Here is a 57,671-nt window from a genome sequence, read left to right as displayed (position 1 = left end):
CATAGCTTGCCCTGCTTGGACATACATGTAAATACATGCAGTTCGGGGAGGCTGAAGTCCATGGAATCTTTATTGCTGCTTGGTGAGATCCTGATGATCAATCTGGTTTTGAGCGGAGATAACGCAATGGTCATTGCAATGGCCAGTAAAAACCTGCCGGAGCATCACCGCAGGATGGCGGTCTGGTGGGGAGCCGCCGGTGCTGTCGGTCTGCGCTGCCTGCTCACCTTTGCCGCAGTGCTGCTGCTTAAGGTCCCCTATATTGAAGCCGGCGGGGGAATACTGCTGCTATGGATCGCGTTCAAGCTGCTGCTGGAGGAAGAAGAGGATATCCGGGTGGAAGAGAGCTCTACCGTATGGAAATCCGTGCGCACCATTCTGCTCGCTGACTTTATTATGAGCCTGGATAATGTGCTGGCCATCGCAGGTGTTGCCAAGGGCGATCTCGCTCTGGTTGTAATCGGTATTGCCCTAAGCATTCCGATCGTGGTGTGGGGCAGCGGAATCATTGTGAGCTGGCTGCACCGGCTTCCCGTCCTGACCTATATTGGCGCCTATATCCTCGCCTACACGGCGGGGGATATGCTGCTTCAGGACGCCAAGTTTGGTGCGGTGATTTCCTTCCTGCTGCCTTCCCTTCATTCGCTGCTGCCGCTGCTGCTTGGAATCATCGTGGTTTTGTCGGGCGTATTCAAGCGCAGGCCTTTATCGGCAAAATAAAATCCGGCAAAAAATGGAGGCTGAACCAGAGCTGCAGCAGCTTTGGCCCAGCCTCTTTGGCATGGCTGCCGAAAACAAAGAAGAATGATGGTGTTTTATTTGTTTTTCAGATAAAATATAGAGAGAATCCTGTCATGTGCTTATGTGGTTCAGTGACGGGGCTGAGCGAAAAGACGTGAATTTTTGAAGGGATGAGTGACATATGTCTTCCAAAAACGATGCGAAACTGGGTATATTTATCCTCGCCGCCGGCATAGTGATTCTGTTCGGAAAGCTGGGGGTGTTCGGATTTCTCGGACGGGCGTTGTGGCCGCTTGTGATTCTGGTACCCGGCCTGTTCCTGCATGTGCTTTTCTTCAGCCGCCGGGCTCCGGCATCGGTGCTGCTGCCCGCCGGGATTCTGACCGTATACGGACTGCTTCTGGGCTTGTGCAATACCTGGGGCTGGGGACTAATGTCTCATCTGTGGCCGCTGCTGCTGCTGGGCATCGCTGTCGGACTATACGAATATTCACTCTATTCCCCGGGGCGAAACGGCGGACTTACCACAACAGCCGTCATTCTGGGCCTGCTTAGCGTTGTGCTGCTGGTCTTCAGCATGCTTGGAACGGGAGCGCTCTATGTACTGGGGGCTATACTGATTGCAGCAGGAGCTTGGCTGATCTTCGGACGCGGCAAACCGGGGGGCCGCAAGAAGTGGAACGGAGGCTGGTAAGCCAGCCATTCCGTATGTAATTTAACCAAAAGTGGTCCGGAAGTTTGCCCGAATGCAACTTTAGCAAAATTCAACGGAGCTGGAAAACGTTTTTTCATAAAAAGACTTGCTTTTCATAGTGCTTTCACTATAATATTAAGGATATGTTGAAGCGTCGGCTTTCTGCCTGGCGCTTCTTTTGTGAGACTGCCGCGACAAGCTATAAATTTAAACATTTTTAATTTGATAAATGAGAGGATTTGGATACAAATCATGCATTCAAGAAAAGATATCCGCAATATTGCGATCATTGCCCACGTTGACCATGGCAAGACAACACTCGTCGATCAGCTTCTGCAGCAGTCCGGGATTTTCAGTGCGCACGAGCACCTTCAAGAACGGGCCATGGACTCGAACGATCTGGAGCGGGAACGCGGAATTACCATCCTAGCCAAAAATACAGCTATTACCTATAAAGAGTTCCTGATTAACATTGTAGATACCCCGGGACACGCCGACTTCGGCGGTGAAGTGGAACGCATCATGAAGATGGTTGACGGTGTACTGCTGGTTGTTGATGCTTATGAAGGCTGCATGCCGCAAACGAAATTCGTTCTGCGCAAAGCGCTGGAGCAGCACTTGACACCTATCGTTGTCGTGAACAAGATTGACCGTCCTGCAGCCCGTCCGAAGGAAGTTATTGATGAAGTGCTGGACCTGTTCATTGAGCTGGAAGCCAGTGATGACCAGCTGGAATTCCCGGTTGTGTATGCTTCCGCATTGAACGGCACTTCCAGCATGGACCCTGAGAAGCAGGACGATAACATGCTTGCCCTTTATGAAACCATTACCGAGCATATCCCTGCTCCAACTGAAAAAGTGGACGAGCCGCTGCAGTTCCTTGTTACTTTGATGGACTATAACGAATACCTGGGACGCATCGCGATCGGACGTGTGAACCGCGGTGTGATCAAGCAAGGCCAATCCGTTACCGTCATCATGCGTGACGGCAAAAGCAAAACAGCCCGCATTGAGAAGCTTTTTGGCTTCCAGGGCCTGAAGCGGGTGGAAACCGAGGAAGCGGGCGCGGGAGACATCGTGGCGATTGCCGGGATCAAGGATATCAACATCGGTGAAACGATTGCTGATCCGCAGAATCCTGAAGCGCTGCCTGTTCTGAAGATTGATGAGCCGACGATGCAAATGACGTTCCTCGTGAACAACAGTCCGTTTGCCGGCAAAGAAGGTAAATGGGTAACTTCCCGCAAACTGCGTGAACGCCTCTTCAAAGAACTGGAAACCGATGTGAGCTTGCGTGTGCTGGAAACAGACAGCCCTGACGCATTCATCGTGTCCGGACGCGGTGAGCTTCACCTGGGGATTCTGATTGAGAATATGCGCCGTGAAGGCTACGAAATGCAGGTATCCAAGCCAGAGGTTATCGTTAAGGAAATCGATGGTGTCAAAATGGAGCCGCTTGAGCGTCTGATGATTGATATTCCGGAAGAAAGCATGGGCGCCGTAATGGAGAGCCTGGGTACCCGCAAAGCGGAAATGGTCAACATGATCAATCACGGGACCGGACAGGTGCGTCTGGAGTTCCTGATCCCGGCACGCGGCCTGATCGGTTACAACACGTACTTCCTGACGCTGACACGCGGCTATGGTGTAATGAACCACGCCTTTGACAGCTACGCTCCTCTGATTGGCGGACAGGTTGGCGGACGCCATCAAGGCGTGCTGGTATCGAGCGAGACCGGAACAACCACATTCTACGGCATGATGGGTGTTGAAGACCGCGGTATCCTCTTCCTGGAGCCAGGTACTGAAATTTACGAAGGTATGATCGTAGGCGAGCATACCCGCGATAATGACATTATCGTCAACATCTGCAAGGAAAAAGCGCTGACTAACGTCCGCTCTGCGACGAAGGATGAAACTGTAAAGATGAAGACGCCCCGCCTGTTCTCACTGGAGGGTGCGCTTGAGTACCTGAACGATGATGAATATTGCGAAATCACGCCTAAATCTGTCCGTTTGCGTAAAAAAATCCTGAACAAGGGCGAACGCGAACGTGTAGAAAAGCAGCGCAAAGCGGCGCAAGCCAGCCAAGCCTAAGTTTCTGGGTGCAGGGATGTTTTCTTTTGGAGCATAAACCGATTCTATGCTCATATAAGCCGCCGGATGATATCCGGCGGCTGTTCTTTTTTGCCTGAGGCGGATATCTCAAATTCTAAGGATTAATTGCGGTATAATGTCCCGGCGGATGATATAATGTAAGCGAACTTATTCCCGGAGGGAGTGACGAGCTGTGCAGAACTGGTTCGCAGAGCATCCTATTGTGGCTTATATTGTCATTTTTATTTTGCTGACTTATGTGTACAACCGTGTTTTCCGAGTGAATCAAAAGCTGCCGATCGGCAAGGAGATTGTCCTCTATGTAATGATGGCGCTCGGCTCCGGAATGCTGCTTATCTTCCAGCATGACAAGCTGCCGATTATTCAATGCCTGCTGGTGGCTGTTGGCCTTATGCTGCTGGTGAGAGTCCGCTACATGGTGGAGGCCCGGCAGAAACGCAAGGCGGCGGCAGCGGGCAAACGGCAGTAACCGCAACTTTTGCAGCTTGATTTCGTCTAATAGAGAGAGCAATCCATCTAATACCAGTTGAAAACGAAAAGGACTTATTCCATTATGAGTACAAGTAAAGGCAGTTTGCCGCCAAGATCCGGCGGGAACCAGAGAAATGGCAGACCGCAGCCGAACAGCGCGGCCAGAACCGTACAGAAGAAGAAACAAGTCAAGAAACGCGGAGCATTGGCGAGAACGGGGAAAATGGTATTAACCCTTCTGATCATTGCCATTCTGGCCGTGCTGGGATATGCAGGGTATCTGTATTGGAAGTTTGATCATGGAAGCTTTGGCGTGGATAAGCCGGTTCAGGCTGGCCATTCCGCTGCAGAGAAGCCCATCACCATGCTGCTCTTGGGGACGGACAACCGGCCCAAACATCGATCCAATCTGACAGATGTCATTATGGTTGCGGCCCTCAATCCCACAACCCAGTCCGCTACAGTGGTCTCACTTCCCCGTGACACATATGTGGAGCTTAGCGGATACAAGAAGACCAAAATCAATGAATTTTACGCCCGCTTCAAGAGCAAGGAGAAGACTTCAGGTATTCTTGCCGAGGACGAAATGAAGACGATGATGGGCAAGTATCTGGATATCGACGTAGATTATGCGACCGTGCTTGATTTTCAGGGCTTCCGTGATGTTGTGGATGAACTGGGCGGCGTAGATGTTAATATCAGTGAGAATATGTGCTATACCGATAGTGTGGATGGTACGGATATCAACCTGACCAAGGGCCCGGCCCGGCTGGATGGCGATGATGCCCTCGATTATGTGCGCTACCGCAAGTCGAACTGCAGGCCCAAGACGAAGGCGTCCGATGACTTTGACCGCAACAAACGCCAGAATGAAGTGCTGAATTCATTAGTCGGACAGATGCAGTCCCTGGGCGGCGTTCTGAAGATTGGCAAAGTGCTGGATGCGTTGGATGACAACATGAAGACGGATATCGAAAATGCGCAGATCAAAAATATTATCTCTGCCTATTGGAAAATATCCAAGGAGAATATTGAATTCAAGCCGGTGACCGGAACCTGGCGCAGTCCATATGTATATATTAATGATAAAGAGCTTGAGGCTGCGAAGCAGAGCCTGCATGACCGGATTGCGGGTGCTGCACCCGGCGGCACGGCTGCTTCCCAAAATTGAATGCAAGTTCGGGCATGTGCTATAATATAATAAATTGAATGCATTCAAGCGTCATAGGGGGCCTGTACTTATGTCCGAAGCCGTTGCACAGCTTAATGAAACCCTGCTAACCATGCTGCAGTCAGAGACTTTTGTTCTGCTGAACACTGTGGATGCGGAATCCGGCGGGCCTACGTCCACCGCTATTTCCTGGATCTATGCAGTGAGCCCTTCTATAGTGCGTCTTGCGGTGGACCACCGCTCCAGACTTGTGAACAATATGAAGGTGAATCCGCTCGTGACCATAACGGTCTTTGGCGAGGGAACCGTACATGCGATTAACGGGCACGCTTTGGTGAGGCAGGACCCGCTGCCCGATGTTCCGTTCAAAATGTGCTGTTTTGATGTTGAAATTGAAGCGGTCCGCAATGCGCTGTTCTATGGCGCTCAGCTGGAGTCCGCCCAAAATATGCTAAGGTATACGATGCACGTGCGGCTGAGAAGCTGGACGGACAGGTGTTTGCTGCCATGCAAAAAGCCCAGTGATGATCTCACTAGGCTTTTTTTAACAATAAGGATGTATTTTTCTTCTATCCAATCATCCTTATTCGCGGGAACGGATGCCTTTTGAAGAATGGCTTAGCCGTTGCTGCATAGCCAGAGGTTCTGGTTACTGGTTGCCCCGAGGCATGGTATCCCCCGGAAGCTGTGGTATAATGCGGCCGATAATGTCGGCCATCTCGGAGGCGAAACCGGATACCGGGTTCCCTTTGCTGATGTGGCGTCCCATTTCAGCAAGTCTGCTGGAGATATCCATGTCGGCGGTGACAAGCGCTTTTACACCTCTCGGGTCCTTGCGGATGGCTTCAGCCACAGAATATTTGATGTTTCCTACCCGGGACCGGGTAAGTGTTCCGTCAACATCAATACCAACTACGGCAACGTTATTCATGACCACACAGTGAGCGCCCTTTACACCGGGAACTCTGCTGGCCAATTGCTCAAAATGGTCTTTGAGCGCAACATCGCTTACATCTCGAGCGTCATAAGGGTGTCCGGGCTGTGATTGGGGCACAAGGCCTGCATCACGTCCATCTGCCAAATTCCGCACTTCGCGGTTCCCCTGGCTGCTCAAAGCTTTTGCCGATTGTTTATCCTGAGGAGAGGGTGATGACGCTTTATTAGCGATACCGCAGCTTGTCAGCAGCAGCAGTACCAGCAACAGACACATTGATTTTCTCATATGTGCGTACTCCTTTCAGCCAATGGATCAGGTTTTATCTTAGCTTGCCCTTGCTGAGTGGAGTTATGTATGATCAATCAAACCAGGCGCTGTGGAGGGGATAACATGAAAAAGATATTTGTACTAGACACCAACGTGCTTCTGCACGACCCCAATTCGATTTTTGCTTTCAAGGAGCATGAAGTTATCATTCCGGCTGTAGTCCTGGAAGAAATCGACTCCAAGAAGCGTAATGCCGATGAAATCGGCCGCAACGCCCGCACCGTGTCGCGCTTATTAGACGGACTTCGTGAACTGGGCCACCTGCATAGCGGTGTGGGACTCGAGCATGGAGGCACGCTGAAGGTAGAGCTTAACCACCGCAGCTTCGTTAAGGTACAGGAAATGTTCGGTGAAGTGTCCAATGACAACCGGATTTTGGCTGTCGCGCTTAATTATCTTCATGAGGAGAATGATAAGGCAGAACCGAGACCTGTGGTACTCGTGAGTAAAGATGTGCTCGTCCGCATCAAGGCGGATGTGCTTGGCATTACACCGGAGGATTATCTGTCTGACCGCACCGGTGATTTGAACGAGCTGTACGCAGGGTATCAGTCGCTGATGGTACATCCTTCGCTGATTGATGAATATTACAGCCACCGTTTTTTATCCGTCAAACAATTGGCCTTGTCTTACCCGCTGTACCCGCATGAGTTCGTTATCATGAAGGATGAGATCGGCACCGGCAAGTCGGCTCTGCTCAAGGTGAACAGCGACGCCTCCCGCCTGGAGCCGCTCTATCTCGGAAATGATGCGGTATGGGGAATCAGTGCCCGCAACGCCCAGCAGCGGATGGCGCTGGAACTGCTGCTGAATGATGATATTCCGCTGGTGACCATCACCGGCAAAGCGGGAACGGGCAAAACCTTGCTGGCCCTGGCTGCCGGACTGTTCAAGGTGGAAGACGAGCATAAGTACAAGAAACTGCTGATCGCCCGTCCGGTCGTTCCGATGGGGAAGGATATCGGGTACCTGCCGGGTGAGAAGGACGAGAAGCTGCGTCCATGGATGCAGCCGATTTATGATAATCTGGAATTTCTGTTCGATACGAAAAAGTCCGGCGATATCGATAAAATCTTGATGGGGCTGGGCAGCATTCAGGTGGAGGCCCTCACCTATATCCGCGGACGTTCGATCCCGTCGCAATTCATCATCATCGATGAGGCCCAGAACCTGTCCCGCCATGAGGTGAAGACCATTGTCTCCCGGGCCGGGGAAGGCAGTAAAGTGATCCTCATGGGCGACCCGGAGCAAATTGACCATCCTTATCTCGATGCCGCAAGCAACGGGCTCAGCTACATCGTGGAGAAGTTCAAGCAGCAGGGCATCAGCGGCCACATCACCCTTGAAAAGGGCGAGCGTTCGCACCTGGCCCAGCTGGCCGCCGATCTGCTGTAGTTGCAGGCTTGCCTTATAGAGCCAGATCCACCCGTGTAGATACAACCGGCCGGCTCAGCCGCTCTAGCATAGCTAATCCAGAACGGTCGCTCCAGCATAGGTGTTCCAGCACAGCGCTCTAACTCAGTCGCTAAACTTAGTCGTAACTAGAACCAAGGTTAGTGTGATTGCACTAAGTACAACAGAATGAGGGAGAAATAGCTGTCTCAACGAAATCTGCTGTATTTCGTGCAACAGATTTTAAGAAATACGCCCTCTTTGGGTTAAATCCGGGAAATCTAGTGTACAAAGTGCAATAGAAATCAAAATGGGGCAGATTTTTGCAAATTTGAGTGTACAAAGTGCAATAGATTGCTGGCGGCATATCCCAGTATATAAGTTGTATGTTGGTTTGCAGGCTATCTCAAGCCTGCAGGCGATCTGGTTTACCGCAAACAGCCGGGAGAGCACTCCCGGCTGTTTCTTTTGCCGCCCCCAAGGAACGGCGAGGGGGGATAATCAGGGGAGCCGTTAGCGGAGAGAGCGGAATTGGTCTGGAGAAGCGGCAGCGTTCGCCTTTGTCCCCGGATTTCTACCGTTATATCCAATCCAAAAAATCCGGGGACAACAGCGATCGGAAGAATAATCCGCACGCGCAGCGTCCAGGCTCTCCAGCAGAATCAATAGCCGTCGCCGTTCACACCTATATAATAGAAAGAAAACGTTTTCAACCCGGCAGACAAGCGGAGAAGCTTCTGGTAAAATGGGGAAGACGAGTTATAGGCGGGAGGAGAAAAACGTGCTGAGAAGGAGAAACTACTGGCTGCTGTTTGCTATTTTATTGCTGTCGCTGACAAGCCTGTCCCCCAGCATGGAGCTGGATACCCGGGAAGATACCCATCCGCTGAAGCAGCAGCTGAATCAATCGGAGCGTCCCGCTTCCGGGGATAAAGACAGGATTCAAAGTCTGAATATCCGGGTGTCCCTAAGCAATGAGGAATTTAATGAACTGCAGCGGATCAGCAACAACTACAGCTTGTCCAGCGGAACCCAAGTCAACCTAAGCAATGTGGACAGTGGTGAGGCAGACGGGGTTTTGAAGCAAGACCTTACGATTGGCAACAGTCCGGATATTGTAATGACCGATGGCCGGAGCATCACGGATTTGGCTACACAGGGTTACTTGCTTCCGGTTGATATTTACCAGAGTGTTCCAGGAAGTGCTCCGCTAACAACACTGATCCCGCAAATGCAGTGGAATGGCTATAACTGGGGGGTTCCTCTTGATATTGACCCCTATGTGCTTGTATATTCGCCTCAGCATCTCTCGGAACTGGGAATCGCAGGATTGCCCAGAAGCCTGGAGCAGTGGAATGCGCTGCTTAAGGTCATCCGGGAGCATCCGGATAAGCGGCAATATTTACTGGCGATGGATACCCGTAATCCCTATGGATATTCCGCTGTTCTGGAGAGCATGGGCGGCAGCCTGCAGTCTGTTAATCCGGCTCTGCTGGAATGGACGAAATACGCGGGCAGCCATTTCTATCTCACCAGTAATACGAATACAGAGATATGGGATAAGCTGCAGGATGGCACAATAGCAGTTGCCGCTCTTCCATTGTCGGAATGGCAGCTGCACGGGAATTCATCACTGGCTGCCGCAGCACCGCTCACCGACAGCAGCGGGCTAAGGTATGAGGCAATACACAGCCGTTTCTTTGCTCTTCCGGCACAGTCCGGCAATCCGGAGGCCGCTGTCCAATGGCTTGCCTATGTCACTTCAAGCTCTGCACAGCTGGAATGGCTGAAGAATACGGGGCGGCTTCCGGCGCTGGATGAGCTGTACCGTTCCGGGCTGCCGGAGAGTGTGAAGCTGCCTTTTGACACCGCGCTGCTCTTCACTGACGAAGCTGACCTTGAGCATGAATCGGCAGGCGGCTGGACGGAACTCTCGGCGGCAGTGACACAGCTGTTGACAGGCAAGCTTGACCCGGCGGGCTACACCGCAGCGGTGGCTGAAGCCTTAGAATGACAGAGAGAGCTTCACATGCAGTACACCGTCCGCACTGCTTACCTCGGTAGCACGCAGGAAGGATACGATTTTTTCCGGATAAAAACCAAGGTCAAATTCTTCCTCCAGCGCTTTGCGGGTAGTATCCGGGAGCTCCAGCCCATTGAACAACACATGATCTACATGGAACATCAGCCCGTTGACCGGTTCCTCCTGGATCGTATAATGTCCGGTCAGCGTCATCGATAATCCTCCGCTTTTGCCGGAGGCTGTGACTTCATTGTTATTGAAGTGAAAGGCGAAATCCTGAAACAAAGGGTTTTGCGACACCAGAAACTCGTTCAAATCCTCTTCCTTCAAAGCCAGATGATACGTCATGCCTTTACGGGTCAGGATGCCGTCACGGCTCTGCACGAACTGCGGCAGGTGCTTCATGGCGGATGACAGGGCTTTGAAATAGGTTTTGACTTCATGAATCCCGATATTTTCCCAATACTTCGTGAATTCCTCTAATAAGGCGCTCATTCTTGCCGGATCACTGCTGGATTGAATGCCGCTTTCAATATCTTCATTCAGGATGGCCATCCGGGCCTTCTGCTCCTCCAACACGGCTTTAAGCTCTGCAAGCTCCTGTGAGCTGCGCTGCGCTGCAGTAAGGGTCGCTTTCAGCTTTTTATACTCTTCTTCATATTGAGACAGGATATCTTGGTCCCGTCCGATCACAATCTCATAATAATCATACAAGGCCAGCAGTCTGCTAATGCTTTTGGCCGAGAGCACGGCTGCCAGGAGTCCATCTCTTTCTCCCATATAATAAGACCGGATGATGGCACCGGCCCGTTCCTGTTGGTCTGTAATGGCATTTTTTTGAGCAGAGGCCCTTTTTTCCAGCATACTTGCCTGTTGTTCCAGTGCTTTTTGCTCAGAGCTGATCCGGCTGATCTCCTGTTCAATTTCTGCTGAGGATAGGGTTTGTTCCAGCAGCATGCGGGTTTCTTCGTTGTCAGGCATGTCTGGAGGAGCAGCCGTCAGGCCCGTACCGGGATCAGCGGACAAAAAGGCAGGGGGCGTCAGCGGCAGCACAGTGAAGCAGAGCAGGATCAGCAGCATAACAGGATAACGGCTTCGATTATTGCGGGGTTGCACCACTCCACCACCTTATAGGATCAGAATATGTATGTACTAATCTTATGATTAGCCCTGTTAAAATATCATACCCTCTTTTCTATCCGGGACCTAGTGTATTCGCACAAAAAAACGGAAGCGCTCCTTATGGAAGGAACAGCCTCCGTTTCCTGTTTGCAAAAAAAGAGCTTACAACGGCAGACCCATTTCAAAAATGGTCCAGTAGCTGAAGCCTGTAAATGTCAAAATCATATATCCCCAGAAAAGCAGGATGTAGGTCTTCTCCGTAAATTTCATATATCCCAGGATGACGAAAAAAGCGGTTTGCAAAAAGAAAAGCAGGGCCATTTCCTTCAAATCCCCGGCAAAAGCCATGAGTCCAATAACGAGCGTAAAAAAACCCAAGACACGAAACATGCGGTCCAAGAGAACATCCCCCTCCTGTAGTATCCGGCAATTCCTTATTTGAGCTTTATTATAACTGCTGAAACAAACGGTGTAAACGAATTCATTGAAAAAAAGTTGTGAATCGGAGATAAATATGATTTTTGTTATAGACTTTATGCATAGGAAAGAAAATGGAGAATTTATAGCATAACAAGTATGATGTTCCGTCAAAATGGAAATACAATTTAGTATCAAATAGATTCTATGAACTCTAATAGAGGCATAGAAATGGAGTAAGCAGCTTTTATCCTATTCACTATCCGGCGGAGCTGCCGGTTATGAAGATGGTTATTTCATGATGTTGTTAGGAGGGTTAGGCTTTATGACAGCCGTTAGACAGGACGCTTGGAGCGCAGAAGATGATTTGATATTGGCCGAAATAACGCTGCGTCATATCCGGGAAGGCAGCACACAGCTTGCTGCTTTTGAAGAGGTGGGTGAAAAAATCGGCAGAACCTCGGCGGCATGCGGATTTCGCTGGAACAGCTGTGTTCGCAAAAGCTATGAAGATGCAATCGGTATTGCCAAAAGTCAACGCCAAAAGCGGAGTTACTTGAAAAAGCAGCCTTCCGCCAGAGGCGCACAGGTTGCAGGTCTCATTCTCGGAGACATTGAAGAGGAATACAGCCGCAGCGAGGAGCTGGGTGAAAATTCATTGTCCATTGATGCCGTAATCCGGTTCTTGAGACAGTGGAAGGGCAGCTTTCAGGAAGCAGGCCGCCAGCTCAAAATGCTCGAAAGGGACCTGCGGGAGAAGGAAGATGAATTAACGGAGCTTAGACTGGAAAATGAAAGGTTATCCAAAGAGGTTAATCTTGCTCAGAGTGACTACCGTGTCGTCAATGACGATTACAAGGCGCTTATCCAAATCATGGACCGGGCGCGAAGGCTCGCTTTTCTTAATGAAGAAGAAGAGGAAATGAAGACCCGCTTCAAAATGGATGCAAACGGCAATCTGGAACGGATTGAATAAACTCACATGCTTCGTCAAATCCCGCACGCAGTGGCTTATGGCCCGTGTTTGCGGGTTTTTTGTATTTACAGGACCGGTTTTGCTTTTGCCGGAGAACGAAGGATATAATTAGGAAAATTGCGAAAAGGCGGCAGGTGTCAGCATGAAAATCGATATTATTGGCGCAGGTTCCCTTGGGCTTCTGCTGGCCGGGAAGCTTATTCACGCCGGAGCAGAGGTCAGACTGTGGTGCCGGAGTGACGAACAGGCGGGGGAATTATCCCGGCAGGGCATCACCATAAGCTATGAGGACGGAAGCCTTCCTCTTCATCTTGCGGGCAGCAGCTTTCGGGCAGGCTCTATAGACAAATTTGCAGAAACCGTAATCCGGGTCCCGGGAGACTGGACGGCGATTATGCTTAAACAGAATGCTTTTCACAATACATTGCCCAAGATTCTTGCCCCTCTTCGGGATGCCAGACTCTATGCAGTTTGTTTTCAGAATGGCAATGGCCATCTGGAGCTGCTCCAGGAGCTCTTACCGCAGGCTTCAGTCTGGGCGGCAGTGACCACGGAAGCGGCCAAGAGAAAATCATTAACAGAGATTATTCATGCAGGGACCGGGGAAACCTTTATAGGAAAAAGAAGAAACATAAATCCAGCAAAAGGAGGATTGGAGGAGGAAACAGCGGCAATTAGTTTGACTAAGGCACTTGTTGCAGCAGGATTCCGCGCATTGATGTCGAAAGAAGTGGATACCATGATTTACCGGAAGCTGCTATTCAATGCTGTGATCAACCCGCTTACAGCGATCTGGCGTATTCAGAACGGCGAGCTGACGGCCTCCGGGGAACGTATACAGTTAATGAAGGAACTGTACCGCGAGGCTGCGAGCGTATATGATGCCTGCGGCATTGCATATGACGCTGATGCGTGGGAAGGCATACTGGAGGTTTGCCGGGCGACCTCGGGCAACACTTCATCGATGCTGGCCGATGTTCTTGCTTCAAGAGCAACGGAAATTCGCTGGATTAACGGGAGCATTGTGGCGATGGCGGATAGAGCTGGTATCGCGGCCCCTTTACACCGCTGGATTTGCCGGTTGGTAGAAGGCATGAATGTGAAGGAGAGGTGAGGCTGTTTGGAATTGCTGCGGAATTCGTTCATTTCATTAAGCGTTATTCCGGTTGTTCCTTTTTTAATTGTATATTTCATAGGGGTAGGTCTCAGAAAAGAAAAGAGAAATACCTTGTTGCTCGCTATGGATGTTACGACTGTATTTTTATTTTTTTCCGTGTCGGCCTTGTTCAATACCATTTTCAAAATGGATTTCGGGTTTTATCTTATACTACTTATTGTATTAATATCCGCTGGACTGATTGGAGGCGCCCAGAATCGCCTCAAAGGCAATGTGGACGGAAAACGGTTATTTCGGGCTGTTTGGAGGCTGTCATTCTTTTTTATGGGAACGATGTACGTGCTGTTTATGGTCGTAGGCCTTGTCCATTACATATCACAAGCCATGTAATGTTCCATTGCTCCGGTAAAGCGTCAATGTCACAAAATTTTTAACTTTTAAAAAAAATGTGTTTTCAGAAAATATTGCTCTAGATTTTTTTGACCACTGGTTGTATAATCATAAACCATATACCACATTCTATTTAGGGGGAACTGCTAGATGAAGAAGAGTAAAAGTCTATTACTCATGATTGCATTGGTTCTCGTGATCGGCACAGTGCTTGCTGGCTGCGGCGGAAACAATGCAAACAACGGCAACGCTGCGGCGACTAACGCGCCAGGCAATGAAGGCAGCAAGAACACAGGCACCGCAACCGGTGACGAGAAATTGGCCGCTGACCAAACACTTAGAGTCAACCTGACTTCAGAACCACCTACATTTGATCCGGCGCAAGCTCAAGACAGCCAGGCAAATACTGTTTTGAAAACGATGTATGAAGGTTTGACCCGAATGAATGACGAAACTGGTCAAGCTGAGCCCGGCATTGCTGAGAAATGGGACATTTCCGCTGACGGTCTGGTATATACCTTCCACCTGCGTGATGCACAGTGGAGCAATGGCGACCCAGTAGAAGCAGCAGATTTCGTTCGCGGATGGAAAATCGTGCTCGACCCTAACACAAATCCTACTGCACCTTACGCTTATCAGTTGTACTACCTGAAAAATGCCGAAGAATATTACACTAAAAAAGTTACAGATTTCAGCCAAGTTGGCGTAAAAGCCGTTGACGCAAAAACTCTTGAAGTTACGCTGAAATCACCAACACCTTACTTCCTCGGATTGCTGTCCTTCTATACTTATTACCCTGTACACAAATCCATTGAGGGTAATCCGAAGTGGGCAACCAACAAAGACACAATGATCACCAACGGTGCATTCACACTGACTGAATGGACCACTGGTCAAGCCATTCAAGTGACTAAAAACGAAAAATATTGGGACGCAGCTTCCATTAAACTTAGCAAAATCGACTTCTCCATTGTTAACAGTGGCGCAACTGAATTGCTGAGCTATAAAAACGGCGAGCTTGATCGTGCCGGTAACCCTAATGGTGAAATTCCATCAGAGCAACTTCCTATTGTCAAAAAAGAGCTTCCTAATGAGTTTGTTTCCAAAGGTATCGCAGCGACTTATTACTATTATTTCAACACTACCGAAAAACCTTTCAGCAACGTTAAGATTCGTAAAGCACTAACTATGGCAATTAACCGCCAAGCCCTGATCGATAACATTACTTTGGGCGGCCAGCTTCCTGCCTTTGGTTTAGTGCCTCCGGGTATTGCTGGAGTTGACGGTGAGTACCGTAATACTATTAAAGACAGCTACTTCACAGAAGATGTAGAACAAGCAAAAACATTGCTTGCCGAAGGTCTGAAAGAAGAAGGTCTGACTGCTCTTCCTCCAGTTGATTTGAGCTACAACACAAGTGAAAACCACAAGAAGATTGCTCTGGCAATTGCTGATATGTGGAAAAATAATCTTGGCATTACTGTGAACACTGTGAACCAAGAGTGGGCTGTATTTATCGATAACCGTCAAAGCCAGAACTACCAGATCGCCCGTGCCGGCTGGACAGCGGATTACAATGATCCGATGACCTTCCTGGATATGTTTGTAACAGGCGGCGGTAACAATGATGCCGGCTATGCCAACCCTGAGTATGACAAACTGATTGCTGATGCAAAAACAAACTCTGACCTGGCTAAACGCCAAGAAGACTTTGCAGCAGCTGAAAAAATGCTGATTCAGGACGATATGGTTATCATGCCGATTTACTACTACACAAACAACTCCCTGACTAAAGAATACCTCAAAGGTGTAACTCTTGACTTCAGTGGTGCTGTTGACTTCACTCGCGGCTATCTGCTTGAGCACTAAGAATTAATTTTAAGCATCCCAATTAAATAGATAGTCATCTGAAGGTAGCTGTACACTTCGGGATATATATGTGGAATTCCATATATATCCCTTTTTTTGTATTTGCGGCTTTTTGTTAATGTTTTCACAAGTTTACAAAATTAGAAAATAGACAAATCGCCGTTTTTTGAATAAAATTCAATTGTATGTCTACAAAAAATTGCCAGGGGAGGTGTTGATGGGGATGGTTCGTTATGTTGCCAATAAGTTTTTCTATATGCTTGTATCGCTGTTTGTGCTTGTTTCAGCGACTTTTTTTCTGATGAAAGCTATTCCGGGGGACCCGTTTACTTCCGAGAAAAAAGTTCCGCCGGAAATTAAAGCGCGTTTATACGAGCAATATGGTTTGGACAAGCCGCTCTATCATCAGTATTTTAAGTATTTAGGTGAGATTGCCCAAGGAGATCTGGGTGTATCCATGAAACGCCTGAATCAGGATGTAACGCATTTGATCGGACAGACCTTTTCAGCGTCCTTGAAGCTGGGAGTTGTCGCAATTATCGTGTCGGTTATTGTCGGGGTCATTCTCGGCATGCTGGCGGCACTCTATCACCGCAAATTTATTGATAGCGCCGCGATGGTGCTGGCGGTGTTGGGGATTGCGGTTCCGAGCTTTGTTGTCGCGTCTTTGCTGCAGTATGTGTTCGCTTATAAGTTTCATTTGTTTCCGGTTTCAGGGTTTAAGGGCCCCATGTATTATTTCCTTCCGGTAGCAGCGCTCTCGGCACAGCCGATAGCCTTTATTGCACGTCTGACCCGCTCCAGTATGCTTGAGGTGCTGCACGCAGATTATATTAAGACGGCTAAGGCTAAAGGACTAAGCTGGTTTGCTATTTTGAGCCGTCATGTTCTCCGCAACGGGATTTTGCCGATTGTAACTTACATGGGACCTATGACAGCTAACATCGTTACTGGTTCAGTAGTTATTGAGCAGATTTTTGGTATCGGTGGTATCGGTAAGCAGTTTGTGGAAGCCATCGGTGTCCGTGATTATACCGTCATAATGGGGATTACTATTTTTTATGGTATTCTGCTCATGGTGGCCCGTTTTATTACAGACATAGCTTATGTACTTATAGATCCGCGGATCAAACTAACTGGAGGAAAGGAGGGCTAAAGATTGGCATCTGACAAAAATATGGGTTCGCTGGATGTGAACCTGAAACCGGAAGATTTTCAGAAAATCGGTATTGATGAGAAGCAGGCGGAGGTTATTCAGCGTGAAAGTCTTTCTGCTTGGAGGGATTCCTGGCAGCGGCTGCGCCAAAATAAAATGGCAATGACTGCATTGATTGTTCTTGGATTGATCGTTCTGGCTTCGCTGATTGGTCCGTTGTTCTCAAAATATAATTACTACTCCAACGATTTGCTCAGCACCAATAAACCTCCTTCATCCGACCATTGGTTTGGCACTGATGATCTGGGCCGTGATATCTTTGTCCGTACATGGTATGGAGCACGCATCTCACTGATTGTTGGTTTGGCGGCAGCGGCAATCGACTTGTTCATCGGCGTTATCTATGGCGGTATTATGGGCTTCTTTGGCGGCCGTGTAGATAATGTCATGAATAAAATATCGGAAATTTTGTATTCCATTCCTTACTTGCTGGTGGTTATCCTGCTGCTGGTAGTTATGGAACCAAGCTTGGGGACGATCATTCTGGCGCTGACCATTACAGGCTGGATTACCATGTCCTGGATTGTCCGTGGTGAAATTATGCAGCTCAAGAACCGTGAGTTTGTTCTGGCTTCGCGCTCCATGGGTGCCGGCTCCAAAAGACTCTTGTTCCGTCACCTGCTGCCAAATGCTGTAGGACCTATTATCGTAACGATTACTTTGTCCGTACCAAATGCCATTTTTGCTGAAGCGTTCCTGAGCTTCCTCGGTCTTGGGGTACAGGCTCCAATCGCTTCACTGGGTTCGATGATCAATGATTCACTGACTGGCTGGCTTTATTATCCGTGGCGCTTCCTGTTCCCGGCTATCCTGATAAGCTTGACCATGCTTTCCTTTAACATTTTTGGTGATGGTCTACGTGATGCACTGGATCCTAAGCTGAAGAAATAGGAGGTGAATATTGATGGAACCCATTCTGCAAGTCAAAGATCTGCATGTTTCCTTTTTTGTAAAAGGCGGAGAAGTACAAGCTGTCCGTGGGATGAATTTTGAAGTAGGCAAAGGTGAAACAGTAGCCATCGTCGGTGAATCCGGCAGCGGCAAAAGTGTGACCGCACAATCGATTATGCGGCTGATTCCTTCGCCTCCTTCCAAAGTGAAAAAAGGCGAGATTATTTTTCAGGGACAGAATCTGCTGGACAAAAGCATGAAGCAAATGGAAAGTATTCGCGGCAAAGATATTGGCATGATCTTTCAAGATCCGATGACTTCTTTGAACCCAACGATCAAGGTGGGCAAACAGATAACCGAAGTTTTGATCAAACATCAGAAAATGTCAGCGGCCGAAGCGAAAGAGCGTGGTGTTGAGATGCTTAAGCTAGTTGGCATCAAAAATGCGGAGGCTCGCTTTAACCAATATCCCCACGAATTCTCCGGCGGGATGCGCCAGCGTGTAATGATCGCCATTGCCCTGGCCTGCCGCCCGGCCCTGCTGATCGCAGATGAGCCGACAACAGCGCTTGACGTAACGATTCAGGCGCAGATCATGGAAGTTATGCAAGATATGCAGCAAAAGCTGGGGACCTCCATCATTCTGATTACACATGATCTCGGCGTTGTTGCCGGCATGTGTGACCGGGTCATCGTCATGTATGCTGGTGAAGTGGTGGAAACGGGTACCAGATGGGAAATCTTTAAGAATCCGCAGCATCCGTATACCAAAGGATTGCTGCGGTCGATGCCGCGTCTGGACCAAAAGAAGGGCGAGCCGCTGATTCCGATCATCGGTACTCCCCGGATCTGATCAAACCGCCGGTCGGCTGTCCGTTCACGGCACGCTGCAGTGAAGCGATGCATGTCTGCGAACAAATCGATCCCGGTGCAACAGAATTCAGCGAAACGCATATGGCGCGCTGCTGGAATCTGCATTCGATGGCCAAGGAGGTGCAGTTCGTTTGAGTAAGAACCTGATTGAAGTTGAAGGTCTTAAGAAGTATTTTAATGTCGGCAAGGGAAAAGTTCTTAAGGCTGTTGATAATATTAATTTCACGATTCGCGAAGGCGAAACCCTCGGGATGGTAGGGGAATCCGGTTGCGGTAAAACCACTGCCGGCCGGACAGTGCTTCGTCTTTACGAACCTACTGCCGGAAGCGTGAAATATAATGGTACAGATATCTACAAATTGTCTGCGGGCAAAATGAAGGCTATGCGCCGTGATATGCAAATGATTTTCCAGGACCCGTATGCATCTCTAAATCCGCGGTTTACGGTTTCGGATATCATTGGTGAGGCGCTGGACATTCACGGAATGGCCGGAAGCCGTGCAGAGCGCAAAAAACGGATTGAAGAGCTGCTGGATATGGTTGGGCTCAACCATGACCATGCCACACGTTATCCGCATGAGTTCTCGGGCGGACAACGCCAGCGTATCGGGATTGCCCGTTCGCTCGCGGTGAATCCCAAATTCATCGTCTGCGATGAGCCGATCTCCGCACTGGACGTATCGATTCAGGCGCAGGTGGTCAATCTGCTGAAGGAATTGCAGGACCGTCTTGGACTGACTTATCTTTTTATTGCACATGACCTGTCCATGGTTAAGCATATCAGTGACCGTGTGGCCGTAATGTACCTCGGTAAAATGGTCGAGCTGGCCGAGAGCGAAGAATTGTATGCTAACCCGATTCATCCGTATACGAAGTCGCTGTTGTCGGCGATTCCGGTTCCGGATCCGGAGGTTGAAGCGAACAAGAAACGCATTCATCTGCATGATGAACTGGGTTCTCCGATTTATGCTGCAGGCGAAAAAACCAATGACAGCGACTATCAATTGGTCGAAGTTTCAAAAGGGCACTTCGTTGCCAAGCAATACGCATAAGCAGACCGTCAGGTCTGCAGTAATATCATATTTTAGCAAGCATCATTCAAGGCGGGAGCGTTCAGCTCTCGCCTATTATTTGAATATAAGGATGAATACACTTTTGGGATATTGAGGCATTGCGGGTTTCTTTGACGCCGCCCCTAACTTTGGATACAATCATAAAGAGTTTATCGGGCTTCATGATTACATATAGCAGTACATAGAACAGGAGGCAATTGCACATGAATGTAATACCCGAACCTCTCCCGGGCGGATCAGCACTCGCCCGCGACTATATACATCATTATGAAAAGGTAGGACATTTGTACGGTGGGGACTTCCGCAGTGCGGAGAGCAGAGCGGAACGTGCAGCATGGCTGGACAGCACTGAAGGGCTGCGGGCTGACCGTGCCGGGATTGCTGAGTGCTTACGGCAATATAATTTGAAGTGGAACCCCCATCCGGCAGTGATGGATTCTCTGGCGCTTCTGGAGCAGCAGGGTACGCTGGTTGTTACCGCCGGCCAGCAGAGCGGTTTGTTCACGGGTCCGCTTTTTGTCATATACAAGGCCATCACCACCATTCAGGCGGCAAAAGAAGCGGCCGCGCAGCTCGGACGGCCTGTCGTTCCCCTGTTTTGGATTGCCGGTGAGGATCATGACTGGGATGAGGTCAACCATACCTTTATCCTGAACCGCACAGGAGAGGTTACCAAGCTTAAGCTGGACAAAGCCGGGGACCTCCGGTCTTCCGTCAGCAGTATAAAGGTGGAGGAAGAGAGCTGGCAGCAGATCATTGAACAGCTGGATGGCTTGCTGCAGGACAGTGAATTCAAACCGCAAATTATGGAGGTTATCCGCGAATCTTCAGCTGCCGCAGGCAGCTTGAGTGAAGCTTTTGCCAAACTGATGGGCTCGCTGTTCGGCAGATTCGGCCTTATTCTGCTGGATTCGGCAGATCCTGAGCTGCGCAGGCTGGAAGCTCCTATGTTCCAAACGTTGATTGAACACAACGATGAGTTGGAGGCGGCCTATCAAGCTGCAGCAGGTGAGATTACAGACAGTGGCTATGAGCTTCAGGCTGCGGTTGCTGCCGGCAGCGCCAATCTGTTTTATATCCATGAAGGAACACGCCTGCTGCTGCATAAGGAGGAGGGGCGGTTCACAGACCGCAAGGGTACGGTTTCCTTTTCCCGTGAGGAACTGCTGGAGCAGCTGGAAGCCCGCCCTGAACAGTTCAGCAACAATGTGCTGACCAGACCGCTCATGCAGGATTATGTGCTGCCGGTACTGGCAACGGTGCTTGGGCAAGGTGAGCTCGCCTACTGGGCTATTCCACGGCTGGCGTTCAAAGTGGCCGGGGAGCAGATGCCGCTGATTTTACCGCGTATGTCGTTCACTGTTGTGGAAGGTACACTGCATAAGCACATGGACAAATATCAGCTTGTTTTTGGCGATGTTCTTCTGGGCCTGGACAGCAAAAGAAAAGAATGGCTCGCTGCTCAGGATGAGCTGGGGCTTGAACGGCGTTTTGAAGACACAAAGGCTGCTTTCTTAGCCATGTATGAACCGCTGATTGAACAGCTGGGCTCCATTCAGGCGGGACTGCTTAAATTGGGTGCAAACAACAAAGACAAGATTCTGGATCAGATTACATTTCTTCAGGCCAAGGCCCAGGATGCGATGGAGAAGCAGAATGAAGCTGCGCTCCGCCAGTGGGAGCGGATTGAACAGTCGCTGATGCCAATGGGCAAGCTACAGGAAAGAGTGTACAATGTAATGTTTTATCTGAACCGTTACGGCCCTGCGTGGCTGGATGAGCTGATGAAGATCCCTGCGGATTACAGCGGAACCCACCGCATCATTTATATGTAAACAAAGTATAACTTTCAGGAGGTATTATCATGAGTTCATTGTCGAAGGAAAACAGTATTGTAGCGGATATGTCGCTGGCCCCGGAAGGGCATCTCAAAATCGACTGGGTTCGCCAGCATATGCCGGTGCTGAACCGCATCCGTGAACAGTTCGAAGCGGAGCAGCCGTTCAAAGGCCTGAAAGTATCGATCACCCTTCACCTGGAAGCGAAAACAGCTTATCTGGCAAAGGTTGTTCAGGCAGGCGGGGCTGAGGTTACGATTACCGGCTCCAATCCCTTGTCTACTCAGGATGATGTATGTGCAGCGCTGGTTGAAGACGGCATTACCGTGTTCGCCAAATACAATCCGTCACCGGAAGAGTTCAAGGCGCTGAATATCAAGGCTCTGGAAAGTAAACCGGACCTGATCATTGATGACGGCGGTGATTTTGCCACGCTGCTGCATTCCGAGCGTCCGGACCTGATGGAGAACATCCGCGGCGGTGCCGAAGAGACCACTACCGGGATTATCCGGCTGAAAGCATTGCAGAAGCAGGGCATCCTGAAATTCCCGATGGTAGCCGTTAATGATGCCTACTGCAAGTATCTGTTCGACAACCGTTACGGGACAGGCCAGTCAGCATGGGACGGCATTGTCCGCACCACTAACCTGATTGTGGCCGGTAAAACCGTCGTTGTGGTTGGTTACGGCTGGTGCGGCAAAGGTGTGGCGATGCGGGCCAAAGGTCTTGGCGCCAATGTGATCGTTACCGAAGTGGACGCGATTAAAGCGGTGGAAGCCCACATGGATGGCTTCCATGTAATGCCGATGCTGGAAGCTGCAAAACGCGGCGATTTCTTCGTTACGGTGACAGGCAACCGTTATGTCATCCGCGGAGAGCATTATGATGTGATGAAGGATGGCGCGATTATGTGCAACGCCGGCCATTTTGACGTTGAAGTGAATAAGCCTGAACTGTCCGACAGATCGGTGTCCCAGCGTACCGTGCGCAAGAACATCGAAGAATATCAGCTGAAGGACGGACGCAAGCTGTATCTGCTCGCTGAAGGCCGTCTTGTGAACCTGGGGGCTGCTGACGGCCATCCGGCTGAAATTATGGATACGACCTTCGCGCTGCAGGCCCTTTCGCTTAAATATGTGAATGACAATTACAAGACCATCGGCGTCAAGGTTGAGAATGTGCCGTACGATCTCGACGAACAGGTAGCTCGCTTCAAGCTGGAGAGCCTGGGAATTTCCATTGACAGCCTGACTCCGGCACAGGTCGAATATCTCGACAGCTGGAATCTGAACGATTAACCCATAGAACTGAAGCAAGGTGTCCGGGCCATGTGAATGGTTCGGGCACCTTTTTTTATATTGGGGTCCCCGCAAAGTACCTGAATCAGCTTCCTTGCAATGGCCTCACTTTGTGGGGTTATTTTGTGCTGACTTGACAAACAGGAAAATATTACTTTTCTTCGAAAAAAGGTTTTTGATTTTTAATGGCGAATCTATTATGCTTAGGTGGTGTAAAGTGGGGCAAAGTGGGGAATCGGTAATTAGGGGTGGGGAATAATCATGTTTATGGGGGAATACCAGCATAGCATTGATGACAAAGGCCGTATCATTATCCCGGCCAAGTTCCGTGACATGCTCGGAACCTCCTTCGTAGCGACCCGCGGCCTCGACACTTGTCTTTTTGTTTATCCCATGGAAGAATGGGGAATCATGGAGCAAAAGCTCAAAAGCCTTTCACTGATGAAATCGGATGCCCGTGCCTTCAGCCGCTTTTTTTTCTCGGGGGCGACCGAATGTGTATGGGACAAGCAAGGCAGGGTTAATCTGCCGGGGAATTTGCGGCAATATGCCAAGCTGGACAAGGACTGTGTAATTCTGGGCGTTTCGAACCGGGTGGAAATCTGGAACAAGGAGCTGTGGGAACAGTACTTCGAACAGTCAGAGGAAACATTCAACGAGATTGCCGAGAAATTGGTGGATTTCAACTTCGATCTATAACACATACAATATTCGAATACTGCCCTGGAGGGATGCAGCTTGTTTCACCACATCACGGTGCTTAAGGAAGAAGCGACAGAAGGGCTGCACATCAAGAAGGATGGCATTTACGTGGACTGCACGCTCGGCGGAGCCGGACACAGCTCCCTGATTGCCGGGAGGCTCAGCGGCGAAGGCCGGCTGATCTGTCTGGATCAGGATGACTGGGCGCTGGAGAATGCAAGGGAGCGGCTCGCCGAATACGGGGAGAAGGTGGTTTTGGTCAAAACCAACTTCCGCGATCTGGAGCAAGTGCTGAAGAACCTCCCTTTTGTTCCGCAAAAGGACGGTGTGCCCCAAGTAGATGGCATTCTGTACGATCTTGGTGTATCCTCACCCCAGTTTGACGAAGGGGAACGGGGATTCAGCTATAATCATGATGCCCCGCTGGACATGCGGATGGATCAGTCAGCCCAGCTGACCGCAGCCGAAATTGTGAATACCTGGCCTGAACAGGAGATTGCCCGTGTGCTTTTCCAGTATGGGGAAGAGAAGTTCTCACGGCGGATTGCCCGCAAGATTGTAGAGCGGAGAGAAGAACACCCCGTGGAGAGCACGGGAGAATTGGCGGAGCTGATTAAGGAAGGTATTCCGGCAGCCGCGCGCAGAACGGGAGGACATCCCGCCAAACGGAGCTTTCAGGGTCTGCGGATTGCGGTGAACGATGAGCTTGGTGCTTTTGAGGAAGGGCTTCGTGCAGCGGTGCGCTGCCTGGCACCCGGAGGAAGAGTATCGGTTATCACCTTTCACTCGCTGGAGGACCGGATCTGCAAGCAGATTTTCAGCAGCTATTTAAGCAGATGCACGTGTCCGCCTGATTTTCCGTTTTGTGTATGCGGTGCGGAAGGCACCCTGAAGCTGATTAACCGCAAGCCGCTTGTGCCTTCAGAGGAAGAGCTGGAGCTGAACCCGCGCGCCCGTTCGGCGAAGCTGCGGATTGCAGAGAAATTGTAAATAACGATAAAGGAGAGTCAGAGATGGCCTATACCCGCGGCAACTTAGCAGTTCAACCCAAAAGAAAAGAAGAGGCAGACAGGCTTTACCGCGAGAAGACGAAAGTAGTCACGAGACGAATGGTGCTGCCGCTGCAGGAGAAGCTGCTGTACATGCTGACACTGGGCGTGTTCGTACTGGTGGCTGCCACCCTGATTTGGCGTTATGTGCATATTTACGATTTGAATCTGCAGGCGCAGAAGCTGGATGCCCAGATATCCTCAACCAAAAAGGATATTGCAACCTTTCAGATGGAGAAGCAGACGCTTGAACAGTCGGTGGCCCAGCGGGCTGCAGAGCTTGGATACACCAAGCCGTCTGAGGATTCAACCATCTATGTTCCCCTGAACAGCACAGCCACTAAAGGCGACCATTAATCAGCGATTGGCGGCAATCACAATAATTGAGTATGTGAGGTTGGTTTATGTTAAAAAGAATAAAACTTCGCACGCTGTTTATAGGAGGGTGTATTACCCTCTTTTTTCTTGTTTTAGTTGCCAGGGTATTCTGGGTTCAGGTGCTGAATGGCGAGTACTGGCAGGAGAAGGCCGCCGCGCAATGGGCCCATTCTGCGACGATCAAGGCGGTTCGCGGTGAGATTGAAGACCGCAACGGCAATGTGCTGGCCAGCGATGTCCCGGCGTATACCGTTGTCGTTAACCCTGAGGTCATTGCAGAACAGGGGATCGGACAGGAAGTGATCGATGGACTGCATGAGCTGCTGGGCAAGCCGGTGGACGAGCTTAAGAAATTAGTTGAAGCCAAGGATGAGAAGAGCGGCAAATATCTCAAAAACCGCGAGATCCGCAATGAAGGCTGGAAGATTAACAAGGAGCTTAAGGATAAAGTCGTTGCCTTTTATGAGGAATTGGGCAAGAAACATGATATCCGGGAGACCGGGGTCGGTGTCGTCACGGAGCAGAAGCGCTACTATCCCAAAGATACGCTAGCCGCACATATCCTGGGTTATACTGACAGAGACGGCAAGGCGATCATGGGGCTGGAGAAATATTTTGACAAGCAGCTCAAAGGTACCGACGGCAAGTTGTCCTATCAAAGTGACGGCAAGGGGATCAAGCTTCCTAACTCCCAGGATACCTACCAGCCTGTGGTGAACGGGAGCAATTTCAAGCTGACGATAGACAGCACGATTCAACACTATATTGAAGAAGCAATGAAAAAGGCTTATGACAAATACAGGCCCAAGACGATTAGTGTCATAGCTGCCGATCCGAATACGATGGAAATCCTCGGTTTGGCGAATATGCCTACCTTTAACCCGAATGAATTCTGGGATCCTAATCAGGATGCTGCAGGTTTTTATAATCACGCGATCAAATCCAGGTATGAACCGGGTTCAACTTTTAAGATTGTTACACTGGCTGGAGCCGTGGAGGAGAAGCTGTTCAATCCTGAGGAAAAATTTCAATCCGGTCAAATTTACATCAAGGGGTACAGTAAGCCGCTCCATGATATCAACAGAGTAGGCTGGGGTAGGATTAGTTTCCTTGATGGTGTGAAGCGCTCCAGCAACGTAGCCTTCGTTAAGCTCGGGTTTGAGATGCTTGGTCCGGAACGGCTGCTGCAGTATATCGATGATTTCGGCTTCAATGAAAAGACCGGAATTGACCTGCCGGGAGAAACTATTGGTATCGTCAATCCTGACCCGAACAGGTCTGTCGAAAATGCAACCCTGGCCTACGGCCACGGCAAGGTGCTGGTTACACCGATTCAGCAGTTGACGGCTGTGGCAGCCATCGCCAACGGCGGCAAACTGATGGTTCCGCATGTCGTCAAGGAGATTAGCGACCCTAATACCGGGAAGAAAACTGTTACCCAGCCTGAAGTGGTGCGCCAGGTCATTTCGAAGGAAAGCGCCCGGAAAACAGGGAGCTACCTGGAACAGGTGGTTGCGGACCAAGTCAAAGGAACCGGCCGCCATGCCTACATTGAAGGCTATCGTGTGGCGGGTAAGACCGGTACTGCGATTAAGGTCAACGGTACGGATTATGACCGGAACAAGGTGCTGTCTTCCTTTATCGGCTATGCGCCGGTAAATGATCCGAAGATTGCGGTGATCGTTATTATCGATGAGCCGCAGGACGGGGAAGGCGGGGGGGCGGTTGCTGCTCCGGTATTCCAGGAGATCGTATCTCAGGCGCTGCCTTATATGGGAGTGCCCAAGGCGAGTACGGAGACTGCCGACAGCACTTCCAAAACGGTTAAGGCTACCGCTCCCGCCCAACGCTCCGCACCGGATCTGACTGGCAAAACGATGCAGGCGGCCAGACAACTGCTGATTGATCAGGGCTTTGATTTTGAAGCGGTGGGCGAGGGTACAACCGTTGTCAGCCAATATCCTGAAAAAGGGACGCCACTGGCATCAGGACAGCGCATTTATCTGCTGAGCCAGCAGGGGGACAAGCCCGTGATCCCGGATTTGAAAGGGCAGTCGCTGCGGGACGCTCTGGAAGTCCTCAGTTTGCTCAAAGTGGGGATTGCAGTAGAGGGCGAAGGTTATGTGTCTGGGCAGGCCCAAGGACTCAAGAATGGCAAGACACTGGTTACACTCAAGCTCAATCCGGTAAATGAATACGGCGAAAACATTCCTGTTCCTACTGTGGAGGAAGAAAAGCCGGAAGAATAGAGCCTGCGGCATAGGCTTGTTCTAACCCCTGTTTGTCCTGAATAGTCATGAAGATAAGAGCTCATGTCTAGAGCAGCGAAAGAGGGGGAACGGAATGAAGGTTTCAAAAGTTGTCACTCGCCGGAGAATGCTGTGGACGCTGCTGGGACTGGCCGTGTTGTTCGGCTCTCTGGCCGTGCGGCTGGCCTATGTGCAGCTGTCCGAAGGCGAAAAACTGAGTGCCAAGGCAGAAAGCCAGTGGCGCCGCAATATTCCCTTTACCGCCAAACGCGGTGAAATCTTGGACCGGGAAGGGATTGCGCTCGCTTATAATATCAGCTCCCCGACGGTTTATGCAGTTCCGGTACAAGTGAAGGAAAAGGAAAAGACAGCACAGACTCTGGCTCCACTGCTCGGCATGAGCGAGATGAAGCTGATAACTTTGCTGTCCAAAAGTCAGTCATCGGTGAAGCTACAGCCCGGGGCCGCAAAATTACGATGGAGCTGGCCGCGAGCATCCGTGATTTGCAGCTGCCGGGCATCGTTGTGGCTGAGGATAACAAGCGGTTTTATCCCTACGGCGATCTGGCGGCCCATATTCTTGGCTTCACCGGTATCGACAATCAGGGCATTACCGGGGTAGAGAGCATATATGACAAGCTGCTGCAAGGCAGCGCCGGCGATATCTCGTATCTGTCTGATGCCGGGGGCAGGCTGATGCCCGGTTCTTCGGAAAAGTATTCAGCTCCCCAGGACGGCCTTAATCTGCAGCTGACGATAGACAAGCAGATTCAGTCCATTATGGAACGCGAGCTGGATCAGGCGATGGTGAAATATCAGGCTCAGGGCAGCTGGGCGATTGCGATGAACCCGAAGAATGGCGAGATTCTGGCGATGGCCAGCAGACCGGGGTATGAACCTGGGGCTTACAAGGAATATGACGCCGGGGTCTATAACCGCAACCTGCCGATCTGGATGACTTACGAACCGGGGTCCACCTTCAAAATTATTACTTTGGCCGCCGCGCTCCAGGAGGGCAAGGTGGATTTGCAGAATGATCACTTTTTTGATCCCGGCTATATAGAGGTGGGCGGAGCCAAGCTGCGCTGCTGGAAAAAGGGCGGGCATGGCAGCCAGACCTTCCTGCAAGTGGTGGAGAACTCCTGCAATCCGGGTTTTGTGGCGCTGGGACAGCGGCTGGGCAAAGATAGCTTGTTCAAATATATCCGTGATTTCGGTTTTGGCGCCAAGACCGGCATTGATCTGAACGGGGAGGCAAAGGGAATCCTGTTCAAGCCTGCACAGGTGGGACCGGTCGAGCTGGCGACTACTGCATTTGGGCAAGGGGTGTCTGTTACGCCGATTCAGCAGATAGCTGCGGTTTCGGCGGCCATTAACGGGGGAAGCTCTACACGCCGCATGTCGCCAAGGCCTGGATCCATCCGGATACCGGGGAGACTGTATCGGAGGTGAAGCCGGAGATGGTGCGTCAGGTCATCTCGGAGGAAACCTCGAAGAAGGTGCGTGCTGCCCTTGAGAGCGTGGTTGCCAAAGGCACAGGCCGGCCGGCTTTTATCGACGGCTACCGTGTGGGAGGCAAAACAGGGACGGCACAAAAGGTAATTAACGGCCGGTATTCTCCTACCGAACATATTGTATCGTTTATCGGCTTTGCACCGGCGGATGATCCGCAGATCGTAGTGTATACTGCAGTGGATAATCCGAAGGGCATTCAGTTCGGTGGCGTTGTGGCAGCTCCAATCGTGCAAAATATTCTGGAGGATTCCCTGCATTACCTGAAGGTCCCGGAACGTAAAGACCAGCTCCCCAAAACCTATAAATACGGTGAAACTCCCATTGTAACAGTTCCCGATCTTACAGGGGCCACAGTCCAGGATATTTACGAGGATCTGAATATGAACTTTACACTGGCGCGATCCGGAACAGGTAATACAGTAATCAACCAGGCGCCAAAAGCGGGTGCCAGAGTCGAACGCGGTTCGACCATCCGGATTTATATGGGTGCCGAAGATGGGAAATAATGTTGGATATCTTCTTTGAAGAGTGAGGGATGGCTATGAAAGTAAAGGAATGTGCTTCTTGTCTTGCAGCTTCGCGTCTATATGGGGATGGAGAAACGGAAATTACGGGCCTTCAGGCGGATTCACGCCGGGTCAAGCCCGGTGATTTGTTCATTTGCCTGCCGGGTTTTACGGTGGATGGGCATGATTTTGCCCCGCAGGCTGCCGCAAACGGCGCTTCTGCCCTTGTCTGTGAGCGCAGGCTTGATATTGATCTGCCGCAGATTGTGGTGGATGACTGCCGGTTCGCGATGGCTGTATTGTCGAATGCTTTTTTCGGCTCACCGAGCAGCCGGATGAGAATGATCGGCGTGACCGGCACGAACGGCAAAACGACAACTACCTATCTGATTGAGCGAATTATGCAGGATCAGAACATCAAGACGGGTCTGATCGGAACGATACAGATGCGCTATGACGGGCAGACCTTTCCTGCATCAGGGACCACACAGGAATCACTTGAGCTGCAGCGTACGCTTAGCGATATGGCCCAAAAAGGCGTACAGTGCTGTGTTATGGAAGTTTCCTCCCATGCGCTCCAGCAGGGGCGGGTGAAGGGGACAGATTACCGCACCGCTATATTTACCAATTTGACCCAGGATCATCTGGATTACCATCATACGATGGAGGAGTACCGCGCGGTCAAAGGGCTGTTTTTTTCCCGGCTCGGAAACGTAATTTCGCCCTGGAAAGAGGAGCGCAAATATGCCGTGCTGAACGCGGATGACGAGGCAAGCGCCTATTTTGCCGCACAAACTGCCGCAGAGGTCATTACATACGGCATCGACAGTCCTGCGAATGTCCGGGCTTCGCAAATTTCCATCACGTCTAAAGGAACTTTTTTCCATGTGGATACGTTTAAGGGAGAGACTGACATTTCACTGCGGATGGTCGGCAAATTCAATGTGTATAATGCGTTGGCTGCAATTACCGCAGCTCTGCTGGAGGATGTGCCGCTTGAAGAGATTAAGGCCAGCCTTGAATCCGTAGCCGGAGTGGCCGGACGTGTGGAGTCTGTTGACGAAGGCCAGGATTTTGCAGTAATCGTAGACTATGCCCATACCCCGGATGGATTGGAAAATGTGCTGCGGGCGGTTTGCGAGTTTGCCACCGGCAGGGTGCTTACCGTCTTCGGGTGCGGCGGGGACAGAGATACGACCAAACGTCCGCTGATGGGCAAAATTGCTGCAAAATACAGTGATCATGTCTTCGTGACTTCAGACAATCCGCGTACCGAAGATCCGCAGCTGATCCTGAAGGATATTGAAGCAGGTTTGCAGGAAGATGGAGTGGCCCAGGACCGCTATGACATGATTGTGGACCGCCGGGAAGCCATCAGAAAAGCTATTGAAATGGCAAGCCCCAGCGATGTAGTATTGATTGCGGGGAAAGGTCACGAGACCTATCAGCTGATCGGCGGAGTGGTTCATGATTTCGATGACCGCGTCGTCGCCAAAGAAGTTATAAGGGGCCGAAGCTATTGATTACAAGAACGCTGCGAAACATCGCTGCCATGTGCGGGGAGAGCTGTCCTCCGCTTATGATATGGATAAGAGCATTGCGGGAGTCGTTACCGACTCCCGCAAAATTACGCCTGCCTGTCTGTTCGTTCCGCTGATTGGAGATCATTTTGACGGACATGATTATAGTGCCGCCTCCTTGGCGGCAGGCGCCGCCGCCACCTTATGGCAGCGGGATAAGGGTGCAGCTCCTGAGAATGGCAGTGTGATCCTGGTGGATGACACGCTCACCGCGCTGCAGAAGCTGGCCTCCGCTTATTTAAGCCAAATCGCGCCGCAGGTGGTCGCCGTTACCGGCAGCAACGGAAAGACAACCACGAAGGATATGATTACAGCCTTGCTGGAGGGACAGTACAAGGTTCACAAAACCCAAGGGAATTTCAATAACCATATCGGTCTTCCGCTGACGATTCTCTCCATGAGCGGGGATGTTCAGATTGCGGTCCTGGAGATGGGGATGAGCTCGCGCGGCGAGATTGCTCTGCTGGCTGCTTTGGCGCCGCCCGATGTGGCTGTCATTACCAATGTAGGCGAATCCCATTTGCTGCAGCTGGGCTCCCGCAAGGAGATTGCCCGGGCCAAGCTGGAAATCGCCGGAGGATTGAAGCCGGGAGGTCTCCTGATTTATAACGGAGACGAACCGCTGCTCTCCGAGGTGATGGCGGAGCCTGCGTTCCGGGCTCCGGAGGGGATGAGAACCTTCCGCTTTGGCTTGTCTCCAGACAATGCCGACTACCCTACAGGGATGATGACGCATATGGGGGGGATGACCTTTACTTCCCACCTTCATGCGGAGCATGCCTTCACCTTGCCGCTTCCAGGGCGGCATAACGTGGTGAATGCTCTGGCAGCGCTGGCGGTTGCCCGCCACTACAGCATATCCGAGGACAGCATTGAGGAAGCCTTAAGCAGGCTTAAACTGACCGGTATGCGGATTGAAATGATGCAGGCGGCTTCAGGCCTTACCATGCTGAATGACGCCTATAATGCAAGTCCCACCTCGATGAGAGCAGCCATTGATGTGCTGCAGGCCATGAAATGCAGCGGCAAAAGAATCGCTGTGCTGGGGGACATGCTGGAACTTGGGCCGGATGAGGTGCTTTTCCATGAGGAGATCGGCCGTTACCTTGATCCTGCCCAGACAGATCTGGTGTTTACCTTTGGACCTCTTTCTGCGCACACCGCCCGGAAGGCGGAAGAACGGTTTGGTCCTGAGCGCGTGTTTGCTTTTACGGATAAGAAGGAGCTTACGGCAGCCCTGACCGGCCGGACCGATCCAAGGGATGTGGTGCTGTTCAAAGCTTCGCGGGGAATGCGCCTGGAGGAAGTGCTGCACAGCCTGAACGACCATTCTCAGGCGGAACCAAACTAATGGAGGGGGTGTACCCATGGATTATCAACTACTTCTGCTGACTATTGCTGTGTCCTTTATCCTTGCGGTCATTGCCGCTCCGCTCTTCATTCCGCTGCTGCGGAGGATGAAATTCGGACAGCAGGTCCGTGACGACGGACCACAAACCCATTTGAAAAAAGCCGGAACACCTACGATGGGCGGCATTATCATCATGGTGGCCTTCACATTGTCTTTTCTGAAATTTTCAGTCGTGAACTCTGACTTCTATGTTCTGCTGGTAGCCGCGCTAGGCTATGGGCTGATCGGCTTCCTGGACGACTATATCAAAATTGCGTTCAAGCGTTCCCTGGGGCTGACGCCGCGGCAGAAACTGCTGGGCCAGCTGCTGGTCGGAGCGGTGATGTGCGGACTGCTGATTAACGCGGGGCATAATACCGGCATCAGTATTCCGGGCACATCCATCAGCGTTGATTGGGGCGGCTGGTTTTACTATCCGTTTATTATTATCATGATGATGGCTGTAACAAATGCCGTGAATTTTACCGATGGTGTAGATGGGCTGCTGTCAGGCGTCAGTGCGATTGCGCTCGCTGCCTTTGCCGTGGTGGCGATGCAGGCTACCTCGATTGCGGCTGGCGTCTGTGCGGCGGCAATGATCGGTGCGGTCCTTGGCTTTCTGGTGTTCAATGCGCATCCGGCGAAGGTATTCATGGGCGATTTCGGTTCTTTCGGGATTGGCGGCGCTATAGGGGCGATTTCCATTGTCACCAAAAGCGAGCTGCTGTTTGTTGTAATCGGCGGTGTGTTCGTTATTGAAATGCTGTCTGTCGTACTGCAGGTCGCCTCGTTCAAAACACGCGGCAAACGCATTTTCCGCATGAGCCCGATCCATCATCATTTTGAGCTGGGCGGCTGGTCGGAATGGCGGGTAGTTGTCTCTTTCTGGGCGGTTAGCCTGGTGCTGGCGGCAGTTGGATTAATCTTGAGCAAGGGGTTGTAAAGAATGGAGCATCCAGATCAATACCGTGGTAAGGAAGTGGTCGTCCTGGGCCTAGCCAAAAGCGGCGTTCAGGTGGCCAAGGTGCTGCATGAGCGCGGCGCGGCCGTAACGGTTAACGACAAAAAGGAAAGAGATCAAAGTCCCGAAGCTTCCGAACTGGAATCTTTGGGAATTTCTGTTATATGCGGCGGTCATCCGGAGGGATTGATTCATCCGGGTGTGAGCCTTGTGGTTAAGAACCCGGGGATCCCCTATTCCGTGCCTCCCGTTCAAAAAGCGCTGGAACTGGGCATCGAGGTAGTGACGGAGGTGGAGGTAGCCTACCATCTGTGCGCGGCGCCAATGATCGGCATTACCGGTTCGAACGGCAAGACGACGACAACCACCTGGGTGGGCCGTATGCTGGACGCTGCGGGAATGCACCCTATCGTGGCCGGGAACATCGGCACACCCCTCTGCCAGGCCGCACAGGAGGCTCACGCAGACAACTGGATGGTTGTCGAGCTTAGCAGTTTTCAGCTAAAAGGCACAAAAGCGTTCCGCCCCAAGGTGGGCTGTCTGCTGAATGTGGCCGAGACTCATCTGGATTATCATGGCGGAATGGAGGATTACATAGCCTCCAAGGCCAAGCTGTTTGCCAATCAGGGGCCAAGCGATACTGCGGTGCTGAACTGGGATGATCCGGTCTGCCGGGAGCTGGTGCCTTATATCAAGGCAGGCATTCTTCCGTTCTCCATGACTGAGGAGCTGGTTCAGGGGGTCTTTGTCCGTCCGGCCTTTGTTCCGGATACTGAAGATGACCTTAAGCGGATGATTGTCTACCGGGATTATTCCGAGAGTGAGACGGAAATTGCCGCTGTGGATTCAATCGGCCTGCCGGGCCGCTTCAATGTGGAAAATGCGCTGGCGGCCTGCGGAATAGCCATCGCTGCGGGTGCAGACCCTGCCGGGCTGGCGGAAGTGCTGGCGAATTTCAGAGGTGTGGAGCACCGGCTGGAGTATGTGGCGGATAAGGCGGGGGCAGCTTATTACAACAACTCCAAAGCGACTAACTCCAAAGCGACCTCCATGGCGCTGGCCTCCTTCCGGAAGCCGGTGGTTCTGATTGCCGGCGGACTGGACCGCGGCTCTGACTATATGGAGCTGCTGCCTGTCCTCGGCGGCGTCAAAGCCCTAGTGGCGCTGGGGCAGACCAAGGACAAGCTGGCAGCCGTAGCGGGCATGGCAGGAGTAAAGCGCATTATCTCCGTCGATAATGGGGAGAGCGCCGCCGCCGTGCTGCAAGAAGCCGTGCGGGAGGCTTCCGCTCTGGCGGAAGCGGGAGATATCGTTCTCCTGTCTCCTGCCTGCGCCAGTTGGGATATGTTTACATCCTATGAGGAGCGCGGGCGTATTTTTAAAGAGGCGGTGCATAACCTTTAAGTAGGGGGTGGATAAGCCCCTACTACCGAGTCAAGAGGTGTGCTCCTGATGAACAAATCCCGTCATGCGCCCGATATCTGGATACTGATGGTTATTCTGTCCCTCCTGGCCATCGGCATGGTGATGGTCTACAGCGCAGGGTCCGTATTGGGCTTCCGCAATTATGGCGATTCGTTTTATTTTGTCAAAAGACAGCTTTTGTTCGCGGGGCTGGGACTTGGCGCAATGTTCGTCACCGCGAACACCGATTATCTGGTGCTGAAGAAGCTGGCCAGACCCGCGCTGATTGTCTGCTTCATTCTGCTTGTCCTGGTGCTGATTCCCGGCATCGGCGTTGTGCGCGGCGGAGCCCGCAGCTGGCTCGGCATCAGCTCCTTCGGGATTCAGCCCTCCGAATTCATGAAGATGGGGATGATTCTGTATCTCGCCAACTGGCTGGGCAAGGAGGATTATGATATCTCGGCCTTCACGCGGGGGCTGCTGCCTCCGCTGGCGCTGATCGGCTCTGCCTTTGCCCTGATCATGCTGCAGCCGGACCTGGGGACAGGCACCGTCATGTTTGGCGCCGCCCTGATGATGGTTTTTACAGCAGGGGCCCGGATGAAGCATCTGCTGTCCCTGGGCGCTCTGGGCGTGGCGGGTTTTGCAGCGCTGGTGGCGGCTGCACCTTACCGCCTGCAGCGGATTACGGCGTTTCTGGACCCCTGGTCCGACCCGCTGGGGGCGGGCTACCAGATTATCCAGTCGCTTTATGCGATTGGTCCGGGGGGACTTGGCGGACTGGGGCTCGGCATGAGCCGGCAAAAATACAGCTATGTGCCGGAGCCGCAGACCGATTTTATTTTTTCCATATTGGCTGAGGAGCTTGGGTTTATCGGAGGGCTGATCGTGCTGCTCCTGTTTCTGATCCTGATCTGGCGGGGCATGAAGGTGGCGATGAGCCTCCCGGACCGTTTCGGGAGCTATTTGGCGGTAGGCATCGTCTGTATGGTGGCTGTTCAGGTGGTCATCAACATCGGCGTCGTTATCGGCCTCATGCCGGTTACCGGCATCACGCTTCCGCTGATCAGCTATGGAGGCTCATCGCTGACATTGATGCTCACGGCACTCGGCATTTTACTCAACCTATCCCGTTATGCGAGGTGAAAGACATGCGTATCGTATTAAGCGGCGGCGGCACAGGGGGACATATCTATCCCGCTGTCGCCGTTGCCAGGCAGCTTCAGGCGGAAGACAAAGACCCGGCTTTCTTGTATATTGGCGGGAAGCGGGGTCTGGAGAGCAAGCTGGTTCCTAATGAAAATCTTCCATTCCAATCGATAGATATTACCGGCTTCCGCCGCAAGCTTTCCATGGACAATGTGAAGACGGTAATGCGTTTTCTGAAAGGGGTCAAAGCCTCCAAGGAAATGCTCCGGGAATTCAAGCCGGATGTCGTGATTGGCACAGGCGGTTATGTGTGCGGGCCGGTCGTGTATGCGGCCTCCAAGCTTGGCATTCCTACCCTGATTCATGAACAGAACGCGATTCCGGGGCTGACCAACCGTTTTCTCAGCCGTTACGCCGATACGGTTGCTGTCAGCTTTGAAGGAACAGAATCGGCTTTTCCCGGAGGCAAACATGTAATTTATACCGGCAATCCCCGGGCGACTACGGTGACTGCTGCGAACCCCCAGCGCGGCTTTGCTTCACTCGGGATTCCCGAGGGCAGCACAGTTGTGCTTATGGTAGGCGGCAGCGGCGGAGCCCGGGCTATTAATCAGGCGATGATTGAGATGGCCCCCTTTGTGGGTAAGGGTAATGGTGTCCACTATGTATATGTGACCGGTGAAGCTTATTTCGAAGAAACCCGCAAAGCGCTGCGTGAGAAGCTGGGCAGCGAGCCGAGCTGGCTGCATCTTCTTCCTTACGTCCACAATATGCCTGAGGTGCTGGCTTGCACCTCGCTTATCGTGAACCGGGCGGGCGCTTCTTTTCTTGCTGAAATTACAGCACTGGGCATTCCCTCCGTTCTTATCCCGTCCCCTGAACGTGACAAATAACCACCAGGAAGCAAATGCAAGGCAATTGGAACGTGAAGGAGCGGCAGTTGTGCTGCTTGAGAAGGATTTGAACGGTAAGTCCCTGATGGAAGCTGTCCAGAAGATTATCGGTGCGGAGCCTGTGCGCAGGCAGATGTCGGAAGCTTCCCGCCGCCTGGGCAAAAGGGATTCCGCTGCCCTTGTTGTGAGCGAGCTGCGCAGACTGGCGGCAAAACGGAAGCCGTAAGGAACGTCCTGTTCCTCCGGCTGGAGGGGTTTTCCTGCCCATTGCTCTTCACTGTCACACACCCGGGGCCACGAACATAGGATAATCCTATAATCGTGACAATCACCCAGAGCACTTCTTAGTCCATGCAATGCAGGACAGGAGAGCTTACCTGACCGTTCATTGATTCTTGTTCGGGAAGTGCCCAGTGGTGGGTGAGCGGTAATCTCGGAGGTGATACATTGGACAAATTGGTGATTGAGGGTGGAAATCCCCTGTCAGGCACCATACGTATCCATGGAGCAAAAAATGCGGCACTGCCGATTCTGGCGGCTAGCCTGCTGGCCGAAGGAGTTCACTCACTGCACAATGTGCCGAAACTGCTGGACATCGAAACTATGCTGAACATTCTGGAACGGCTGGGGTGCAGGTGTGCTCATGAAGAAGAGACAGTAACGATTGATACTTCGCCCTTGGGCACATCTCATGTTCCAGAGGATCTGATGCGGCAGATGAGATCCTCCATTTTTCTGATGGGACCGTTACTATCCAGATTCGGCGAGGTGACGATTTACCAGCCGGGAGGCTGTGCGATTGGCGAACGCAAGATCGATCTTCACCTGCAGGGGCTCAAACAGCTTGGCGCGGAGATTGAGGAGTCTAATGGGCGGATTTCCTGCAGGGCGGCCAGGCTGACGGGAAGCGAAGTTCATCTGGATTATCCGAGTGTCGGGGCGACAGAGAATATTATGATGGCCGCTGCCATGGCGGAAGGGACCACAACGATATCGGGCGCAGCGAGGGAACCGGAAATCCAGGATCTGCAGAATTTTCTGAACCAGATGGGTGCTCAGATCATCGGTGCGGGTACCGATACGATTACCATCCAAGGTGTGAAAAAGCTCTATCCGTGCAGCTATGAGGTTATTCCAGACCGGATTGTAGCCGGTACCGTGATGATTGCTGCGGCCGCGACCCGGGGCAATGTGACGTTGACCCATACCAATGCCGGTCATTTAACGTCGCTTATTCATGTACTTAGACGGGCTGGTGTTCAAATTACAGTTTGCAATGATATAATTAATATCAGCTGTATGGGAAGACCGCGCGCGGTTGAGAGAATCGTAACCTCCCCCTATCCTTCCTTTCCTACGGACCTGCAGTCCCAGGTTATGGTGCTGCTGTCGCTGGCCGACGGGTTCAGCGTCATTAAAGAGACTGTGTTCGAAGGCCGCTTTAAGCATGTGGAAGAAATGGCGCGGATGGGTGCTGATATCTCCATTGACCTGAACCGGGCTTTCATCCGCGGGGTGCAGAGGTTATATGGAGCTACGGTGGAAGCAACCGACCTGCGGGCCGGAGCCGCCCTGGTGATCGCCGGACTTGCAGCTCACGGAACTACGGTGGTTGAGCAGGCCCATCATATTGACCGCGGTTATGATGGCATTGAAAAACTCTTCCAGAAGCTTGGAGCACGCATCAGCCGCAAAGTACCTGTGCCCGGTCCGTTAGATTTGGCCAATTAAAGCTCCCTGTCTCCTCCGGCTTGATGCGAGGAAGGAGACAGGGCCTTATTACGGAGATACGAGAATGCCTAAAACCCGTTTACCTCTGCTTAAAGAGGACAAGCCAAGCAAAAAAATGAGCCGGAAGGTTACGATCATTCTGCTGCTGTTGTTCATCGCACTGCTGGCCGTGATTTTTTTCCGTTCGTCGCTCAGCCGCATTACAGAGATCCAATTTGAAGGCAACAAATATACCACCCGGAACGAGCTTCTGGCCCAAAGCGGGCTGGCGGTAGGGGGACAATTTTTTGCCGTCTCCAAAGCTTCTGTGGAGGACTCTTTGAAGAAGCTAAAGACCATCCAGGAAGCTGCGGTCGTGAAAAGTTTTCCGGGCACAGTCACCATAAGCATTAAGGAATATCCTGCTGTCGCTTATGAGCTGGACGAGGCTGGTGTACTTGAAGCCATTTTATCCAGCGGGGCGGCCGTGGCTGTGAATGAAACCGGAATTGCGGTAGAGAAGCCCATCCTGACAGGCTGGAAGGAAGAGGACCCCTACAAGGCCAAGCTGTGCCAGGCGCTAGCCGGCATCCCGAATGAACTGACAAGTGATATTTCCGAGATCGTGCCCTCGCCGACGCTGTCCTTTCCGGACCGGATCAAGCTTTATACACGGTCGCATTTTGAGGTCATCACAGCGATTTCCCTGCTTAAGAATAAGGTGGAATATTTGAATCAGGTCATCGAGACCGAGGAGCCCGGGCTGATCAAAATGCTGGAAGCTGATTCTTATGTCCCATTTCAGGACGCAGAGGCAGCAAATCAGGATAAACAAGACGCACAAGAGTAAATAGTCCCTACTATTAGGGCGGGAAAAATGCTACAATCGGATTTACGGGCAATAAGCTGTATCCTTCTTTTTTCTGCGGATTTTTTGAACTGAAGCCGTAAATATGGATGGTGTTTCTTGATTAAACTTATTTTTACTTCATAGTCTTCTTGTTTTACAGATTTTAGGAGGCATCTATGTTTATGCGGAATGCTTGTTATATTATTCCATTCAAAAAATTTGTAGAAAAAAGAGGGAAAGGATTAGGTATGTTGAATATGTACAGAGGAGTTTCCCGTGACCGGGAACAAGCTGTTTTACTGGCTTTACCATTTATTTTGATCATATCAGGAGGTGCCATAGGGCTTGAGCAACAATGACATCATTGTTAGTTTGGACATCGGTACATCCAAAGTTCGGGCAATAATTGGGGAAGTTACCAATGGAACCTTTAATATTATTGGCGTTGGATCTGCTGATTCAGAAGGAATACGCAAAGGTGCGATCGTAGATATCGACCAGACCGTACAATCGATCAAGAGCGCTGTAGACCATGCGGAGCAAATGGTTGGCATCCAAATTTCCGAGGTCTATGTCGGCATATCCGGCAATCATATCGGCCTGCAGTCCAGCCACGGTGTCGTGGCTGTTCAGAATGAGGACCGTGAAATCAGCGAGGATGACATTGACCGGGTAATCAAGGCGGCTGAAGTTATCGCACTGCCTCCTGAACGCGAAGTGATTGATGTTGTCGCCAAACAATATATCGTTGACGGTCTTGAAGGTATCCAGGATCCGCGCGGAATGATCGGCGTTCGTCTGGAAGTGGAGGCGACGATTATTACCGGAGCCAAAACGCCAATACATAATCTGCTTCGCTGTGTAGAGAAATCAGGGCTGAAAGTTAAAGATCTTGTGCTGATGTCTCTTGGAGCCGGTGGATTGGCGCTATCCAAAGATGAGAAATCAATGGGTGCTGTACTGGTGGATATCGGTGCAGGTTCAACAACGATAGCCGTATATGAAGAAGGTTCCCTTTGTGCAACCTCCACGATTCCGATCGGCGGAGAATTTGTAACTAATGATATTGCCTACGGACTCCGGACACTTACGGATCAGGCGGAAAAGGTCAAGCTGAAATATGGCTGCGCCTGGATTGATGATGCTGCTTCTGACGTAGTGTTCAAGGTTTTGCGTATCGGCAGCAATGTGGAAAAAGAGTTCAACCAGGAAGATTTGGCTGCGATTATCGAGCCGAGAGTGCAGGAGATTTTTCATCTGATCCGGCAGGAAGTAAAACGGCTTGGTTACACAGAGCTTCCCGGAGGTTATATACTATCGGGTGGGACTGTATCCATGCCAGGCGTGCTGAAAGCGGCTCAGACCGAGCTGGCAGCGTCAGTGCGCATTGCTGTACCTGACTATATCGGTGTCCGTGACCCCGGTTTCACCGGTGGTGTAGGCATCCTGCATAATGTTGTCCGCAGCTTCCGGGGACGAAGCAACGGCGGGGGAAGCGGCAACAAAAAGACGGTCAACCGGAACAAGCAGAACGCTGTACCCAGTCAGGATACCGTGAAGAAGCCTGGTTTGGTGGAACGTCTAAAGAATATGTTCAGCGAGTTCATATAAGTGTAAGTCCAGATATACTTGGACCGGCCATCCAAGCACTATTCTAGGGGGAGATGGAACAATATGTTGGAATTTGATTTTGAAATGGAGAGCTTGGCGCAAATAAAAGTCATCGGCGTAGGCGGCGGAGGAAGCAACGCTGTCAACCGGATGATTGAAAATGGCGTTCAGGGTGTTGAATTCATCACAGTTAATACAGATGCCCAAGCGCTGCATATGGCCAAATCGGAGCATAAACTGCAAATCGGGGACAAGCTGACCCGGGGGCTTGGCGCTGGTGCCAATCCTGAGGTGGGCAAGAAAGCGGCCGAAGAATCCCGCGATCTGATTTCCAATACGCTTAAAGGTGCGGATATGGTATTTGTAACCGCAGGCATGGGTGGGGGGACCGGTACAGGCGCCGCACCCGTGATTGCTGAAATCGCCAGAGAATGCGGAGCGCTGACGGTTGGCGTTGTAACGCGTCCGTTTACTTTTGAAGGAAGAAAGCGCTCGAATCAGGCGGAGCTCGGCATTGAGGCATTGAAGGAAAAGGTAGATACGCTCATTGTCATCCCGAATGACCGTTTGCTTGAAATTGTGGATAAGAAAACTCCGATGCTGGAAGCCTTCCGCGAAGCGGACAACGTACTCCGGCAAGCGGTGCAGGGTATTTCCGACCTGATCGCTGTTCCGGGTCTGATCAACCTTGACTTTGCCGATGTGAAGACCATTATGACAGAACGCGGCTCAGCCTTGATGGGCATCGGGATTGCCACCGGCGAGAACCGCGCCTCGGAAGCAGCCCGCAAAGCGATTATGAGCCCGTTGCTGGAAACATCCATCGAAGGCGCACGCGGCGTCATCATGAACATCACAGGCGGATCCAATCTCTCCTTGTATGAAGTCAATGAAGCGGCGGAGATTGTTACTTCCGCTTCCGATCCTGAAGTGAATATGATCTTCGGGGCCATTATTGAGGAGAGCATGAAGGATGAAATTAAAGTTACGGTGATCGCCACCGGCTTTGAGCATAAGCCATCTCCGATTGCGCCTAACCGCCGTCCTGCAGCGAGCAGCAGCAGTGAGCCTGCGGTTGACAAGAACGCCAACCTGCGTCCTTTTGGCAATCAGACGCCTTCTGACCAGCTGGACATCCCAACGTTCCTGCGCAACCGCACACGCGGCAATAACGATTAGTCTATAGTCACATACGAGTATACGGAAGCACCGTATCCCCATAGCTTTTGCTATGGAGTGATACGGTGTTTTTTGTTTTTTTAGCTGTTATAATACGGATAACGGGAGTGGATATTATGGAATTGCTGGATCCCCGGGTTGATTTTGTATTCAAACGAATTTTTGCCAGCGAGAATAACAAGGATGTGCTGCTGGCTTTTTTAAACCATATCTTCATAGATGCCGGTGATGCTCCCCTGGATGAAGTAATTCTGCTTAATCCTTATACAGATAAGGATGACCCGCAGGATAAGCTGTCCATCTTTGATATCTGGGCCAAAACCGTAGAAGGAAAGCTGATCAATATTGAAATGCAGCTGTTCAACAAATACGATATGGAGAAGCGGACCTTATATTACTGGAGCAAAAGGTACTCCGGGCAATTGCAGACCGGCGGCAGATACACAGAACTCAAAAAATGCGTAACGATTAATATCTTAAATTATAAGGTGCTGCCCAATGAACATACTCACAGTGTCTTTCATCTGCGGGAGGATATCAGCGGCGCACCGCTTACAGATGACATAGAGATTCACTTTTTGGAACTGCCTAAGCTGAATCAGCCGGCTGTTCCTGGTGAAGGCGGATTAATCAATTGGCTCCTATTTCTGAAAGGGAGCGATAATTCGAATTGGGAGGTTTTGCAGATGAATGAACCGGCTTTGAGAAAGGCCATGGAGACGTTGGAATTTTTAAGTCAGGATTCTGAAGCGCGGCGTAAATACGAAGAACGCCAGAAAGCTCTGCATGACGAAGCCTCGCAAAGGGACGGTGCCCAAAGAGAGGGCTTTGCCAAGGGCATGCAGGAAGGACTGCAAGAAGGACTGCAAAAGGGACTAAAGGAAGGAATTAAAGAAGGAATTAAAGAAGGAATTAAAGAAGGAATTAAAGAAGGAATTAAAGAAGGTAAAATAGAAGGCAAAAAAGAAGGCAAAAAAGAAGGCATTAAAGAGGGCATTAAAGAAGGAATCAAAAAAGGAGTCAAGGAAGGCAAAAAGGAAGGGTTGAGAGAAGGCAAGCTTGAAGTAGCAAAAAACCTGCTGGCTATGGGACTGGAGCTCTCCTCCATACAGGCAGCGACGGGGCTAAGCGAGGAAGAAATACAATCCATCCAATAAATAAAAGACAATAGGTTTGTGCAAAGTCAGCCGTACGAAGGCTGGCTTTTGTGCGTTTGGCAGCGCCTGAACCTAATTTTCAGCAGAGGCTGTCCGGCACCAACAGCCATGGCCGCAGATCATGTAAGAAACATAGGGTGTAGACCAGCTTGTTTTTATTTCCTGGTTGAACATTTGAACCTATTCAGGTGCGGAGCAAGAACGGTGGAGGCTGCTGCTGCCCCCATGTCTGAGAGAAGGGAATTGATGCTATAAACCGACAAAAAAACCTCAGGAATGCCCCCCAAGTTTAGACAGACTTTGGATGCGAGTCTTTCTATACTAATCATATCGTCCAAAAAGAGAGCTTGAACCTTAGTCTTTCGGATAGATCCCCCGCTAGCAGGCAGGTGAATCCACTGGTTGTTTATATTGACTTGATCTTCGCGGCCAATCTGCTGATCGACGGAATTCTTTTATGGCTCACAGGCTGGCTGGTCAAACTGAAAGTCTCTTGGTGGCGGCTCATTCTCTCCGCGCTGGTTGGCGCACTTTATGTGGTGATGATGTTTGTGCCGGAACTTTCGTTCCTGTACACCTTTCTCATCAAGTTTGGTTTGTCGGTAGTCATGCTGTGGATCGCTTTTGGTTTCAGGAATCTGCAAAGCTACCTTCGGGCACTAGGGGCATTTTATATGATTAATTTTGCCGCGGCCGGCGGAATTGTCGGCGTTCACTACTTGCTGCAGAGCTCTGGCGACATCTGGAACGGAATTCTGTTCACCTCCTCCGGCGGCCAAGCTTACCGTTTGAAAATCGGGTTTTGGTTCGTGCTTGCGCTTTTTCCGCTGGTCCTGCTTCTCTTCAAACTGGTCCAGTCCTCAAAAGTCCGGAGGGAACAACTGGAGACGTACATTGGAGAAGTATGCGTTGAGATTGAGGGGGTGAGCGTCACATGCCCCGGACTGCTGGACACCGGCAACCGTTTGAATGATCCGTTAACCCGGATTCCGGTTATGGTGATGGAAGCGTCGCTGTGGGAGGGACATTTGCCGGCCTCCTGGAAAGGCAGGCTGACCGAGATTAGCAGCGATAAGCTCTTGCTGGAAGCGGACGGGCAGTCTTTTGCCTGGCAGGACAGATTACGGCTGGTGCCTTATAGGGGAGTCAACCGCGGAGCATCGCTTATGCTCGCGCTGAAGCCGGATCTGGTGACGATAAAGCTTGGAGAGGAAACCTTTTTCAGCAAAAGGGTCCTTATCGGGCTGGATGGCGGGACACTGTCGGGAGACGGCGCGTACCGGGCGGTCATACACCCTGACCTGACCCAAAGAGAGACCGCTGCGGAGGCGGCGGTGCCTTCATGATTATTCGCTGAAGGACAAAGAACCATCTCAGGGCAACTGTGCACTTCTTGAAGGAGGAACAATAATGGTCAAATGGAAGATTGCGCTGCAGCTGCAATATTACCGCATGCTGTTTCTGCTGGGGCTGAAGAGCCAGGAAATCTATTATATCGGCGGAAGTGAGGCTTTGCCCCCGCCCCTGACAAGAGAAGAAGAGGAATTCCTGCTGCAGCGGCTTTCCAGTGGCGATGCGGCGGTCCGTGCCATGCTGATTGAACGCAACTTGCGGCTGGTGGTCTATATTGCCCGCAAATTCGAGAACACCGGCATTAACATTGAGGATCTGGTATCCATCGGGGCGATTGGCTTGATCAAGGCCGTCAACACCTTTGACCCGGAGAAAAAAATCAAGCTGGCCACCTACGCCTCGCGCTGCATTGAGAATGAGATTCTGATGTATTTGCGGCGCAACAGCAAAACCCGGAGTGAGGTTTCTTTTGATGAGCCGCTGAATATCGACTGGGACGGCAACGAGCTGCTGCTCTCGGATGTGCTGGGCACGGAGAATGACACCATCTACCGCAACATTGAAGAGCAGGTGGACCGCAAACTGCTGCAGAAGGCGCTGGAGAAGCTGAGCGAGCGGGAAAGACTGATTATGGAGCTGCGTTTCGGGCTGCGCGGCGGGGAAGAAAAAACGCAAAAGGATGTTGCCGATCTGCTGGGAATCTCCCAATCCTACATCTCGCGTTTGGAGAAAAGAATCATCAAGCGGCTGCGCAAAGAGTTCAACAAGATGGTCTGAGCTTAAAAAGCCAAGGAATAAAATGCCGGACCGGGGAGATAATGTACAGTAATGTTTCTCCTTGGGAGGTAAATCATCATGACCCGAAATAAAGTCGAGATTTGCGGTGTGGACACCGCCAAGCTGCCCGTTCTGACGAACGTGGAGATGCGGGAGCTGTTCACTTCGCTGCAGCAGCAGGGCGAGCGATCCGCCAGAGAGAAATTGGTAAACGGTAACCTTAGACTCGTTCTTAGCGTTATTCAAAGATTCAACAACCGGGGAGAGTTCGTTGACGACCTGTTCCAGGTAGGCTGCATCGGGTTGATGAAAGCCATCGATAACTTTGACTTATCGCAAAATGTGAAGTTCTCCACCTATGCGGTGCCGATGATCATCGGTGAAATCCGCCGCTACTTACGTGACAACAACCCGATCCGGGTCTCCCGGTCCCTGCGGGACATTGCATATAAAGCGCTGCAGGTGCGGGACAGTCTGACGAATCAGAATTCACGGGAACCGACGATTTTTGAAATTTCCGAGGCGCTTGGCGTTCCCAAAGAAGATGTGGTATTTGCTCTCGATGCGATTCAGGACCCGGTCTCTTTGTTCGAACCCATCTATCACGACGGCGGAGATCCGATTTATGTGATGGATCAGATCAGCGATGACAAAAACAAGGATGTGTCGTGGATCGAGGAAATTGCGCTCCGCGAGGCGATGCAGCGGCTGGGCCAGCGGGAAAAAAGGATTCTGTCGATGCGTTTTTTTGAAGGCAAAACCCAAATGGAGGTCGCTGATGAGATTGGCATCTCTCAGGCTCAGGTATCCCGTCTGGAGAAGTCGGCCATTCAGCAGATGCAGAAGCATGTTAAGTCTTAAACACACATAGCAGGGTTGGACAAGGGTGTTCCGGGTGCGGTGAATAATCGCTGTCCGGGCGCCCTTTTTATTGGACAGGCACTTGAATTTAGGCATGTGGCCAAGCCTGCATAACATATATTGGACTATATGTCTGAATGTACAGGGGTGGCGAGGTGAACGACGATTCTATAGGTAGCGGTAAAAAAATGAAAATCTCTAATTTCCAGACGAAGGATGTGATCAATATTATCGACGGGAAGCGGCTGGGGCAGATCAGTGATCTGGAACTTGATCTCCGCCGCGGCGTGATCGATGCAATCATTATTCCGGGGTATACGCGATTTATGGGCCTCTTCGGTGGAGGCACGGACCTGATTATTCCCTGGCGGAATATCGTGAAGATCGGCGCCGATGTTGTACTCGTCAAGATGGAGGAAATCCGGATGCCGCAAAATCAGGAAGAGCGGGAACCGATGTATCTGGAGCGGGGAGACCGCAGTGACCGGCGCACTTATTGACAAGGTGCGTCTTTTTTTAATATAAAAATTGATATGGTTCACGAAATAAATCTGTGAAGGCATCTTGTGGTACACTTAGGGCGAGGTGAAAAAATGGAACCGTTTATGCAAAAGAGCGGCGCGCCTATGCTGCTTCATTTGGAGCCTTGGCGTGCGGAGCATGCCGAAATTACTGCAGGATTCACAGGCAGACAGGGTGGTATAGGCAAAGCGCCTTATGACAGCTTTAATTGTGCTTTTCATGTTGGAGATGAACCGTCGGATGTGCTCGGGAATCGTACTTTGCTTGCAGAAAGCCTCGGTTTTACATTGCAGGACTGGACCTGCGGAGAGCAAACCCACGGTAAAGATATAGCTGTGGTTAAAGCGGACGACCGCGGGCGGGGCAGTTTGGACAGAGCATCGGCGTTTCAAGGAACGGATGGTTTGCTCACGAATGTACCGGGTGTGCTGTTGACCTCTTTTTATGCCGATTGTGTGCCGCTCTACTTCTATGATCCCCTGAAGAAAGTGGTTGGACTCGCACATGCGGGCTGGAAAGGAACCGTGGCAGAGATTGCTGCTGCTATGGTAGCCCGCATGGAGACGGGGTATGGCAGCCGCCCGCAGGATATTCTTGCCGGGATCGGACCTTCAATCGGGGACTGCTGTTATGAAGTGGACGACTATGTCATGGATCATATCCGCCAGCTTGAGGATGGCCTGAAGACGGCAGCGGGTTCCGGCCCCTCACAGGACTTATACCGAACATCGGAAGCGGATGACCGTAAAAGCATGCTGAACTTGAAAGAAATGAATCGACGCATTATGATTAAAGCAGGAATATTGCCGACTCATATCGAATGTACATCTTGGTGTACAAGCTGTAATCAGGATTTATTCTTTTCGTACCGGAAGGAAAACGGAGTTACAGGAAGAATGACGAGCTGGATCGGAATAAAGGAGAGCTGAACGTTGACACTGCAGGAAAGAATAGCCGGCGTAGAGGAACGTGTAGCACGTGCCTGTGCAGCAAGCGGCCGGGATGTGGCGGACGTCAAGGTTATCGCTGTGACGAAATATGTATCATTGGAAACGGTATCCGCAGTGCTGGAGGCAGGTCTTGAGGATATTGCTGAAAGCCGCTGGCAGGATGCTGAGCCCAAATGGAATGCCCTGGGACATAAAGGAACCTGGCATTTCATCGGACATTTGCAAACCAATAAGGTCAAGGATGTTATTGGCAAATTTCAATATATACACTCGCTTGACCGTTGGTCACTGGCGCGAGAATTGCACAAAAAGGCCGATGCTGCTGGAATTACCGTGAACGTCTTCCTCCAGGTGAATATCTCGGGAGAAGATACGAAATTCGGTCTGGCCCCCGGGGACGTGCCTGGGTTTCTGCATGAAATCGCGGGTCTGCACCGCATTAAGGTCATCGGACTGATGACTATGGCGCCTTATGAAGCGGAGCCGGAGCAGACCCGCCCGGTTTTCCGCGGGTTAAGGGAGCTTCGCGATAAGCTTAATCTGCTGGCCTTGACACCTGAGCCTATACAAGAGCTGTCGATGGGAATGTCGAATGATTTTGAAGTGGCGATAGAGGAAGGAGCCACCTGGGTACGCCTGGGTACGGTATTAGTAGGCCATGAGGAGGGAGCTTGATGGGCGTGATGAACCGGTTTATGAGTTTTTTGGGCTTGCAGGAGGAAGAGGAAATTGTAGAGCGGGAGCAAATTTCCCGCGATGAGGAAGAATATGAGCCTGCCCCTGTAGAAACCCGCAAAAATCAGCGGGCGAACGTCGTCAGTATCCATTCGCAAAAAAATGTAAAAGTCGTGCTGTATGAGCCCCGTTCTTACGAGGAGGCACAGGAAATCGCCGACCATCTCAGAGCCCACCGCACCGTAGTAATCAATCTGCAGCGGGTCCGAAATGACCAGGCGATGCGGATCATTGATTTTCTCAGCGGAACCGTTTATGCCCTGGGCGGAGGGATTTCCAAAATTGGGGGCAATATATTTATGTGCACACCGGATACCGTTGAAATCCAAGGCTCCATTTCGGAGATTCTGGGTGACGATCAAGACTACAACAGAATGAGGTGAACGGGCTTTGTCCCAAATCAATCTAATTATTGAAATCCTATACAACATCTACTTCGTGATGATCATCTTCTACGTCCTTATGTCCTGGCTTCCGAATGTACGGGACAGCTTCATCGGAGAATTGCTTGGCAAGCTGGTGGAACCGTACCTCACCCCCTTCCGGCGGATTATTCCGGCACTGTTCGGAACGATAGACATCTCCCCGATTATTGCCCTGTTTGTACTGGAATTTGCCAAGAACGGATTGCAGTATATTGTGGCGTATGTATTTTAGGCTGCTGCGATGAAGAATGAAATTTACGGACATTTCCACCCCGACGAACGGCAATTTGTGGACAAGGCCTTGGAGTGGGTCACCAGTGCAGGAGAGTATCATGAATCCAAGCTGACAGAATTTTTGGACCCCCGCCAAGGTTTTATTCTGCAGACGCTGGTTAACCGCCACCCGGATGTTTCTGTAAGGTGGGAAGGCGGATCGGCGGAAGCAGAACGGAAGCGGGCATTGGTGGCTCCCGATTACCTGGACCTTGAGGCCGAAGATATGAAGCTGAAGGTCCTCGCCATTTCCTCTGGAGAACAAAAGTTTCTGGCCTTGGAACATGGCGATTATATGGGCGCAATCCTGGGGCTGGGAATGAAGAGAGGGAAAATCGGCGATATCCATGTGCTCGAGGATGGCTGTCATGTAGTTGTGGCGGCGGACATCGCCGATTATTTGGCGATGAACCTGACCGGTGTGCACCGGATAAATGTCAGTACAGAGATATTGCCATTATCCGGTCTGCGCAGCAGCCAGGTGAAGCTGGAGACCATAGACTTGACGGTTGCTTCGCTGCGGCTTGACGGCATTGCGGCGGATGTGACCCGGCTTAGCCGGAGTAAAATTCTTGCGCCCATCAAGGCCGGCAAGGTCCGCGTCAACTGGAAGGTTGAGGAAGATCCTTCCTGCGGACTTAAGGACGGGGATATGGTCTCCATTCAGGGTTTTGGCCGGTTCAAGATTCTGGAGATCGGATCTCTGACCAAAAAAGGCCGCTATCGGGTGCAGGTCGGCAAATTTGTCTGAAATCTATGCAGGAATCCAGTGCTGTCTGTCGAAATTGAATATCTCTATAGGGAGCCAAACATTTTGAAAGCTGAACGCCGATACTTGTAGAAGAGGCGGCCCCAGCGGCAGCCGAGTGAATTCCGTGATTCGCGTATACATGAGCTATAAGGGCAGATAATATTTTGCAAGTGGCTGGTCTTATAGTTCCGCTGAAACGGATACTGTTCTCTTAAGGAGGGCCACAGCTGCTTCTACTTAAATATAGTCTTTCTATTTTGTCTGCGGATAGATAAGGGTTCAGGGGCACAAGAGGTCCGAAATTTCTAGGAGGTGCACAGCATGCCATTAACACCACTCGATATACATAACAAGGAGTTCTCCAGGAGAATCCGCGGTTATGATGAGGATGAGGTCAACGAATTTCTGGATCAGGTCATCAAGGATTATGAGAGCGTCATCCGTGAAAATAAGGAGCTGCACAACCAGCTTTTGTCCCTTCAGGAGCGGCTCGATCATTTTGTGAACATCGAAGAGAGCCTGTCCAAAACGATTCTCGTTGCTCAGGAAGCAGCCGATGATGTGAAAAACAACTCCAAAAAGGAGTCCCAGCTGATCATCAAGGAAGCGGAGAAAAACGCCGACCGGATCATTAACGAAGCATTATCTAAATCCCGCAAGGTTGCGATCGAGACGGAAGAGCTGCGCAAGCAGGCTTCCATCTACCGCACCCGTTTCCGGACGCTGCTGGAAGCGCAGCTGGAGCTGCTGTCCACCGACGACTGGAACGCCTTGGAGAGCCGCGAGGTAAGCGAGAACGCGCTCTGAGCGGCAGACAGCCTTTCGGGCCGTTCAATGTACACCGCAGCCCTCCCTGCTGCGGAGGGTTGCTTCCGTCTTCAAGATTGACATTTCTGCTTAAAACGTCTATAACTAGAACATATCTGTAATCTGTTCATATCTATTCGATGACGGGACAAGTACGATAAGGTAATGTTCTCCAGAGAGTCGGTGATTGCTGCGAGCCGATTGTTCACGCCTTGCTCGGAAGATCTTCCCCTAGAAGCTAAGCTGAAGCGTTCCATACGTGTGTAGGCCTAAGCCGTCTGCCGGACGTTATCCCGGACCCGTGCGGCCAGCATGCTGCGCGGAACTGAGATTGTACTGAATACACATCCTTTGCGGATGTGCATGAGGCACAGAATTAGGGTGGTATCGCGAGCGTCGTCTCGCCCCTTGGGGGCGGGGCGGCGCATTTTTTACGTTGATCATCCCCCTAAATCCCCCTTCTAAGGGGGACCCCAAGGGCTGGCCGCCCTCTGGACACCCGCAACAAGGGATTGTTCGTGGAAAGAGGGGCGTCTGCGGAAGGGAAAGGATTTGTTCGGCGGGGGAGCGGCCCTTCTTAGGCTCCCCTGACGGGGACGCCTGCGGGGCCTTCCATGCGGAAGGGCGAAAAACAAAAGCGAGAGGCACCCCGCCAAGCGCTGCCCTACGGGTTCGCGGGCGGGTCGCCCGGGCAAGGCAGCGGCGGCTCCGCCCCGCCGCGAGAGGCTCCCCACCAAGCGCTGCCCTTCGGGTTCGCGGGCGGGTCGCCAAGGGCAATGCCAGGCCTTGGCGGGAGGCGGCCTGAGGTAGAGCGTGCCGCTTGCGGCGATAAGCGGGCATTACGACAACAGTTGATCAAAACCCGCCTCTCCCCGGAAGTTAGACAATGTTCCGGGTGTCCAGAGGGCGGAGCCCTCGGGGCCCTCCCTTGGCTAAGGGAGGGTTTGGGAGGGATCGAAGAGGTTTTAAGACAAAACCATGGAAGGATTGACCATCAATGCAAAAGGTAGATGTCAAAGAAAAAGCGCGGGCCAGAGACGTCCGCATTTTGAAGAAATGGAGCGACGAAAATACGTTCCGCAGATCCATGGAGAACCGTGAAGGCCGTCCGAACTATGTGTTCTATGAAGGACCGCCGACGGCCAATGGCGTACCGCATATCGGGCACGTGCTCGGGCGGGTCATCAAGGACTTTATCGGCCGCTACCAGACGATGAAAGGCTACCGGGTAGTGCGTAAGGCAGGCTGGGATACTCACGGGCTGCCGGTAGAACTCGGCGTACAGAAAAAGCTGGGAATCTCCGGCAAGCAAGAGATCGAAGAATATGGTGTGGAGAAGTTCATCAAGGAGTGTAAGGAAAGTGTCTTCGGGTACGAGAAGCAGTGGCGCGAGTTCACGGAAGCCATCGGGTACTGGACCGATCTGGATCACCCGTATGTTACCTTGGACAATACGTACATCGAGAGCGTGTGGAACATTCTTGCAACGGTCCATGAGAAAGGGCTGCTGTACCGCGGACACCGGGTAAGCCCGTATTGCCCAAGCTGCCAGACGACGCTAAGCTCGCATGAAGTGGCGCAGGGCTACAAGACGGTTAAAGACCTTAGTGCAACAGCCAAGTTCAAGCTGAACGGCAGCGGCGACTATGTGCTCGCCTGGACGACCACGCCTTGGACACTGCCGGCGCATATGGCACTGGCGATGAACCCGGACATGGAGTATGTCCGCGCCCGGCAGGAAGACGGCGTGTATGTGCTCGCAAAGAATCTCGCGGAAGAGGTATTGAAGGGTGAATATACGATCCTGTCCACGCACAAGGGCACGGATTTTATCGGTCAGAGCTATACACCGCCATTCGGATATATCCAGGCCGAAAAACATAATGTAATCGTCGGCGCATCCTTTGTTACGGATTCCAGCGGTACAGGGATCGTGCATATGGCTCCGGCACATGGCGAAGATGACTATAAAAGCTGCCGTGAGAATGGCATCAGCTTTGTCAACGTAGTAGATACTTCCGGTAAGTATACGGATGTGGTTTCTGATTTTGCCGGACGGTTCGTGAAGGATTGCGATCTGGATATTGTCAAGGTGCTATCCGAGAAAGGCCTGCTGTACAGCAAAGAGAAATACGAGCACAGCTATCCGTTCTGCTGGCGCTGCGATACCCCGCTGCTCTACTATGCAACAGACAGCTGGTTTATCCAGACAACGGCCATCAAGGACCAGCTTATTGCGAACAACAACAGTGTGGATTGGTACCCGGATCACGTGCGCGAAGGCCGCTTCGGCAAATTCCTGGAGGAACTGGTGGACTGGAACATCAGCCGCAACCGCTATTGGGGGACTCCGCTGAATATCTGGGTCTGCCAGGATACGGGCAAGGAATTTGCGCCGCACAGCATTGCTGAACTGAGATCGATGGCGATCGGAGAGGTGCCGGAGGATATCGAGCTCCACAAGCCTTATGTAGACAACATCAAGCTGCGCAGTCCGTTCAGCGAGGGCGGAGTAATGGTGCGGACCTCAGAGGTTATCGACGTCTGGTTTGACAGCGGCTCGATGCCGTTCGCCCAAAGCCACTATCCGTTTGAAAATCAAGACAAGTTCGAGGACCAATATCCGGCAGACATGATCTGCGAAGGGATTGACCAGACACGCGGCTGGTTCTACAGCTTGCTTGCGGTATCGACGCTGTTCAAAGGCAAAGCTCCGTATAAGGCGGTTATTGCCCACGGCCACATCTTTGATGAGAACGGCCAAAAAATGTCCAAATCCAAAGGCAATGTCATTGACCCTTGGGAAATCATGAACGAATACGGCACGGATGCGTTCCGCTGGGCGATCCTGTCCGACAGCGCGCCATGGAACAACAAACGGTTCTCGCGCGGCCTGGTTGGTGAGACCAAATCCAAAATTGTGGATACGCTGGTCAACACCCATGCGTTCCTGACGCTGTATGCCGGCATCGACGGCTATGATCCTGCTGATCATCCGTTCAAAGTATCGGGGCATAAGCTGGACCGCTGGATTCTGTCCCGTCTGAACAGTCTGATCCTGCTGGTGGATAAGGGCCTGGCGGTTAATGACTTCGTCAATACGTCCAAGGCGGTTGAAAACTTTGTGGATGAGCTGAGCAACTGGTATATCCGCCGTTCCCGTGACCGTTTCTGGGGCAGCGGGCTGGGCGAGGAGAAGCTTGATGCTTACCGCACATTGACGCATGTTCTGCTGACTACGGCTACGCTGATGGCTCCCTTTACACCGATGCTGTCCGAGGATATCTTTATGAATCTGGGCGGCGGTGAAAGTGTGCATTTGGCAGATTATCCTGTGGCCGATGAGAGTCTGATCGATCTGGAGCTAGAGCAGGATATGGAGAGTGCGAGACAGATTGTTGAGCTGGCCCGCAACGTCCGCAATGAGACCGGCATCAAGAACCGCCAGCCGTTGTCCGAGCTGATTGTATCGATTGACCGCAGCTTCCATTTGGCGGATTACGAAGAGATCATCAAGGATGAAATCAATGTCAAAGAGATTGTGGTGGAGCACAGCGACAGCGGATTTGTAGATTTTACATTGAAGCTCAATCTGAAGGTGGCCGGTAAAAAATACGGTAAAAACGTCGGCTTCCTCCAGGGCTTCCTGAAAGCCTTGGATAGTGAGGCTACCCGCAAAACCGTACAGGAAGGCGTTATTGCGATTGTATCTCCGGAAGGGGAAGAGCTGCAGATTACCGCTGAGGAGCTGCTTGTAGAGAAACAGGCCAAACCTGGTTTTGCTTCGGCATCCGGGTACGGACTTACAGTAGCGCTGAATACGGAGATCACACCGGAGCTGGTGCAGGAAGGCTGGGTACGCGAGATCGTGCGCGCGGTCCAGGATTACCGCAAACGCCTGGATCTGCCGATTGAGAAACGGATTGCGCTGACGCTTAAGGTGGACGGCGAGCTGAAAGCGGCAGTAACGGCATTTGAACATGTGCTCCGCGAGAATGTGCTGGTAACTACAGTTGATTTCGATGGAGAGCATGCGTTTGAGACCGTAGAAGCCGGAGGCAAATCGATCGGAATTCATATCGGAGCCTAAAGGTGTGCATTACCTGTCCCTTAATGGCATATACTAGCGGCAAAGGATAAGATTCTAGGGGTTAGCGGCAAAATGACGAGCCCGGTGCTTAAAGAGAGTCCTCTCTCTTTTGACCGGGCTCGTTTACTTTGTGGACCTTAAGTGACGCTAGGGAGGAGTCAACGCCATGGAGGGACGGCAAGAGGACAAGCACCGCTTCGGGAAAACAGGAAGAATCTCAATCAGAACATCCGGGGCGGGCAGCAGCACGCAGCAGGGCATAAGCAGTCAGGCAGACAGCAGTACTCCAGAAAAGCATTCACCGCGTCAGTTTGAGCGGGGGAATGAAGCAGGGGCGTTCTGTGCGCTTGAATGCACATGGCCTGGACCAGCCTCCTGCGGATTTCCGCGGCATCAGCGGTGATCCTAACGAGATTCCGCCGGAAGAAAAGCTGAATGCGGTCTACCGGCTGACAACCGGGCTGGTCCAGCAGATGGAGAAAGCGCGGATTGCCGAATACACGCAGCTCCTGAACTCACCCTGGCGCCTGGTTTGGCTGAATGTACTGTCGGGAACGGCGCGGGGGTTGGGGATTGCGCTGGGCTTTACTTTTTTTGCCGCAACGATCATTTATGTGCTTCAGGTTCTTGGGGCGCTCAATCTGCCGATCATCGGCGATTACATTGCAGACATTGTGCGGATTGTACAGCATCAACTGGAGCTGAAGACTTTTTAAAATAACCCCGCAAAGTGTGCCTTTGCATGGAAGCTAATTCACGTAATTTGCGGGGGATCCAATATATGTAAAAAAAGAGCAGCCCCAGGCTACTCCCTTTCTTTTTTACTCAGCGGATCGAGAAGGTAGCTGCCTTCCTCGCTGTCCATATAGTGGCGGTAGCTTGATCCCTTGATGACCATCATATGGTTCCCGGCGATGTCGGTAGCGATAAAGTTCTCCCAAGGCTCCACGAAGCCCTCGGTTTCGTCAGCTTCAATCTCCATATCATTATAAGAAGAAATGTCATTGCCCTCGGCCATGGCTGGAGAATTGGAGCTGCCCCAGCTCTCAACAATCTGCCACGCGTCTTCACCGTCGAACCGGTTCTGTTCCCCGCGTTCGTCCAGACTGGTGCGTCCAAACGGCGGGGATAGAAATTCCTCTTCTGCAGGCCTTGTGAAAGGCGAGCTTTGACGGGGATTATGCTCTTTGCAGAAACGGGTGGCAGGAACAGCTGACAAGCGTTCCACTGAAATGGCTTGACCGCAAACAGCGCAGATCCCGTAGGTTCCTTCTTCCATGGCGGAAAGTGCGGCTTCGATCTCATCCAGCTCATGCTCGTCCCGTTCCAGGAGGGAAATATCTATAGAGCGGCTGTATAGCTCCGTGGCGGCATCGCCGGGGTGGTTGTCGATTTGGGACAGCTCCCCCGTCGTGTCGCGCATGGCATCCTGCAATCCGTAATGCCCGTTGTTTTGCAGTCTGTGGTGGATATCCTTCTGCTGCTGCAGTAGGTTTTCACGCAGCCCGGAGAGCTGCTGTGGTGTCAGATGGCTCATAGGAGGTTGCTCCTTTCTAATGCTTAAGACGAACGTTCCAAAACCCGGGATCACCGGCTTGTGTTTCTCTGATAGCTTGGCCGGGGAACCCCTTTTTTAGCGCTGGAAAATAGTGCCCGTCCCTTGGGCTTTGTGTCCTCCTGCAATAGACGGCTTCTCGAGGCCTGTGCTACAATATACAAGTCTTTATACAGTATTCGTACCGCCTGCAGCGGGAAAAATAAGAACGGAGTGACAACTTCTGTGGTGTACTATCTGATTGCGCTTATCGTATTTTTGGTAGACCAGGGTACCAAGTATTTGATTGCTACCCGGCTGGAGCTCGGCGAGCAGATTCCGGTTATCAAGGATTTTTTCATTATCACCTCCCACCGCAATCAAGGAGCTGCCTTTGGCATTCTTCAGGGACAGCAGTGGTTTTTTGTCGTGGTCACCGTTATCGTTGTGTCCGGAATTGTCTGGTATTTGAACAAGGCAAAAGCAACCCGCAAGCTGCTGCCCACTGCACTGGCACTGGTACTCGGCGGAGCTGTAGGCAATTTTCTGGACCGGCTTTTGAACGGAGAGGTTGTTGACTTCCTGATGTTCAATTTCGGCAGCTACACCTTTCCGATCTTTAATGTAGCGGATTCCTGCATCGTGATCGGGGTGGGGCTGATTATTCTGGATACGCTGCTTGATATGAAGAGCGGAGAAGAAATCAACGAGGTTAAGGAAACCAAGGAAGTCAAGGAAGGGAATGAATGAGTTGAACAAGGACGTCAATCAGCAGGTGCCCTCCGGTGCCTTCGAAGAAGAAAGGGACGTCACGGAATGGACTGTTGCCGGAGAGAATGCCCGGGAGCGGATCGATAAATACATTACAGAGTCTTGGGAAGATGACATTTCACGCTCCCAGGTGCAGATGTGGATCAGCGGAGGACATGTAACCGTAAACGGCGCTCCGGTAAAAGCCAACTATAAGCTGGCCGAAGGCGATGTGGTTGCAGTTGCTGTACCGGAAGCTGAAGCAACAGACCTGATTGCGGAGGATATTCCGCTTGAAGTGGTCTATGAAGACAGCGATGTTATTGTTGTAAATAAACCGCGCGGGATGGTGGTTCATCCGGCAGTCGGCCATCCGTCCGGCACACTGGTCAATGCGCTGATGTATCATTGCAAGGACCTGTCCGGCATTAACGGCGAGATTCGTCCGGGGATTGTGCACCGTATTGATAAAGACACCTCCGGACTGATTATGGCCGCTAAAAATGATGCCAGCCATGCATCGCTCGCAGCCCAGCTCAAGGAGCATAGCGTAACCCGCCGCTACATCGCTGTAGTGCACGGTAACCTGTCCCATGACCAAGGTAC

At 51.5% G+C, this 57,671-nt stretch carries 49 protein-coding genes and 4 pseudogenes (1 of these 53 only partly in view); 49 read left to right on the top strand and 4 right to left on the bottom strand.

From position 1 onward, the window contains the following. Positions 1–60: 60 nt before the first annotated feature. From JI735_RS00840 to JI735_RS00815, 6 genes and pseudogenes are all read left to right on the top strand, one after another. Positions 61–720, top strand: coding sequence for a TerC family protein (locus tag JI735_RS00840; protein WP_039836998.1), 660 nt, complete (start codon positions 61–63; stop codon positions 718–720). A 202-nt stretch (positions 721–922) separates the two neighbouring features. Next, the gene (locus JI735_RS00835; RefSeq protein WP_020426890.1) at positions 923–1,435 is read left to right on the top strand and encodes a hypothetical protein; all 513 of its coding nucleotides are present in this window, start codon (positions 923–925) and stop codon (positions 1,433–1,435) included. 252 nt (positions 1,436–1,687) lie between these two features. Continuing rightward, positions 1,688–3,532 (top strand): translational GTPase TypA, encoded by a 1,845-nt coding sequence (gene typA / locus JI735_RS00830; RefSeq protein WP_039836999.1) that lies wholly within the window; start codon positions 1,688–1,690, stop codon positions 3,530–3,532. Positions 3,533–3,725: 193 nt separating this feature from the next. After that, positions 3,726–4,022, top strand: coding sequence for a YlaH-like family protein (locus JI735_RS00825; RefSeq protein WP_039837000.1), 297 nt, complete (start codon positions 3,726–3,728; stop codon positions 4,020–4,022). Between the two features lie 84 nt (positions 4,023–4,106). Then, the gene (locus JI735_RS00820; RefSeq protein WP_039837001.1) at positions 4,107–5,195 is read left to right on the top strand and encodes an LCP family protein; all 1,089 of its coding nucleotides are present in this window, start codon (positions 4,107–4,109) and stop codon (positions 5,193–5,195) included. Positions 5,196–5,265: 70 nt separating this feature from the next. Further along, positions 5,266–5,720, top strand: a pseudogene (locus tag JI735_RS00815) (PNPOx family protein). Between the two features lie 124 nt (positions 5,721–5,844). On the opposite strand, the gene JI735_RS00810 reads toward JI735_RS00815, so the two are convergent. Next, positions 5,845–6,417 (bottom strand): YhcN/YlaJ family sporulation lipoprotein, encoded by a 573-nt coding sequence (locus JI735_RS00810; RefSeq protein ID WP_039837003.1) that lies wholly within the window; start codon positions 6,415–6,417, stop codon positions 5,845–5,847. A gap of 105 nt (positions 6,418–6,522) precedes the next feature. Between JI735_RS00810 and JI735_RS00805 the strand changes: the two genes are divergently transcribed. Both JI735_RS00805 and JI735_RS00800 read left to right on the top strand, forming a co-directional pair. Continuing rightward, positions 6,523–7,854 (top strand): PhoH family protein, encoded by a 1,332-nt coding sequence (locus tag JI735_RS00805; protein ID WP_039837004.1) that lies wholly within the window; start codon positions 6,523–6,525, stop codon positions 7,852–7,854. Positions 7,855–8,632: 778 nt separating this feature from the next. After that, on the top strand, positions 8,633–9,865 hold the full coding sequence (locus tag JI735_RS00800) for an extracellular solute-binding protein (RefSeq protein WP_039837005.1): 1,233 nt from the start codon (positions 8,633–8,635) through the stop codon (positions 9,863–9,865). Here JI735_RS00800 and JI735_RS00795 read toward each other — a convergent pair. Further along, positions 9,857–10,990, bottom strand: coding sequence for a coiled-coil domain-containing protein (locus JI735_RS00795; protein WP_233476198.1), 1,134 nt, complete (start codon positions 10,988–10,990; stop codon positions 9,857–9,859). The two genes, JI735_RS00800 and JI735_RS00795, sit on opposite strands and share 9 nt — an antisense overlap. A 168-nt stretch (positions 10,991–11,158) precedes the next feature. Then, entirely contained in the window at positions 11,159–11,395 is a 237-nt protein-coding gene (locus JI735_RS00790) for a DUF2626 domain-containing protein (RefSeq protein WP_020427861.1), read from the bottom strand. 343 nt (positions 11,396–11,738) lie between these two features. On the opposite strand from JI735_RS00790, the gene JI735_RS00785 reads away from it, so the two are divergent. The 39 genes and pseudogenes from JI735_RS00785 to JI735_RS00595 all read left to right on the top strand — a co-directional run bounded on the left by JI735_RS00785 (position 11,739) and on the right by JI735_RS00595 (position 55,497). Next, positions 11,739–12,389, top strand: a complete 651-nt coding sequence (locus JI735_RS00785; RefSeq protein ID WP_020427860.1) for an RsfA family transcriptional regulator — start codon at positions 11,739–11,741, stop codon at positions 12,387–12,389. Between the two features lie 142 nt (positions 12,390–12,531). Then, positions 12,532–13,503, top strand: coding sequence for a ketopantoate reductase family protein (locus JI735_RS00780; RefSeq protein WP_039837006.1), 972 nt, complete (start codon positions 12,532–12,534; stop codon positions 13,501–13,503). A 6-nt stretch (positions 13,504–13,509) separates the two neighbouring features. Beyond that, complete coding sequence (locus JI735_RS00775; RefSeq protein WP_039837007.1) at positions 13,510–13,896, top strand: DUF3397 domain-containing protein; 387 nt, start codon at positions 13,510–13,512, stop codon at positions 13,894–13,896. A gap of 150 nt (positions 13,897–14,046) precedes the next feature. After that, positions 14,047–15,765, top strand: a complete 1,719-nt coding sequence (locus JI735_RS00770; RefSeq protein WP_039837008.1) for a peptide ABC transporter substrate-binding protein — start codon at positions 14,047–14,049, stop codon at positions 15,763–15,765. Between the two features lie 223 nt (positions 15,766–15,988). Beyond that, positions 15,989–16,921 (top strand): ABC transporter permease, encoded by a 933-nt coding sequence (locus JI735_RS00765; RefSeq protein WP_039837013.1) that lies wholly within the window; start codon positions 15,989–15,991, stop codon positions 16,919–16,921. A gap of 21 nt (positions 16,922–16,942) precedes the next feature. Continuing rightward, positions 16,943–17,872, top strand: a complete 930-nt coding sequence (locus JI735_RS00760) for an ABC transporter permease (RefSeq protein ID WP_039787540.1) — start codon at positions 16,943–16,945, stop codon at positions 17,870–17,872. A 13-nt stretch (positions 17,873–17,885) separates the two neighbouring features. Next, positions 17,886–18,880: pseudogene (locus tag JI735_RS00755) on the top strand (ABC transporter ATP-binding protein). Next, positions 18,877–19,797 (top strand): ABC transporter ATP-binding protein, encoded by a 921-nt coding sequence (locus JI735_RS00750; RefSeq protein WP_020427853.1) that lies wholly within the window; start codon positions 18,877–18,879, stop codon positions 19,795–19,797. Before JI735_RS00755 ends, JI735_RS00750 begins: the two are co-directional and overlap by 4 nt. Before the next feature lie 224 nt (positions 19,798–20,021). After that, complete coding sequence (bshC, locus tag JI735_RS00745) at positions 20,022–21,653, top strand: bacillithiol biosynthesis cysteine-adding enzyme BshC (RefSeq protein ID WP_039837009.1); 1,632 nt, start codon at positions 20,022–20,024, stop codon at positions 21,651–21,653. Between the two features lie 29 nt (positions 21,654–21,682). Beyond that, on the top strand, positions 21,683–22,954 hold the full coding sequence (locus tag JI735_RS00740) for an adenosylhomocysteinase (RefSeq protein WP_020427851.1): 1,272 nt from the start codon (positions 21,683–21,685) through the stop codon (positions 22,952–22,954). Positions 22,955–23,215: 261 nt separating this feature from the next. Further along, a complete protein-coding gene (gene mraZ, locus JI735_RS00735; protein ID WP_020427850.1) occupies positions 23,216–23,653 on the top strand; it encodes a division/cell wall cluster transcriptional repressor MraZ in 438 nt (145 codons plus the stop codon). A 39-nt stretch (positions 23,654–23,692) separates the two neighbouring features. After that, complete coding sequence (gene rsmH, locus JI735_RS00730) at positions 23,693–24,646, top strand: 16S rRNA (cytosine(1402)-N(4))-methyltransferase RsmH (RefSeq protein ID WP_039837016.1); 954 nt, start codon at positions 23,693–23,695, stop codon at positions 24,644–24,646. 23 nt (positions 24,647–24,669) lie between these two features. Continuing rightward, the gene (locus JI735_RS00725; RefSeq protein ID WP_020427848.1) at positions 24,670–25,062 is read left to right on the top strand and encodes a hypothetical protein; all 393 of its coding nucleotides are present in this window, start codon (positions 24,670–24,672) and stop codon (positions 25,060–25,062) included. A gap of 47 nt (positions 25,063–25,109) precedes the next feature. Next, positions 25,110–27,332 carry a penicillin-binding transpeptidase domain-containing protein gene (locus JI735_RS00720; RefSeq protein ID WP_039837017.1) on the top strand — a complete coding sequence of 741 codons (2,223 nt, stop codon included), beginning with the start codon at positions 25,110–25,112 and terminating at the stop codon, positions 27,330–27,332. A 94-nt stretch (positions 27,333–27,426) separates the two neighbouring features. Continuing rightward, a pseudogene (locus JI735_RS00715) lies at positions 27,427–29,353 on the top strand (stage V sporulation protein D). A 35-nt stretch (positions 29,354–29,388) separates the two neighbouring features. Continuing rightward, entirely contained in the window at positions 29,389–30,876 is a 1,488-nt protein-coding gene (locus JI735_RS00710; protein WP_039837023.1) for a UDP-N-acetylmuramoyl-L-alanyl-D-glutamate--2,6-diaminopimelate ligase, read from the top strand. Between the two features lie 31 nt (positions 30,877–30,907). Further along, complete coding sequence (locus JI735_RS00705; RefSeq protein ID WP_325175566.1) at positions 30,908–32,284, top strand: UDP-N-acetylmuramoyl-tripeptide--D-alanyl-D-alanine ligase; 1,377 nt, start codon at positions 30,908–30,910, stop codon at positions 32,282–32,284. A gap of 16 nt (positions 32,285–32,300) precedes the next feature. Next, complete coding sequence (gene mraY, locus JI735_RS00700; RefSeq protein WP_039837020.1) at positions 32,301–33,266, top strand: phospho-N-acetylmuramoyl-pentapeptide-transferase; 966 nt, start codon at positions 32,301–32,303, stop codon at positions 33,264–33,266. Positions 33,267–33,269: 3 nt separating this feature from the next. Beyond that, positions 33,270–34,688, top strand: a complete 1,419-nt coding sequence (murD, locus tag JI735_RS00695; RefSeq protein ID WP_039837021.1) for a UDP-N-acetylmuramoyl-L-alanine--D-glutamate ligase — start codon at positions 33,270–33,272, stop codon at positions 34,686–34,688. Positions 34,689–34,736: 48 nt separating this feature from the next. After that, the gene (spoVE, locus tag JI735_RS00690; RefSeq protein WP_202676932.1) at positions 34,737–35,834 is read left to right on the top strand and encodes a stage V sporulation protein E; all 1,098 of its coding nucleotides are present in this window, start codon (positions 34,737–34,739) and stop codon (positions 35,832–35,834) included. Between the two features lie 5 nt (positions 35,835–35,839). Further along, positions 35,840–36,956 (top strand): annotated as a pseudogene (gene murG, locus JI735_RS00685) (undecaprenyldiphospho-muramoylpentapeptide beta-N-acetylglucosaminyltransferase). A gap of 221 nt (positions 36,957–37,177) precedes the next feature. Beyond that, complete coding sequence (gene murA / locus JI735_RS00680) at positions 37,178–38,461, top strand: UDP-N-acetylglucosamine 1-carboxyvinyltransferase (protein ID WP_039837025.1); 1,284 nt, start codon at positions 37,178–37,180, stop codon at positions 38,459–38,461. Positions 38,462–38,525: 64 nt separating this feature from the next. Further along, positions 38,526–39,290, top strand: a complete 765-nt coding sequence (locus JI735_RS00675; RefSeq protein WP_039837027.1) for a cell division protein FtsQ/DivIB — start codon at positions 38,526–38,528, stop codon at positions 39,288–39,290. A gap of 176 nt (positions 39,291–39,466) precedes the next feature. Then, positions 39,467–39,649, top strand: coding sequence for a hypothetical protein (locus JI735_RS00670; protein WP_020427835.1), 183 nt, complete (start codon positions 39,467–39,469; stop codon positions 39,647–39,649). Further along, positions 39,636–40,901: a cell division protein FtsA gene (gene ftsA / locus JI735_RS00665; protein ID WP_039837029.1), complete on the top strand. Its 1,266-nt coding sequence runs from the start codon at positions 39,636–39,638 to the stop codon at positions 40,899–40,901. The genes JI735_RS00670 and ftsA overlap by 14 nt, the downstream gene beginning before the upstream one ends. Positions 40,902–40,964: 63 nt before the next feature. Then, positions 40,965–42,080, top strand: a complete 1,116-nt coding sequence (gene ftsZ, locus JI735_RS00660) for a cell division protein FtsZ (RefSeq protein ID WP_039837031.1) — start codon at positions 40,965–40,967, stop codon at positions 42,078–42,080. Positions 42,081–42,196: 116 nt separating this feature from the next. Beyond that, entirely contained in the window at positions 42,197–43,237 is a 1,041-nt protein-coding gene (locus tag JI735_RS00655) for an Rpn family recombination-promoting nuclease/putative transposase (protein WP_202676931.1), read from the top strand. Positions 43,238–43,635: 398 nt separating this feature from the next. Continuing rightward, the gene (gene spoIIGA, locus JI735_RS00650; RefSeq protein ID WP_039837043.1) at positions 43,636–44,583 is read left to right on the top strand and encodes a sigma-E processing peptidase SpoIIGA; all 948 of its coding nucleotides are present in this window, start codon (positions 43,636–43,638) and stop codon (positions 44,581–44,583) included. A gap of 61 nt (positions 44,584–44,644) precedes the next feature. After that, positions 44,645–45,367, top strand: coding sequence for an RNA polymerase sporulation sigma factor SigE (sigE, locus tag JI735_RS00645; protein ID WP_025707241.1), 723 nt, complete (start codon positions 44,645–44,647; stop codon positions 45,365–45,367). Positions 45,368–45,445: 78 nt separating this feature from the next. After that, positions 45,446–46,228, top strand: coding sequence for an RNA polymerase sporulation sigma factor SigG (gene sigG / locus JI735_RS00640; RefSeq protein WP_019909334.1), 783 nt, complete (start codon positions 45,446–45,448; stop codon positions 46,226–46,228). A gap of 188 nt (positions 46,229–46,416) precedes the next feature. Then, positions 46,417–46,728: a YlmC/YmxH family sporulation protein gene (locus tag JI735_RS00635; RefSeq protein WP_039837034.1), complete on the top strand. Its 312-nt coding sequence runs from the start codon at positions 46,417–46,419 to the stop codon at positions 46,726–46,728. A 93-nt stretch (positions 46,729–46,821) separates the two neighbouring features. Further along, complete coding sequence (gene pgeF / locus JI735_RS00630; protein ID WP_039837037.1) at positions 46,822–47,679, top strand: peptidoglycan editing factor PgeF; 858 nt, start codon at positions 46,822–46,824, stop codon at positions 47,677–47,679. A 3-nt stretch (positions 47,680–47,682) separates the two neighbouring features. Continuing rightward, complete coding sequence (locus tag JI735_RS00625) at positions 47,683–48,375, top strand: YggS family pyridoxal phosphate-dependent enzyme (RefSeq protein ID WP_039837039.1); 693 nt, start codon at positions 47,683–47,685, stop codon at positions 48,373–48,375. Continuing rightward, positions 48,375–48,818 carry a cell division protein SepF gene (locus JI735_RS00620; protein ID WP_020427825.1) on the top strand — a complete coding sequence of 148 codons (444 nt, stop codon included), beginning with the start codon at positions 48,375–48,377 and terminating at the stop codon, positions 48,816–48,818. Before JI735_RS00625 ends, JI735_RS00620 begins: the two co-directional genes overlap by 1 nt. A 7-nt stretch (positions 48,819–48,825) precedes the next feature. Next, a complete protein-coding gene (locus tag JI735_RS00615; RefSeq protein ID WP_020427824.1) occupies positions 48,826–49,092 on the top strand; it encodes a YggT family protein in 267 nt (88 codons plus the stop codon). A 9-nt stretch (positions 49,093–49,101) separates the two neighbouring features. Further along, positions 49,102–49,884 (top strand): YlmH family RNA-binding protein, encoded by a 783-nt coding sequence (locus JI735_RS00610; RefSeq protein ID WP_039837041.1) that lies wholly within the window; start codon positions 49,102–49,104, stop codon positions 49,882–49,884. A gap of 321 nt (positions 49,885–50,205) precedes the next feature. Then, on the top strand, positions 50,206–50,691 hold the full coding sequence (locus JI735_RS00605; RefSeq protein WP_025707246.1) for a DivIVA domain-containing protein: 486 nt from the start codon (positions 50,206–50,208) through the stop codon (positions 50,689–50,691). 997 nt (positions 50,692–51,688) lie between these two features. Continuing rightward, positions 51,689–54,781 carry an isoleucine--tRNA ligase gene (gene ileS, locus JI735_RS00600; RefSeq protein WP_039837050.1) on the top strand — a complete coding sequence of 1,031 codons (3,093 nt, stop codon included), beginning with the start codon at positions 51,689–51,691 and terminating at the stop codon, positions 54,779–54,781. A 413-nt stretch (positions 54,782–55,194) separates the two neighbouring features. Further along, on the top strand, positions 55,195–55,497 hold the full coding sequence (locus JI735_RS00595) for a DUF5665 domain-containing protein (protein ID WP_154969396.1): 303 nt from the start codon (positions 55,195–55,197) through the stop codon (positions 55,495–55,497). Positions 55,498–55,586: 89 nt separating this feature from the next. Here JI735_RS00595 and JI735_RS00590 read toward each other — a convergent pair whose 3' ends face one another. Next, on the bottom strand, positions 55,587–56,318 hold the full coding sequence (locus JI735_RS00590; RefSeq protein ID WP_039837052.1) for a TraR/DksA C4-type zinc finger protein: 732 nt from the start codon (positions 56,316–56,318) through the stop codon (positions 55,587–55,589). Between the two features lie 243 nt (positions 56,319–56,561). On the opposite strand from JI735_RS00590, the gene lspA reads away from it, so the two are divergent. After that, positions 56,562–57,065: a signal peptidase II gene (gene lspA, locus JI735_RS00585; protein WP_039837055.1), complete on the top strand. Its 504-nt coding sequence runs from the start codon at positions 56,562–56,564 to the stop codon at positions 57,063–57,065. After that, a protein-coding gene (locus tag JI735_RS00580) for an RluA family pseudouridine synthase (protein WP_039837056.1) crosses the window boundary here: on the top strand, positions 57,058–57,671 show its 5' portion. It continues 361 nt past the right edge of the window; 614 of the gene's 975 nt are visible here — the first part of the coding sequence; the start codon lies at positions 57,058–57,060; its stop codon lies beyond the right edge, outside the window. The genes lspA and JI735_RS00580 overlap by 8 nt, the downstream gene beginning before the upstream one ends.

The organism is Paenibacillus sonchi (assembly GCF_016772475.1).
Taxonomy (GTDB): Bacteria; Bacillota; Bacilli; order Paenibacillales; family Paenibacillaceae; genus Paenibacillus_AQ; species Paenibacillus_AQ sonchi.
This window is presented reverse-complemented; position numbering and strand designations above follow the sequence as displayed.

Excerpts from the sequence above, each read along its gene's own strand:
- JI735_RS00840 (WP_039836998.1), top strand. The coding sequence starts at position 61 with ATGGAATCTTTATTGCTGCTTGGTGAGATCCTGATGATCAATCTGGTT.
- JI735_RS00835 (WP_020426890.1), top strand. The coding sequence starts at position 923 with ATGTCTTCCAAAAACGATGCGAAACTGGGTATATTTATCCTCGCCGCC.
- typA (WP_039836999.1), top strand. The coding sequence starts at position 1,688 with ATGCATTCAAGAAAAGATATCCGCAATATTGCGATCATTGCCCACGTT.
- JI735_RS00820 (WP_039837001.1), top strand. The coding sequence starts at position 4,107 with ATGAGTACAAGTAAAGGCAGTTTGCCGCCAAGATCCGGCGGGAACCAG.
- JI735_RS00810 (WP_039837003.1), bottom strand. The coding sequence starts at position 6,417 with ATGAGAAAATCAATGTGTCTGTTGCTGGTACTGCTGCTGCTGACAAGC.
- JI735_RS00805 (WP_039837004.1), top strand. The coding sequence starts at position 6,523 with ATGAAAAAGATATTTGTACTAGACACCAACGTGCTTCTGCACGACCCC.
- JI735_RS00785 (WP_020427860.1), top strand. The coding sequence starts at position 11,739 with ATGACAGCCGTTAGACAGGACGCTTGGAGCGCAGAAGATGATTTGATA.
- JI735_RS00780 (WP_039837006.1), top strand. The coding sequence starts at position 12,532 with ATGAAAATCGATATTATTGGCGCAGGTTCCCTTGGGCTTCTGCTGGCC.
- JI735_RS00770 (WP_039837008.1), top strand. The coding sequence starts at position 14,047 with ATGAAGAAGAGTAAAAGTCTATTACTCATGATTGCATTGGTTCTCGTG.
- JI735_RS00765 (WP_039837013.1), top strand. The coding sequence starts at position 15,989 with ATGGTTCGTTATGTTGCCAATAAGTTTTTCTATATGCTTGTATCGCTG.
- JI735_RS00760 (WP_039787540.1), top strand. The coding sequence starts at position 16,943 with ATGGGTTCGCTGGATGTGAACCTGAAACCGGAAGATTTTCAGAAAATC.
- bshC (WP_039837009.1), top strand. The coding sequence starts at position 20,022 with ATGAATGTAATACCCGAACCTCTCCCGGGCGGATCAGCACTCGCCCGC.
- JI735_RS00740 (WP_020427851.1), top strand. The coding sequence starts at position 21,683 with ATGAGTTCATTGTCGAAGGAAAACAGTATTGTAGCGGATATGTCGCTG.
- mraZ (WP_020427850.1), top strand. The coding sequence starts at position 23,216 with ATGTTTATGGGGGAATACCAGCATAGCATTGATGACAAAGGCCGTATC.
- JI735_RS00725 (WP_020427848.1), top strand. The coding sequence starts at position 24,670 with ATGGCCTATACCCGCGGCAACTTAGCAGTTCAACCCAAAAGAAAAGAA.
- JI735_RS00720 (WP_039837017.1), top strand. The coding sequence starts at position 25,110 with ATGTTAAAAAGAATAAAACTTCGCACGCTGTTTATAGGAGGGTGTATT.
- JI735_RS00710 (WP_039837023.1), top strand. The coding sequence starts at position 29,389 with ATGAAAGTAAAGGAATGTGCTTCTTGTCTTGCAGCTTCGCGTCTATAT.
- mraY (WP_039837020.1), top strand. The coding sequence starts at position 32,301 with ATGGATTATCAACTACTTCTGCTGACTATTGCTGTGTCCTTTATCCTT.
- murD (WP_039837021.1), top strand. The coding sequence starts at position 33,270 with ATGGAGCATCCAGATCAATACCGTGGTAAGGAAGTGGTCGTCCTGGGC.
- spoVE (WP_202676932.1), top strand. The coding sequence starts at position 34,737 with ATGAACAAATCCCGTCATGCGCCCGATATCTGGATACTGATGGTTATT.
- JI735_RS00675 (WP_039837027.1), top strand. The coding sequence starts at position 38,526 with ATGCCTAAAACCCGTTTACCTCTGCTTAAAGAGGACAAGCCAAGCAAA.
- JI735_RS00670 (WP_020427835.1), top strand. The coding sequence starts at position 39,467 with ATGTTTATGCGGAATGCTTGTTATATTATTCCATTCAAAAAATTTGTA.
- ftsZ (WP_039837031.1), top strand. The coding sequence starts at position 40,965 with ATGTTGGAATTTGATTTTGAAATGGAGAGCTTGGCGCAAATAAAAGTC.
- JI735_RS00655 (WP_202676931.1), top strand. The coding sequence starts at position 42,197 with ATGGAATTGCTGGATCCCCGGGTTGATTTTGTATTCAAACGAATTTTT.
- sigG (WP_019909334.1), top strand. The coding sequence starts at position 45,446 with ATGACCCGAAATAAAGTCGAGATTTGCGGTGTGGACACCGCCAAGCTG.
- JI735_RS00635 (WP_039837034.1), top strand. The coding sequence starts at position 46,417 with ATGAAAATCTCTAATTTCCAGACGAAGGATGTGATCAATATTATCGAC.
- pgeF (WP_039837037.1), top strand. The coding sequence starts at position 46,822 with ATGGAACCGTTTATGCAAAAGAGCGGCGCGCCTATGCTGCTTCATTTG.
- JI735_RS00620 (WP_020427825.1), top strand. The coding sequence starts at position 48,375 with ATGGGCGTGATGAACCGGTTTATGAGTTTTTTGGGCTTGCAGGAGGAA.
- JI735_RS00610 (WP_039837041.1), top strand. The coding sequence starts at position 49,102 with ATGAAGAATGAAATTTACGGACATTTCCACCCCGACGAACGGCAATTT.
- JI735_RS00605 (WP_025707246.1), top strand. The coding sequence starts at position 50,206 with ATGCCATTAACACCACTCGATATACATAACAAGGAGTTCTCCAGGAGA.
- ileS (WP_039837050.1), top strand. The coding sequence starts at position 51,689 with ATGCAAAAGGTAGATGTCAAAGAAAAAGCGCGGGCCAGAGACGTCCGC.
- JI735_RS00590 (WP_039837052.1), bottom strand. The coding sequence starts at position 56,318 with ATGAGCCATCTGACACCACAGCAGCTCTCCGGGCTGCGTGAAAACCTA.